Source organism: Streptomyces sp. NPDC052225 (genome assembly GCF_040679615.1).
Classification (GTDB): domain Bacteria; phylum Actinomycetota; class Actinomycetes; order Streptomycetales; family Streptomycetaceae; genus Streptomyces.
Map to the genome: position 1 here is coordinate 219,176 of NZ_JBFAVD010000003.1, position 56,260 is coordinate 275,435.

General features: G+C 72.5%; 52 protein-coding genes (2 of these 52 cut by a window edge). 29 read left to right on the top strand and 23 right to left on the bottom strand.

Annotated elements, in window-relative coordinates; translation table 11 throughout:
• A protein-coding gene (locus AB0L37_RS06645; RefSeq protein WP_365501037.1) for a LysR family transcriptional regulator crosses the window boundary here: on the bottom strand, positions 1-872 show its 5' portion. Its footprint begins 1 nt before the window's first position; 872 of the gene's 873 nt are visible here — the first part of the coding sequence; its start codon is at positions 870-872; the stop codon is cut by the window's left edge — 2 of its three bases fall inside, at positions 1-2.
• Positions 873-1,043: 171 nt separating this feature from the next.
• On the opposite strand from AB0L37_RS06645, the gene AB0L37_RS06650 reads away from it, so the two are divergent.
• Positions 1,044-1,982, top strand: coding sequence for an EamA family transporter (locus AB0L37_RS06650; RefSeq protein ID WP_365501440.1), 939 nt, complete (start codon positions 1,044-1,046; stop codon positions 1,980-1,982).
• A 21-nt stretch (positions 1,983-2,003) separates the two neighbouring features.
• On the opposite strand, the gene AB0L37_RS06655 is transcribed toward AB0L37_RS06650, so the two are convergent.
• Positions 2,004-2,570 carry an SMI1/KNR4 family protein gene (locus tag AB0L37_RS06655; RefSeq protein ID WP_365501039.1) on the bottom strand — a complete coding sequence of 189 codons (567 nt, stop codon included), beginning with the start codon at positions 2,568-2,570 and terminating at the stop codon, positions 2,004-2,006.
• A 16-nt stretch (positions 2,571-2,586) separates the two neighbouring features.
• The gene (locus AB0L37_RS06660) at positions 2,587-2,844 is read right to left on the bottom strand and encodes a DNA-binding protein (protein WP_365501041.1); all 258 of its coding nucleotides are present in this window, start codon (positions 2,842-2,844) and stop codon (positions 2,587-2,589) included.
• 133 nt (positions 2,845-2,977) lie between these two features.
• Between AB0L37_RS06660 and AB0L37_RS06665 the strand changes: the two genes are divergently transcribed.
• Positions 2,978-3,646, top strand: coding sequence for a VOC family protein (locus AB0L37_RS06665; RefSeq protein WP_365501043.1), 669 nt, complete (start codon positions 2,978-2,980; stop codon positions 3,644-3,646).
• Between the two features lie 13 nt (positions 3,647-3,659).
• Here AB0L37_RS06665 and AB0L37_RS06670 read toward each other — a convergent pair whose 3' ends face one another.
• Positions 3,660-4,568, bottom strand: a complete 909-nt coding sequence (locus tag AB0L37_RS06670; protein ID WP_365501045.1) for an SDR family oxidoreductase — start codon at positions 4,566-4,568, stop codon at positions 3,660-3,662.
• Between the two features lie 96 nt (positions 4,569-4,664).
• Here AB0L37_RS06670 and AB0L37_RS06675 point away from each other — a divergent pair, with 96 nt between their 5' ends.
• The 10 genes from AB0L37_RS06675 (at position 4,665) to AB0L37_RS06720 (ending at position 16,089) form a co-directional block, all read left to right on the top strand.
• Entirely contained in the window at positions 4,665-5,225 is a 561-nt protein-coding gene (locus AB0L37_RS06675; protein WP_365501047.1) for a TetR family transcriptional regulator, read from the top strand.
• Positions 5,226-5,359: 134 nt separating this feature from the next.
• Positions 5,360-6,154, top strand: coding sequence for a TIGR03084 family metal-binding protein (locus tag AB0L37_RS06680; protein WP_365501049.1), 795 nt, complete (start codon positions 5,360-5,362; stop codon positions 6,152-6,154).
• Positions 6,151-7,854 carry an acyclic terpene utilization AtuA family protein gene (locus AB0L37_RS06685; RefSeq protein WP_365501051.1) on the top strand — a complete coding sequence of 568 codons (1,704 nt, stop codon included), beginning with the start codon at positions 6,151-6,153 and terminating at the stop codon, positions 7,852-7,854. The genes AB0L37_RS06680 and AB0L37_RS06685 overlap by 4 nt, the downstream gene beginning before the upstream one ends.
• Entirely contained in the window at positions 7,851-9,449 is a 1,599-nt protein-coding gene (locus AB0L37_RS06690) for a carboxyl transferase domain-containing protein (RefSeq protein WP_365501054.1), read from the top strand. The genes AB0L37_RS06685 and AB0L37_RS06690 overlap by 4 nt, the downstream gene beginning before the upstream one ends.
• A 6-nt stretch (positions 9,450-9,455) precedes the next feature.
• Entirely contained in the window at positions 9,456-11,315 is a 1,860-nt protein-coding gene (locus AB0L37_RS06695; protein ID WP_365501056.1) for a biotin carboxylase N-terminal domain-containing protein, read from the top strand.
• Complete coding sequence (locus AB0L37_RS06700; protein WP_365501058.1) at positions 11,312-12,490, top strand: acyl-CoA dehydrogenase family protein; 1,179 nt, start codon at positions 11,312-11,314, stop codon at positions 12,488-12,490. Before AB0L37_RS06695 ends, AB0L37_RS06700 begins: the two co-directional genes overlap by 4 nt.
• A 36-nt stretch (positions 12,491-12,526) precedes the next feature.
• Positions 12,527-14,089 carry a 4-coumarate--CoA ligase family protein gene (locus AB0L37_RS06705; protein ID WP_365501442.1) on the top strand — a complete coding sequence of 521 codons (1,563 nt, stop codon included), beginning with the start codon at positions 12,527-12,529 and terminating at the stop codon, positions 14,087-14,089.
• A 9-nt stretch (positions 14,090-14,098) separates the two neighbouring features.
• Positions 14,099-14,854 carry an enoyl-CoA hydratase family protein gene (locus AB0L37_RS06710; RefSeq protein WP_365501060.1) on the top strand — a complete coding sequence of 252 codons (756 nt, stop codon included), beginning with the start codon at positions 14,099-14,101 and terminating at the stop codon, positions 14,852-14,854.
• Entirely contained in the window at positions 14,842-15,435 is a 594-nt protein-coding gene (locus AB0L37_RS06715; RefSeq protein WP_365501062.1) for a TetR/AcrR family transcriptional regulator, read from the top strand. Before AB0L37_RS06710 ends, AB0L37_RS06715 begins: the two co-directional genes overlap by 13 nt.
• 63 nt (positions 15,436-15,498) lie before the next feature.
• A complete protein-coding gene (locus tag AB0L37_RS06720; RefSeq protein ID WP_365501064.1) occupies positions 15,499-16,089 on the top strand; it encodes a hypothetical protein in 591 nt (196 codons plus the stop codon).
• Between the two features lie 57 nt (positions 16,090-16,146).
• Here AB0L37_RS06720 and AB0L37_RS06725 read toward each other — a convergent pair whose 3' ends face one another.
• The gene (locus tag AB0L37_RS06725; protein WP_365501066.1) at positions 16,147-17,247 is read right to left on the bottom strand and encodes a citrate synthase 2; all 1,101 of its coding nucleotides are present in this window, start codon (positions 17,245-17,247) and stop codon (positions 16,147-16,149) included.
• A gap of 279 nt (positions 17,248-17,526) precedes the next feature.
• On the opposite strand from AB0L37_RS06725, the gene pdxH reads away from it, so the two are divergent.
• Positions 17,527-18,162, top strand: a complete 636-nt coding sequence (gene pdxH, locus AB0L37_RS06730; RefSeq protein ID WP_365501444.1) for a pyridoxamine 5'-phosphate oxidase — start codon at positions 17,527-17,529, stop codon at positions 18,160-18,162.
• A 214-nt stretch (positions 18,163-18,376) separates the two neighbouring features.
• Here pdxH and AB0L37_RS06735 read toward each other — a convergent pair whose 3' ends face one another.
• Positions 18,377-19,240: an alpha/beta hydrolase gene (locus tag AB0L37_RS06735; RefSeq protein WP_365501068.1), complete on the bottom strand. Its 864-nt coding sequence runs from the start codon at positions 19,238-19,240 to the stop codon at positions 18,377-18,379.
• A gap of 514 nt (positions 19,241-19,754) precedes the next feature.
• Positions 19,755-20,447: a metal-dependent transcriptional regulator gene (locus tag AB0L37_RS06740; protein WP_365501070.1), complete on the bottom strand. Its 693-nt coding sequence runs from the start codon at positions 20,445-20,447 to the stop codon at positions 19,755-19,757.
• Between the two features lie 428 nt (positions 20,448-20,875).
• On the opposite strand from AB0L37_RS06740, the gene AB0L37_RS06745 reads away from it, so the two are divergent.
• The gene (locus tag AB0L37_RS06745) at positions 20,876-21,646 is read left to right on the top strand and encodes an SIS domain-containing protein (protein ID WP_365501072.1); all 771 of its coding nucleotides are present in this window, start codon (positions 20,876-20,878) and stop codon (positions 21,644-21,646) included.
• A gap of 42 nt (positions 21,647-21,688) precedes the next feature.
• On the opposite strand, the gene AB0L37_RS06750 is transcribed toward AB0L37_RS06745, so the two are convergent.
• From AB0L37_RS06750 to AB0L37_RS06775, 6 genes are all read right to left on the bottom strand, one after another.
• Entirely contained in the window at positions 21,689-23,053 is a 1,365-nt protein-coding gene (locus tag AB0L37_RS06750; protein ID WP_365501074.1) for a PAS domain-containing protein, read from the bottom strand.
• Positions 23,054-23,591: 538 nt separating this feature from the next.
• Positions 23,592-24,590: an NADPH:quinone oxidoreductase family protein gene (locus AB0L37_RS06755; protein WP_365501076.1), complete on the bottom strand. Its 999-nt coding sequence runs from the start codon at positions 24,588-24,590 to the stop codon at positions 23,592-23,594.
• Between the two features lie 36 nt (positions 24,591-24,626).
• Positions 24,627-24,986, bottom strand: coding sequence for a MerR family transcriptional regulator (locus tag AB0L37_RS06760; RefSeq protein ID WP_365501078.1), 360 nt, complete (start codon positions 24,984-24,986; stop codon positions 24,627-24,629).
• Between the two features lie 43 nt (positions 24,987-25,029).
• A complete protein-coding gene (locus AB0L37_RS06765; protein ID WP_365501080.1) occupies positions 25,030-26,628 on the bottom strand; it encodes a transporter in 1,599 nt (532 codons plus the stop codon).
• Entirely contained in the window at positions 26,625-27,458 is an 834-nt protein-coding gene (locus AB0L37_RS06770) for an ABC transporter ATP-binding protein (protein ID WP_365501082.1), read from the bottom strand. Before AB0L37_RS06770 ends, AB0L37_RS06765 begins: the two co-directional genes overlap by 4 nt.
• Positions 27,459-27,500: 42 nt before the next feature.
• Complete coding sequence (locus tag AB0L37_RS06775; RefSeq protein WP_365501084.1) at positions 27,501-28,187, bottom strand: bifunctional DNA primase/polymerase; 687 nt, start codon at positions 28,185-28,187, stop codon at positions 27,501-27,503.
• A 275-nt stretch (positions 28,188-28,462) separates the two neighbouring features.
• Here AB0L37_RS06775 and AB0L37_RS06780 point away from each other — a divergent pair, with 275 nt between their 5' ends.
• Both AB0L37_RS06780 and AB0L37_RS06785 read left to right on the top strand, forming a co-directional pair.
• Positions 28,463-29,854, top strand: a complete 1,392-nt coding sequence (locus AB0L37_RS06780; RefSeq protein WP_365501086.1) for a transcriptional regulator — start codon at positions 28,463-28,465, stop codon at positions 29,852-29,854.
• A 211-nt stretch (positions 29,855-30,065) separates the two neighbouring features.
• Positions 30,066-31,355 (top strand): hypothetical protein, encoded by a 1,290-nt coding sequence (locus tag AB0L37_RS06785; protein WP_365501446.1) that lies wholly within the window; start codon positions 30,066-30,068, stop codon positions 31,353-31,355.
• Positions 31,356-31,376: 21 nt separating this feature from the next.
• On the opposite strand, the gene AB0L37_RS06790 is transcribed toward AB0L37_RS06785, so the two are convergent.
• Positions 31,377-32,684 (bottom strand): ABC transporter substrate-binding protein, encoded by a 1,308-nt coding sequence (locus tag AB0L37_RS06790; RefSeq protein WP_365501087.1) that lies wholly within the window; start codon positions 32,682-32,684, stop codon positions 31,377-31,379.
• A gap of 117 nt (positions 32,685-32,801) precedes the next feature.
• On the opposite strand from AB0L37_RS06790, the gene AB0L37_RS06795 reads away from it, so the two are divergent.
• Together AB0L37_RS06795 and purU are read left to right on the top strand one after the other, a co-directional pair.
• Positions 32,802-33,302 carry a hypothetical protein gene (locus AB0L37_RS06795; protein WP_365501089.1) on the top strand — a complete coding sequence of 167 codons (501 nt, stop codon included), beginning with the start codon at positions 32,802-32,804 and terminating at the stop codon, positions 33,300-33,302.
• Positions 33,303-33,387: 85 nt separating this feature from the next.
• A complete protein-coding gene (gene purU / locus AB0L37_RS06800; RefSeq protein ID WP_365501091.1) occupies positions 33,388-34,266 on the top strand; it encodes a formyltetrahydrofolate deformylase in 879 nt (292 codons plus the stop codon).
• Between the two features lie 238 nt (positions 34,267-34,504).
• Here purU and AB0L37_RS06805 read toward each other — a convergent pair whose 3' ends face one another.
• The gene (locus AB0L37_RS06805) at positions 34,505-35,794 is read right to left on the bottom strand and encodes a zf-HC2 domain-containing protein (RefSeq protein ID WP_365501093.1); all 1,290 of its coding nucleotides are present in this window, start codon (positions 35,792-35,794) and stop codon (positions 34,505-34,507) included.
• Positions 35,791-36,363 carry a sigma-70 family RNA polymerase sigma factor gene (locus AB0L37_RS06810; RefSeq protein ID WP_365501095.1) on the bottom strand — a complete coding sequence of 191 codons (573 nt, stop codon included), beginning with the start codon at positions 36,361-36,363 and terminating at the stop codon, positions 35,791-35,793. Before AB0L37_RS06810 ends, AB0L37_RS06805 begins: the two co-directional genes overlap by 4 nt.
• A gap of 270 nt (positions 36,364-36,633) precedes the next feature.
• Between AB0L37_RS06810 and AB0L37_RS06815 the strand changes: the two genes are divergently transcribed.
• Together AB0L37_RS06815 and AB0L37_RS06820 are read left to right on the top strand one after the other, a co-directional pair.
• Positions 36,634-37,008, top strand: coding sequence for an STAS domain-containing protein (locus tag AB0L37_RS06815; RefSeq protein WP_365501097.1), 375 nt, complete (start codon positions 36,634-36,636; stop codon positions 37,006-37,008).
• 154 nt (positions 37,009-37,162) lie between these two features.
• Entirely contained in the window at positions 37,163-37,660 is a 498-nt protein-coding gene (locus tag AB0L37_RS06820; RefSeq protein WP_365501099.1) for an EF-hand domain-containing protein, read from the top strand.
• Here AB0L37_RS06820 and AB0L37_RS06825 read toward each other — a convergent pair.
• Positions 37,639-39,195, bottom strand: coding sequence for an AMP-binding protein (locus tag AB0L37_RS06825; protein ID WP_365501101.1), 1,557 nt, complete (start codon positions 39,193-39,195; stop codon positions 37,639-37,641). The two genes, AB0L37_RS06820 and AB0L37_RS06825, sit on opposite strands and share 22 nt — an antisense overlap.
• A 154-nt stretch (positions 39,196-39,349) precedes the next feature.
• On the opposite strand from AB0L37_RS06825, the gene AB0L37_RS06830 reads away from it, so the two are divergent.
• From AB0L37_RS06830 to AB0L37_RS06845, 4 genes are all read left to right on the top strand, one after another.
• On the top strand, positions 39,350-40,543 hold the full coding sequence (locus AB0L37_RS06830; RefSeq protein ID WP_365501102.1) for an amidohydrolase family protein: 1,194 nt from the start codon (positions 39,350-39,352) through the stop codon (positions 40,541-40,543).
• 10 nt (positions 40,544-40,553) lie between these two features.
• Positions 40,554-41,699 (top strand): acyl-CoA dehydrogenase family protein, encoded by a 1,146-nt coding sequence (locus AB0L37_RS06835; RefSeq protein ID WP_365501104.1) that lies wholly within the window; start codon positions 40,554-40,556, stop codon positions 41,697-41,699.
• Between the two features lie 2 nt (positions 41,700-41,701).
• Positions 41,702-42,559, top strand: a complete 858-nt coding sequence (locus AB0L37_RS06840) for an acyl-CoA dehydrogenase family protein (RefSeq protein ID WP_365501106.1) — start codon at positions 41,702-41,704, stop codon at positions 42,557-42,559.
• Between the two features lie 446 nt (positions 42,560-43,005).
• Positions 43,006-43,518, top strand: coding sequence for an ATP-binding protein (locus AB0L37_RS06845; RefSeq protein WP_365501108.1), 513 nt, complete (start codon positions 43,006-43,008; stop codon positions 43,516-43,518).
• A 294-nt stretch (positions 43,519-43,812) separates the two neighbouring features.
• Here the strand turns inward: AB0L37_RS06845 and AB0L37_RS06850 are convergent, their stop codons facing one another.
• On the bottom strand, positions 43,813-44,739 hold the full coding sequence (locus AB0L37_RS06850; RefSeq protein WP_365501110.1) for a cyclase family protein: 927 nt from the start codon (positions 44,737-44,739) through the stop codon (positions 43,813-43,815).
• Between the two features lie 115 nt (positions 44,740-44,854).
• On the opposite strand from AB0L37_RS06850, the gene AB0L37_RS06855 reads away from it, so the two are divergent.
• The 3 genes from AB0L37_RS06855 to AB0L37_RS06865 are packed head-to-tail and all read left to right on the top strand — an operon-like array spanning position 44,855 to position 48,019.
• The gene (locus tag AB0L37_RS06855; RefSeq protein ID WP_365501112.1) at positions 44,855-45,769 is read left to right on the top strand and encodes an SDR family oxidoreductase; all 915 of its coding nucleotides are present in this window, start codon (positions 44,855-44,857) and stop codon (positions 45,767-45,769) included.
• Between the two features lie 13 nt (positions 45,770-45,782).
• Complete coding sequence (locus tag AB0L37_RS06860; RefSeq protein WP_365501114.1) at positions 45,783-46,973, top strand: acyl-CoA dehydrogenase family protein; 1,191 nt, start codon at positions 45,783-45,785, stop codon at positions 46,971-46,973.
• Complete coding sequence (locus AB0L37_RS06865) at positions 46,970-48,019, top strand: alcohol dehydrogenase catalytic domain-containing protein (RefSeq protein WP_365501116.1); 1,050 nt, start codon at positions 46,970-46,972, stop codon at positions 48,017-48,019. Before AB0L37_RS06860 ends, AB0L37_RS06865 begins: the two co-directional genes overlap by 4 nt.
• Positions 48,020-48,076: 57 nt before the next feature.
• Here AB0L37_RS06865 and AB0L37_RS06870 read toward each other — a convergent pair whose 3' ends face one another.
• Positions 48,077-49,066 carry a helix-turn-helix domain-containing protein gene (locus tag AB0L37_RS06870; RefSeq protein WP_365501118.1) on the bottom strand — a complete coding sequence of 330 codons (990 nt, stop codon included), beginning with the start codon at positions 49,064-49,066 and terminating at the stop codon, positions 48,077-48,079.
• Positions 49,067-49,179: 113 nt separating this feature from the next.
• Here AB0L37_RS06870 and AB0L37_RS06875 point away from each other — a divergent pair, with 113 nt between their 5' ends.
• Positions 49,180-50,448, top strand: a complete 1,269-nt coding sequence (locus AB0L37_RS06875) for an MFS transporter (protein ID WP_365501448.1) — start codon at positions 49,180-49,182, stop codon at positions 50,446-50,448.
• Here AB0L37_RS06875 and AB0L37_RS06880 read toward each other — a convergent pair.
• Complete coding sequence (locus AB0L37_RS06880; RefSeq protein ID WP_365501450.1) at positions 50,445-51,062, bottom strand: flavin reductase family protein; 618 nt, start codon at positions 51,060-51,062, stop codon at positions 50,445-50,447. The genes AB0L37_RS06875 and AB0L37_RS06880 overlap by 4 nt on opposite strands.
• A gap of 83 nt (positions 51,063-51,145) precedes the next feature.
• Between AB0L37_RS06880 and AB0L37_RS06885 the strand changes: the two genes are divergently transcribed.
• Entirely contained in the window at positions 51,146-52,081 is a 936-nt protein-coding gene (locus AB0L37_RS06885) for a hypothetical protein (RefSeq protein WP_365501120.1), read from the top strand.
• A gap of 3 nt (positions 52,082-52,084) precedes the next feature.
• Here AB0L37_RS06885 and AB0L37_RS06890 read toward each other — a convergent pair whose 3' ends face one another.
• From AB0L37_RS06890 to AB0L37_RS06900, 3 genes are all read right to left on the bottom strand, one after another.
• On the bottom strand, positions 52,085-52,876 hold the full coding sequence (locus AB0L37_RS06890; RefSeq protein WP_365501122.1) for an enoyl-CoA hydratase-related protein: 792 nt from the start codon (positions 52,874-52,876) through the stop codon (positions 52,085-52,087).
• Positions 52,877-53,124: 248 nt separating this feature from the next.
• A complete protein-coding gene (locus AB0L37_RS06895) occupies positions 53,125-55,347 on the bottom strand; it encodes an acetate--CoA ligase family protein (protein WP_365501124.1) in 2,223 nt (740 codons plus the stop codon).
• Between the two features lie 165 nt (positions 55,348-55,512).
• Positions 55,513-56,260, bottom strand: partial view of an FAD-dependent oxidoreductase gene (locus AB0L37_RS06900; RefSeq protein WP_365501126.1) — the 3' portion only. Its footprint extends 746 nt past the window's final position; the window shows 748 of its 1,494 coding nt (coding positions 747-1,494); its start codon lies beyond the right edge, outside the window — the gene reads right to left on this strand; its stop codon occupies positions 55,513-55,515.

Consider the following 56,260-nt stretch of genomic DNA (forward strand, 5'->3'; position numbering starts at 1 on the left):
CAGCCGAGACCTCCATCAGCCACGTCATGGGCCAAGGCAATCAAATCGGCGGCGGCGGGATGCCCCGGCGCCCCCTGCCGCCGAGCCAGAAGAACCGGCACCGCAGGCGCATCACACAACCCCACGTACACAACCCCCGGATGAGGATGCATCCCCACCGTCGCAGAGGACGTCACCCCCACCCCCTGCCCGGAGGCGATCGCGGCGAGCCAGTCATCCGTGTTGGCCACGGTCAGCGTCGCGGCGGGCCGCACCTCAGCCGGCCACAGATCGAGCGAGGTCGTCCCGGAGACCGTGTTCAGGACCATCACTTCACCGGTGAGATCGGCGAGCCGGACCTGTTCGCGGTGCGCAAGCGCGCTGTCGGCGGGCACCGCGGCGACGCGTTCCTCCTCGTACAGCAGCTCGGTCACCAGGCCGGCCGCGTCGACCCGCCCGCGCAGCAGCGCGACGTCGACGGCGCCGCGCGTGAGCCCGGCCGTACGGTCGTCGATCCGCAGCAGTTCGAGGGGCACGTCCGGGTGGGCGGCCCGCCAGCGCCGCAGCAGCGGGGTCGTGTAGGCGCCCGCCGCCGACCAGGCGTGGCCGAGGCGCAGCGGCCGGTGTGCGGAACGGGCGGCGGCCACCGCGTCCTCGAACGCGGCGACGGCGACACCCGCCTTCTCGCGGAACGCGTGGCCCTCAGGGGTGAGCTCGAGGTGGTGCGTGGAGCGGTCGACGAGCCGTACGCCGAGCGTGTCCTCCAGCGCGGCGAGGGTGCGGGAGACGGCGGGCTGGGTGAGGCGGAGGCGGGCGGCGGCGCGCGTGACGTTGCCCTCGTCGGCGACCGCCAGGAAGCAGCGCAGGTGACGGAGTTCCAGTTCCCTGGTCATGTCTACCGAGCATAAGCGGAGCGCAGAAGGCATTTCACGCGGCGCGGTGCGGGGTCCTAGCGTGGAGGTTCGAGGCGGCACGCCAGTCCACTGGGTTGCCCTGTAAAGTCCATTGCAGTGCACTGCGCTGCGCTGAACCGAACCGAACCGAGGGGTGAACGTGTGAGCGGCATGGAGACCAAGGCGCCCCGGACGCCCCAGGCCCCGGCTGCCGAGGCGACCGGCGGCGCGCCCGTGACCCGCCGCCGCGGCGCACTCGGCCCGGTCGGCCTGGTCCTCACGGGGTGCGTCTCGGTCCAGTTCGGCGGCGCGCTCGCGGTGAGCCTGATGCCGCGCGCGGGGGCGGTCGGCGTGGTGACGCTGCGCCTGGTGGTGGCGGCGCTCGTCCTGCTCGTGGTCTGCCGCCCCCGGCTGCGCGGCCACTCCCGTACGGACTGGGGCACGGTCGTCGCGTTCGGCATCGCCATGGGCGCGATGAACCTGCTCTTCTACCAGGCCGCGGCCCGCATCCCGCTGGGCCTCGCGGTCACCTTCGAGGTCCTCGGCCCGCTGGCGCTCTCCGTGATCGCCTCCCGGCGCGCGATCAACTTCCTCTGGGCCGGCCTCGCCCTGTGCGGCGTCTTCCTGCTCGGCGGAGCGGGCGACGGGCTCGGCGGCCTCGACCTGGTGGGTGTCGCGTTCGCGCTCTCGGCGGGCGGCATGTGGGCCACGTACATCGTCTTCAGCGCCCGCACGGGCCGCCGCTTCCCGCAGGCCGACGGACTCGCCCTCGCGATGGCGGTGGCGGCGGTGCTCTGCCTCCCGCTCGGCGTGACGGCCTCGGGCGGCAAGCTCCTCGACCCGGTCACGATCGGCCTGGGCGCGGGGGTCGCGATCCTCTCCTCGGTCCTCCCGTACACCCTCGAACTCATCGCCCTGCGCCGCCTGCCCGCATCCACGTTCGCCGTCATGATGAGTCTCGAACCGGCCATCGCGGCCTTCGCCGGCTTCCTGGTCCTCAGCCAGGCGCTGACCTGGGTCCAGGCGATGGCGATCGCCCTGGTCATCGCGGCGAGCATGGGCGCGGTACGTACACAGGTGGGCGGCAAGGTACCGCCACCCCTCGACTGACGGGCCGCCCGGGGCCCACCGTCAGCGCGCGGGACACTCCTTCGCGGCCTGCTCGCGGTGCGGGTAGGGGCCGTCCGGTTCGGTGCCGTCCAGCCAGGCGGTGAGCCATTCGGCCAGCGACTGCCCGAGCGGGGCCAGGGCGTGTTCCGTGCAGCACAGGGTGGGGTCCCAGTCCCACATCTGCCCGTCGGCGGTTCTGAAGTCGATCAGTGCCCACATCGCGCAGCCCCGGTCCATGAGCGGAACGAGCCCCGGCGGAAGCGGCTTCTCGGGATCGGCGAAGTCGCCGTACGCCTCCGTGATGTCGGCACAGTCGCTGAACCAGTCACCGGTGTCCGTCAGCGACACCACGTCCCACGAACCGAAGCCCCCGTTGGCCACCTCGCGGTACAGCCTCCGCAGGAGCCGGGGCATCGGGTGCCCCACCATCCGCTCCACCGTCGCCACGTCGTCCGCGGCGACCGGCCCCGGCAGCTCCCGGCCGGCCACCCGCTCCCGCACGGCCAGGACGGGAGCGTCCTCGTCGAGCGGCGTCACAGCAGGTGGTCCGCCGCAGAAGGGGGCTTCCCCGTTGATGTCGGCGTTCACGGTCACTCCGTAACGGTCAGAGGTCGCGGGCGATGGCGCGGATCGGGTCGCCGGACGGCTCGGCGGCCAGGGCTGCCTTGTCCGTCCAGTGCGGGTGAGCACGGTACTTCACCAACTGGGCTCCGGCATGGGTGAATTCGGACCCACGTGCGGTGTCCGGCTGCACGGTGTCGAGTTGCGGGACCTTTCCGTACGCGTACAGCAGGGCGTGCCCGGCGCCGGGGAAGCCGTCCGTGCCGAGTTGCCGCCGAACGACAACGCGGCGCCGCCTCATGGACGCAGGCCGTGCACGGGAACGAACCCGGCCGGACGAAGACCTGTTGCCGCTCCACGCGGTGGCTCACGAAATCCTCCGTCCGCAACAGATACGTGCCTCATCTGCGCCGTCCCTGCGGGAGGATCGCCCCATGACGGGACTCGGGACGACGCAGGTTCTGGCCGCTGTCGCGGAGGGGCTGGGGGACTGGCGGAAGCTGGCTCAGCCGCTTGTCGCGCGGTACCGCGTGGGCGGCTTCGCGGAAGGGGCCGCCTTTGTGGCCGCGATCGCCGACATCGCGCAGGCCGCCGGGCGGGAGCCGGAGGTGCGGGTGGGCGGCCGGTTCGTCGAGGTTTCCCTGTGCACCGTGGACGAGGGCGGTGGGCGGTGGATCACCGAGGGGGATCTTCGGCTCGCCCGGGAGGTGAGTGCGGCGGCCCTGCGGCTCGGCCTTGACGCCGCCCCGCGTGACGTCGCTCAGCTCGAACTCGCCCTGGACTCGGCCGACTTCGAGCGGGCCGGGCCCTTCTGGGCCGCCCTTCTCACCGGCTCCCCGGACCATGTCGTCCACGGTGACGTCATGGATCCCGACAGCCGCGTCCCCAACGTCTGGTTCCAGCGCACCGACGCCCACGCCGTGCCCCGTCAGCGCTGGCACCTCGACCTCTGGCTCGCACCGGAGGAGGCGGCTTCGCGCATCGAGGCCGCGGTCGCCGCCGGGGGCACCGTGGTCGACGCCGAGCACGCGCCCTCGTACACCGTGCTCGCCGACCCGGAGGGCAACCGCGTGTGCGTGTGCACCGCCGAGGGGCGCGAGTGAGCCGGGCCGTTCGTCACGCCGTGAAGTAGTGGCCCTTGTCCATGTCCTCCAGCAGGCCAGGGTGCGTCGGTTCCCAGCCCACGAGGGCGCGGGTCAGCGCGTTCGACGCCGGGCTGTCCAGGCTGAGCAGGGGGCCCAGGAACCCGAAGTGCGCGGCCGCGTCCTCGGGGGCGACGGACCGTACGGGTACATCGAGGTGGCGGCCGATCACCTCGGCCACGTCGCGGATCGCGACCCCCTCGTCCGCCACGGCGTGCAGGACCGAGCCGGCCGGCGCCTTCTCCGCGGCGAGCCGGAACAGCCGCGCCGCGTCCAGGCGGTGCACGGCCGGCCAGCGCTGGGCGCCGTCACCGACGTAGCCGGAGAACCCCTTCGCGCGGGCCACGCCCACCAGCGCCGCCATGAACCCCTGGTCGCCGTCGCCGTGGGCCGTCGGCGAGATCCGTACGACGGACGAGCGCACGCCCCGCGAGGCGAGGCCCAGGACCGCCCCGGCGGTCACCCCGCGCAGTGAGGCCGGCGACCCGTCGTCCCCCGGCATGTCCCGCTCGGTCGCCACGCGACCGGGCGCCATGCCGACCACTCCGGACGCCAGGACGAAGGGACGGTCCGTCCCGGCGAGGGCGTCGGCGAACGCGTCGACCGCCCGCCGGTCCGCCTCCGCGGCGCCCTGGAAGTCGCCGGTGAAGGCGATGTCGTGCTTGAAGGCGAGGTGGATCACCCCGTCCGACGCGGCGGCCGCGTCCCGCAGGACGTCGAGGTCGTCGACGCTGCCGCGGACGACCTCGCCCCCGGCCGCGGCGATCGCGGCGGCGGCCGCCTCGGAGCGGGCCAGGCCGACGACCTGGTGTCCCGCGTCGATGAGCTCGGGCACGGCGGCGGATCCGATCCAGCCGGACGCGCCGGTCACGAAGATGCGCATGAGTGGGCCCCTTTATGGTTGCGGCACCAGTGATGTCAGTGCCTGTCATCGACCGTAACACCGATGTCAGGGACTGTCATCACGTACGATCTCGGCATGGGTCGATGGGAGCCGAACACGCGCGAACGCCTGGCGAAGGCGGCAATGGAGCTCTACGCCGAGCGCGGTTTCGAGCAGACCACCGTCGCCGGGATCGCCCAGCGGGCCGGGCTCACGGAGCGGACCTTCTTCCGGCACTACGCCGACAAGCGCGAGGTGCTGTTCGCCGGATCCGGGGAGCTGGAGGCGTTGTTCGTACGCGCCGTCGCCGAGGCTCCGGGCGGACTCGGCCCCCTCGGTGCGCTGGCCGTCGGGCTCGACGCGGTCGGTGAGGTGTTCACCGGGCGCCGTGAGTTCGCGCGGCAGCGGCAGGCCGTGATCGCGGCCACCGCCGAACTCCAGGAGCGCGAACTGATCAAGCTCGCCTCGATGGCCGCCGCCCTCGCGGGCGCCCTGCGCGAGCGCGGCGTCGAGGCGCCGGACGCGAGCCTCGCCGCCGAGGTCGGCATCGCCGTCTTCAAGGTCGGCTTCGAGCGCTGGGTCGAGGCTGCCGACGAGCGCCCGATGGGTGACGTGATGCGGGAAGCCCTCGACGGCGTCAAGGGGCTCGTCCGATGACCTGCTGACCCTCGGAGCGGGTGGGTGCGTGTCGAGTCGGCGCTCTTTTTCATGCAAGCACGCTTGATTGTTTCTCCCCGCGCTGCCATGCTCCAGGCACGCCGCACACCGCTGTGCCCGAAGGGGAGCGCATCGTGTCCGAACAGCCCTCTGTGTTCGATGACTTGCGGGACGAGAGCGAGGAACTCGATTCCCTGGTGAGGGAGTTGGGGGTCGGCGAGTGGTCGCTCGACACGCCCGCGCCGCGCTGGACCGTCGCTCATCAGATCGCCCATCTCGCCTGGACCGACCGCGCCGCCCTGCTCGCCGTCGAGGACCAGGACGCCTTCGCCGGTGAGGTCGCGAAGGCCGTTGCCGCGCCGGAGTCGTTCGTCGACGACGGGGCCGAGGAAGGGGCCGCGCAGCCGCTGGACGTGCTGCTCGCCGGGTGGCGGGACGGGCGGGAGCGGTTGCAGAAGGCGATGCGCGCCGCCGCCGCGAGCAAGGCCAAGTTCCCCTGGTACGGGCCGCCCATGTCCGCCGCCTCGATGGCCACCGGGCGGCTCATGGAGACCTGGGCGCACGGGCAGGACGTGGCCGACGCGCTCGGTGTCGTCCGCGTCCCCACCGATCGGCTGCGGCACATCGCCCGGATCGGCGTGCGCGCCCGGGACTTCGCCTTCGGGGTGCGGGGCCTCGACGTACCGGGGGAGGAGTTCCGCGTCGAACTGCCGTTGCCCAGTGGTGCGTTGTGGGTTCATGGGCCTGAAGGCGCCGCCCAGCGCGTCACCGGGTCCGCGCTCGACTTCTGCCTGCTCGTCACCCAGCGCGCCCACCGCGACGACCTCGACGTACGCGCCGAAGGCCCCGACGCCGACCGCTGGCTCGACATCGCCCAGGCCTTCGCCGGACCGCCCGGGCCGGGGCGGCCCGCGAAGGGGACGCGATGAGCACCGCACCGCTGCGGATCGGCAACGCCTCCGGCTTCTACGGCGACCGGTTCGACGCCATGAAGGAGATGCTGGACGGCGGCGACCTCGACGTCCTCACCGGTGACTACCTCGCCGAGCTGACCATGCTCATCCTCGGCCGCGACCGCCTCAAGGATCCGGCGCGCGGCTATGCCCGTACCTTCCTGCGGCAGTTGGAGGAGTGCCTCGGGCTCGCCGTCGAGCGCGGCGTGAAGATCGTGGCCAACGCCGGCGGACTCAATCCGAGGGGGCTCGCCTCGGCCATAGGGGAGTTGGGGGAGCGGCTGCGCATACCGGTGCGTGTGGCGCATGTGGAAGGGGACGATCTGCTCGGCACCGGGCGCTTCCCCGGAGCCCTCACCGCCAACGCCTATCTCGGCGGCGCCGGGATCACCGCCTGTCTCGACGCCGGGGCCGACATCGTGGTCACCGGGCGCGTCACCGACGCCGCCCTGGTCAGCGGGCCCGCCGCCTGGCACTTCGGGTGGGGCGCGGGGGAGTACGACAAGCTCGCCGGGGCCGTCGTCGCCGGGCACGTCCTGGAGTGCGGGACCCAGGCCACCGGCGGCAACTACTCCCACTTCGCAGCCCACGCAGAGGCATTGGCGCGTCCGGGCTTCCCCCTCGCCGAGATTCACCCCGACGGGTCCGCCGTCGTCACGAAGCACCCCGGCACCGGCGGACTCGTCGACGTCGGTACCGTCACCGCCCAGCTTCTGTACGAGACCGGGGGCGCCCGGTACGCCGGGCCCGATGTCACCGTCCGGCTCGACACCGTCGCCCTCGCCCAGGACGGGCCCGACCGGGTACGCATCCACGGCGTACGCGGCGAGGCGCCCCCGCCCACGCTCAAGGTCGGCCTCAACCGGCTCGGCGGCTTCCGCAACGAGGTCGTGTTCGTGCTCACCGGACTCGACATCGACGCCAAGGCCGAGCTGGTGCGGCGGCAGATGGAGGACGCCTTCGAGCGGGCCAAGTCGCGCCCGGAGCATGTCCGTTGGGAGCTGGCGCGCACCGATCGGCCCGACGCCGACACCGAGGAAGCCGCCAGCGCCCTGCTGCGTCTCGTCGTACGGGATCAGGAGCAGGACGCCGTCGGGCGGGCGCTGAGCGGTGCCGCCGTGGAGCTCGCCCTCGGGTCCTACCCGGGTTTCCACGTCACCGCCCCGCCCGGCAAGGGCGCCCCCTACGGCGTCTTCGAGGCCGCGTACGTCGACCGGCGCGACGTGCCGCACACCGCCGTGCTGCCCGGTGGTGAGCGCATCGCCCTGAACGCGTACGACGGTCCCACGCTGCCCCTCGAACCCGTCGCGGAACCCGAACTGCCCGCACCCCTGCCGCCCGGCCCCACCCGCCGCGCACCCCTCGGTCTCCTCGCCGGAGCCCGCAGCGGCGACAAGGGCGGCGACGCCAACATCGGTGTGTGGGTCGGGAGCGACGACGCCTGGCGCTGGCTCGTGCACACCCTCACCGTCGACGTCCTCAAGCAACTCCTGCCGGAGACGCGTGCGTTGCGCGTCTCGCGGCATGTCCTGCCCCGTCTTCGCGCCCTGAACTTCACCGTCGAGGGCATCCTCGGCGAGGGCGTCGCCGCGCAGGCCCGCTTCGATCCGCAGGCCAAGGGCCTCGGCGAATGGCTGCGCTCCCGCCACCTCGACCTACCGGAGGCACTCCTGTGACCGTCCTGGCCAGCGCCCTGGACACCCGGTCCGACGAGTACGGCGCCCGCCGCGCCGCCCTGCTCGACAAGCTCACCGCACTCGACGCCGAGCATGCGAAGGCACTCGACGGGGGTGGTGAGAAGTACGTCCAACGGCACCGCAAGCGCGGGAAGCTGCTCGCCCGCGAGCGGATCGAGCTGCTGCTCGATCCCGACACCCCGTTCCTGGAGCTGTCGCCGCTCGCCGCCTGGGGCAGCGACTACACCGTCGGCGCCTCCCTCGTCACCGGTATCGGCGTGATCGAGGGCGTGGAGTGTCTCGTCACCGCCAACGACCCGACCGTGCGCGGCGGCGCCAGCAACCCCTGGTCCCTGAAGAAGGCCCTGCGCGCCAACGAGATCGCGTACGCCAACCGGCTGCCCTGCGTCTCGCTCGTCGAGTCCGGCGGCGCCGATCTCCCCTCCCAGAAGGAGATCTTCATCCCTGGCGGCGGGATCTTCCGCGACATCACCCGGCTCTCGGCCGCCGGGATACCGACCGTCGCCGTCGTCTTCGGCAACTCCACCGCCGGAGGCGCGTACATCCCCGGCATGTCCGACCACGTGATCATGGTGAAGGACCGGGCGAAGGTCTTCCTCGGCGGGCCGCCGCTCGTGAAGATGGCCACCGGCGAGGAGAGCGACGACGAATCGCTCGGTGGCGCCGAGATGCACGCCCGCACCTCCGGGCTCGCCGACTGCTTCGCCCTCGACGAACAGGACGCGATCCGGCAGGCGCGTCGCGTCGTCGCCCGCCTCAACCACCGCAAGGCGTACGCCGATCCGGCCCCGGCGGCGCCCCCCACGTACGACCCCGAAGAGCTGCTCGGGATCGTGCCCGAGGATCTGAAGGTGCCGTTCGACCCGCGCGAGGTCATCGCCCGGATCGTCGACGGATCGGACTTCGACGAGTTCAAGCCGCTGTACGGGGCCTCCCTCGTCACCGGGTGGGCAGCCCTTCACGGCTACCCGATCGGCATCCTCGCCAACGCGCAGGGCGTGCTGTTCAGCGAGGAGTCGCAGAAGGCCGCCCAGTTCATCCAGCTCGCCAACCAGCGCGACATCCCGCTGCTCTTCCTGCACAACACCACCGGCTACATGGTCGGCAAGGAGTACGAGCAGGGCGGCATCATCAAGCACGGGTCGATGATGATCAATGCCGTCTCCAACTCCCGGGTGCCTCATCTGTCCGTGCTCATGGGGGCGTCGTACGGCGCCGGGCACTACGGCATGTGCGGGCGCGCCTACGACCCCCGCTTCCTCTTCGCCTGGCCGAGCGCCAAGTCCGCCGTCATGGGGCCGCAGCAGCTCGCCGGCGTGCTGAGCATCGTGGCCCGGCAGTCCGCCGCCGCCAAGGGGCAGCCGTACGACGATGACGCGGACGCCGCGCTGCGCGCCATGGTCGAGCAGCAGATCGAGGCCGAGTCGCTGCCGATGTTCCTGTCCGGGCGGCTCTACGACGACGGCGTCATCGACCCGCGCGACACCCGCACCGTCCTCGGCATCTGCCTGTCCGCGATCCACACCGCACCGTACGAGGGCGCCCGCGGCGGCTTCGGCGTCTTCAGGATGTGAGCCCCCATGACCCTCCTCTCCCGTGTTCTTGTGGCCAACCGCGGCGAGATCGCCTGCCGCGTCTTCCGCACCTGCCGTGAGCTGGGCATACGGACCGTCGCGGTGCACTCCGACCCGGACGCGGGCGCGCTGCACGTGCGCGAGGCCGACCTCGCCGTACGGCTGCCGGGCGCGACCCCCGCCGAGACGTATCTGCGCGCCGACCTCGTAGTGAAGGCCGCGCTCGACGCGGGCGCCGACGCCGTGCACCCCGGGTACGGGTTCCTGTCCGAGAACGCCGACTTCGCGCGGGCCGTCACCGACGCCGGGCTCGTCTGGATCGGGCCGCCGCCCGAGGCCATCGAGGCGATGGCGTCGAAGACCCGCGCCAAGGAGCTGATGGGCATCACGCCGCTGGGCGAGGTGACCGACGCCGATCTGCCCGTGCTCGTGAAGGCCGCCGCCGGTGGTGGCGGGCGCGGGATGCGGGTCGTGCGGGACCTCGCCGACCTGCCCGGGGAGCTGGAGGTCGCCCGCGCCGAGGCGCTGTCCGCCTTCGGTGACGGTGAGGTGTTCGTCGAGCCGTACGTGGAGGGCGGCCGTCACGTCGAGGTGCAGGTGCTCGCCGACGCGCACGGGACGGTGTGGGTGCTCGGCACGCGGGACTGCTCGTTGCAGCGCCGCCACCAGAAAGTGATCGAGGAGGCGCCCGCACCGGACCTCATCACTGATGTACGCGATGCCATGTACGAGATGGCGGAGCGGGCCGTGCGCGCCACCGGGTACGTCGGCGCCGGCACCGTCGAGTTCCTCGTCGCGGACGGCACCGCCCACTTCCTGGAGATGAACACCCGGCTCCAGGTCGAACACCCCGTCACCGAGGCCGTGTTCGGCCTCGACCTCGTCGCCCTGCAACTGCGCATCGCGGAGGGCGAGCCGCTCGGCCCCGAACCCCCGGCGCCGCACGGGCACGCCGTCGAGGCCCGCCTGTACGCCGAGGACCCCGCCGCAGGCTTCGCCCCGCAGACCGGCACCCTGCACCGGCTGTCCGTCCCTGGCGGCGTCCGGCTCGACACCGGGTACACCGACGGCGACCCGATCGGCGTGCACTACGACGCCATGCTCGCCAAGGTCGTCGCGTACGCGCCCACCCGCGCCGCCGCCGTCCGCGCCCTCGCCGGAGCCCTGGAGCGCGCCGAGGTGCACGGCCCCGTCACCAACCGCGACCTGCTCGTACGGTCCCTGCGCCACCCCGAGTTCACCGGCGCCCGGATGGACACCGGGTTCTACGAACGCCATCTCGGCGAGCTGACGACGGCGCGCGAGGACCCGTACGCGCCGCTCGCCGCAGCCCTCGCCACCGCGGGCGGCCACCGTTTCGGCGGCTTCCGCAACGTGCCGTCGCAGCCGCAGATCCGCCGCTACCGCACCGAACCCGACGGCACCGAGCACGAGGTCCGCTACCGGCACACCCGTGCGGGCCTGGCCGCCGACGGCGTCCGCGTCGTGCACGCCTCGCCCACCCGCGTCGTGCTCGAAGCCGGCGGTGTCCAAAGAAAGTTCACCGTCGCCGCCTACGGCGATGGCCGGGTGTACGTCAACGAGGTCGCCCTCACCGCCCTGCCCCGCTTCACCGACCCGAGCGAGCAGCGCGCCCCCGGCTCCCTGCTCGCCCCCATGCCCGGCACCGTCGTCCGCGTCGCCGAAGGGCTCGCCGAAGGCGCCGCCGTCACCACCGGACAGCCCCTGATCTGGCTGGAGGCCATGAAGATGGAGCACCGCATCTGCGCTCCCGCCTCCGGAACGCTCACCGCTCTGCACGCCGCCGTCGGCCGTCAGGTCGAGGTCGGCGCGCTGCTCGCCGTCGTACAGGAGGAACAGAAGTGACCGCTCCGACCGTCCACAACGTCCTCGAAACCGAAGAGCACCAGGCGCTGCGCGCCGCCGTCGCCGCGCTCGGCAAGCGGTACGGCCGCGACTACCTCGCCCGCGTCGCCGACGCGGGAGAGCACCCCGAGGAGCTGTGGGCGGAGGCCGCGGGGCTCGGCTACCTCGGCGTGAACCTGCCCGAGGAGTACGGGGGCGGCGGCAGCGGCATATCCGAACTCTCCATCGTCCTGGAGGAGTTGGGGGCCGCCGGGTCGCCGCTGCTGATGATGGTCGTCTCGCCCGCGATCTGCGGCACCGTGATCTCCCGCTTCGGCACCGAGGCGCAGAAGCGGGCCTGGCTGCCGGGGCTCGCCGACGGCAGCCGCACCATGGCGTTCGGCATCACCGAGCCCGACGCCGGCTCCAACTCGCACCGGATCACCACCACGGCCCGCCGCGACGACGACGGCACCTGGGTGTTGAACGGCCGCAAGGTGTTCATCTCCGGCGTCGACATCGCCGACGCCACCCTCATCGTGGGCCGCACGTCCGATGCCCGCACCGGCAACCTCAAGCCGTGCCTGTTCATCGTCCCGCGCGACGCGCCGGGCTTCGAGCGCCGTCAGATCGACATGGAACTCCAGGCCGCGGAGAAGCAGTTCGAGCTGACCCTTGACGACGTGCGGCTTCCGGCCGACGCTCTGGTGGGTGACGAGGACGCCGGACTGCTCCAGCTCTTCGCCGGGCTCAACCCGGAGCGCATCATGACCGCCGCCTTCGCCATCGGCATGGGCCGGTACGCGCTGGCCAAGGCCGTCTCGTACGCCCGTGAGCGCACCGTGTGGAAGACCCCCATCGGTGCCCACCAGGCCATCGCCCACCCCCTCGCCCAGGTCCACATCGAACTGGAACTGGCCCGCCTGATGATGCAGAAGGCGGCCCGGCTCTACGACGCGGGCGACGACATCGGCGCCGGAGAGGCCGCCAACATGGCCAAGTACGCGGCCGCCGAGGCCTGCGTGCGCGCCGTCGACCAGGCCGTCCACACCCTCGGCGGCAACGGCCTCACCAAGGAGTTCGGCCTCGCGGGCCTCATCACCGGCTCACGCGTGGCCCGTATCGCCCCGGTCAGCCGGGAGATGATCCTCAACTACGTGTCCCACCAGACGCTGGGACTGCCCAAGTCGTACTGATCCCCAACCGCCCCAGTCGGACGAGGAGTTGGCATGGTGTACCGGAGTGAGTACGAGGACGTGGCCGTCGTCGACGAGCCCATTCACGACGCCGTGCTCGGGGGAGCCGCCGCCCGCGGCGACGCCCCCGCCCTCGTCGACGGGGTGAGCGGCGCGAGCCTCACCTACGCCCAGGTCGACCAGTACCACCGCAGGATCGCGGCGGCCCTCGCCGACGCGGGCGTCCGCAAGGGCGACGTCGTGGCCCTGCACAGCCCGAACACCATCGCCTACCCGATCGCCTTCTACGCCGCCACACGCGCCGGAGCCTCGGTCACCACCGTCCACCCGCTGGCCACGCCCGAGGAGTTCGCGCGACAACTGCGCGACGCCGCCGCGAGCTGGATCGTCACCCTGACCCCGTTCGTGGAAGTGGCCCGCACCGCGGCCGAACTCGCGGGCGGCGTACGGGAGATATTCGTCTGCGACCCGGCCGGCGGCTCGGGGCACCGCTCGCTCATGGAGATGCTCGGCACGGACGCGCCCGAGCCGGACATCGCCATCGACCCCGCCGAGGACGTCGCCGCGCTGCCGTACTCGTCGGGCACCACCGGCGTCCCAAAGGGCGTCATGCTCACCCACCGCAACATCGCCACCAACCTCGCCCAGCTCGAACCCCTCATGCCGATGGGCCCCGACGACCGCATCCTCGCGGTCCTGCCCTTCTTCCACATCTACGGCCTGACCGCCCTGATGAACGCCCCGCTGCGGCAGGGCGCGACCGTCGTCGTCCTGCCCCGCTTCGACCTCGACCAGTTCCTCGCGGCGATCGAGAAGCACCGCATCACCGGCCTGTACGTGGCCCCGCCGATCGTCCTCGCCCTCGCCAAGCACCCCGCGGTCGAGGGCTACGACCTCTCCTCGCTCCGCTACATCATCAGCGCCGCCGCCCCGCTGGACGCCGAGCTCGCGCAGGCCTGCTCGCACCGGCTCGGCCTGCCGCCCGTCGGGCAGGCGTACGGCATGACGGAACTCTCGCCCGGCACCCACGTCGTCCCGCTCGCGGCGAAGAACCCGCCGCCCGGCGCCGTCGGCAAGCTCATCGCGTCGACCGAGATGCGGATCCTCTCCCTCGACGACCCCGGCGAGGACGCGGCCCCCGGCGAGCCCGGCGAGGTGCTCGTCCGCGGCCCGCAGGTCATGAAGGGCTACCTCGGCCGCCCCCAGGCCACCGCCGACATGATCGACCGCGACGGCTGGGTGCACACCGGCGACGTCGGCCGGGTCGACGACGAGGGCTGGCTGTTCGTCGTCGACCGGGTCAAGGAACTCATCAAGTACAAGGGCTTCCAGGTCGCCCCCGCCGAGCTGGAGGCTCTTCTGCTCACCCACGACGGCATCGCCGACGCGGCCGTCATCGGCGTCACCGACGACGACGGCAACGAGATCCCGAAGGCCTTCGTCGTCCGCTCCGACCCCTCGCTCGGCGAGGACGAGGTGAGGGCGTACGTCGCCGAACGCGTCGCCCCGTACAAGAAGGTCCGCCGCGTCACCTTCATCGACGGGGTGCCGCGCGCCGCGTCCGGGAAGATCCTGCGGCGTCAACTCAGGGAAGGCTGACGGTAGTTCATGGCAACGGAAAGACTGGCCGAGAACCTCGTGCACTACGGGCACGCCCGCGGCGTCACCACCCTCACGCTCGACTCGCCCGCCAACCGCAACGCCCTGTCGTCGGCGCTCGTCGGCGAACTCGCCGCGCGGCTCGGGCGGGCCGAGAAGGACGGTGACGTGCGGGCCGTGGTCGTCACGCACAGCGGCACCACGTTCTGCGCGGGCGCCGACCTGCGCGACCCGCCCGACCCGGACGCGCTCGTCGGCCTGCTGCGGCAGATCGTCGCCCTGCGCAAACCGGTCGTCGCGCGGGTCGACGGGCATGTGCGGGCCGGCGGGCTCGGGCTGCTCGGGGCGTGCGACATCGCGGTGGCCTCGGCCGGATCGTCGTTCGCGTTCACGGAGGTGCGGATCGGGGTGGCGCCCGCGGTGATCTCCCTGCCGCTGCTGCCCCGCCTCGACCCGCGCGCCGTGGCCCGCTACTACCTCACCGGGGAGCGGTTCGACGCGGCGGAGGCGGCGCGGATCGGGCTCGTGACGGCGGCGGCCGACGAGGTGGACGTCGCCCTGGAACCCGTGCTCGACGGGCTTCGGCGGGCGTCCCCGCAGGCCCTGGAGGAGACGAAACAACTGCTCACGGTTAAGGTCCTGGAAGCCTTCGACCGGGACGCGGAGCCGCTGACAGCGCTGTCGGCACGGCTGTTCGCCACCGACGCGGCCCGCGAAGGGATGACGGCCTTCCTCGAACGACGGGACCCCGCATGGGTGTTGTGACCCCGCGCACCGCGACGCCACCGAAGCAGGACCGCTCGCGCGCCACCCGGCAAAGACTCCTGGAGTCCGCCGTCGCGTGCCTCGCCGCACGCGGCTGGTCAGGATCCACGGTCTCCGTCGTCGCCGAGCACGCCGGTGTCTCGCGCGGCGCGGCCCAGCACCACTTCCCGACCCGCGAGGACCTGTTCACCGCGGCCGTCGAGTACGTCGCCGAACAGCGCTCGGTGGCGCTGCGCGGGCTGCGGCCGCAGGGCAGGGCCGAGGCGGTCGCGGCGCTCGTCGACCTCTATACGGGACCCCTGTTCCGGGCGGCGCTCCACCTGTGGGTGGCCGCCTCGAACGAACCGCAGCTGGGCGGCCGCGTCGCCGAGTTGGAGGCGCGGGTCGGCCGGGAGACGCACCGGATGGCGGTGGAGCTGCTCGGCGCGGACGAGACGCGGCCCGGGGTGCGGGAGACGGTGCAGGGCTTCCTCGACATGGCGCGCGGCCTGGGCCTCGCCAATCTGCTCACCGACGACCAGGGCCGCCGCGAGCGGGTCGTCGCCGAGTGGGCGGGGATCGTGGACCGGGCCCTTGGCTGAGCCCGTTGTCGGTGGCTGCCCCTATGGTGCTGAGGCAAGGGGCATCGTGGGGGAGGGGCGGGCATGGGTGACTGGTTCCAGCGGATCGTGGACCTGGACGCGACGGAGGAGGACGCCGAGCGGCTCGGCGCCGAGATCAAGCGGTGGCTGATCGAGCGGGGCGTCGTCGTCGCCGAGGAGGACGACTGCGTCCTGGGCGCGGAGACCGGCAACCGCCCGGGACCGCACGCCGACGAGGTCATCGAGCCCGCCCCGATGAAGGACTGGACGCGGCTGTGGACCTGCGGCCTCGACGTGGAGACGGGCCGCACGGTCTTCGACGGCGGCCAGGGCGAGCCCCAGGCGGCCATCTGCCCCCGCTGCACCAGCCGCATACGCCTCGTCACCGACTCCTGGGAGCCGATCGACGAGGCCTGGGAGCCCTTCGCCACGGCCATCGGGACCTGGCACGACACGGGCGCGGCGGACATCACCTGCCCTACCTGCGCCGTCCCCGTCCCGCTGCGCGAATGGCAGTGGGCCGACGACTACTTCGCGTTCGGCTGCCTGGGCTTCGAGTTCTGGAACTGGCCGCGGCTCACGGACGCGTTCGTGCGCGAGGTCGCCGAGCGGCTCGGGGGTCATCGGGTGGTGCACATAGAGGGCAAGCTGTAGCCGGGCGGGCCTGGTGGTGCTGATGGTGCCGGTGTGGGGCGCCCGCCCGGCCGGCTGCTAGTGGGAGATGTCCGCGTACCCCTCGATCTCCTGCGGCGGACGCGTCGCGGGGCCCACGTACCGGGCCGAGGGGCGTACGAGGCGGCCCGTGCGCTTCTGCTCCAGGATGTGCGCCGACCAGCCCGCCGTACGGGCACACGTGAACATCGACGTGAACATGTGCGCCGGCACCTCGGCGAAGTCGAGCACGATCGCCGCCCAGAACTCCACGTTCGTGGCGAGGACGCGGTCGGGACGGCGCGCGTGCAGCTCGGCGAGCGCGGCCTTCTCCAGCGCCTCGGCCACCTCGAAGCGCGGGGCACCCAACTCCCGCGCCGTACGGCGCAGGACGCGCGCCCGCGGGTCCTCGGCCCGGTAGACCCGGTGCCCGAAGCCCATGAGCCGCTCGCCCTTGTCGAGCGCCTTGCGGACGTACGCCTCCGCGTCGCCGGTCCGCTCGATCTCCTCGATCATGCCGAGGACGCGGGACGGGGCGCCGCCGTGCAGCGGCCCGGACATGGCGCCCACGGCCCCCGACAGGGCGGCGGCGACGTCCGCGCCGGTCGAGGCGATGACGCGGGCGGTGAAGGTGGAGGCGTTCATGCCGTGCTCGGCGGCCGAGGTCCAGTACGCGTCGACGGCCGCGACGTGCTTGGGGTCCGGCTCGCCGCGCCAGCGCTTCATGAACCGCTCGACGACGGTCTCCGCCTTGTCGATCTCGCTCTGCGGCACCATCGGCAGGCCCTGCCCGCGGGCCGACTGGGCCACGTACGACAGGGCCATGACGGCGGCCCGGGCCAGGTCGTCGCGGGCCTGCTTCTCGTCGATGTCGAGCAGCGGTTTCAGACCCCACACGGGGGCCAGCATGGCCAGCGCGGACTGCACGTCGACGCGGATGTCGCCGGAGTGGACGGGGATCGGGAACGGCTCGGCCGGCGGCAGGCCGGGGTTGAAGGCGCCGTCGACCAGCAGCCCCCACACGTTCCCGAACGACACATGGCCGACCAGATCCTCGATGTCGACGCCCCGGTACCGCAGGGCGCCGCCCTCCTTGTCCGGTTCGGCGATCTCCGTCTCGAACGCGACGACTCCTTCGAGACCAGGTACGAAGTCGGACATCAGGCGGCTCCTCTTGATGCGTGGACTGCGGTTCACGTTGATGCGGGCGGGGCGTGGATGCGCGGTCACTCACGGCTCGCGCTCCCGGGGCGGTCACACCCCTGATGCCCCGAACGGGATGGGGCTCAACCGTTCCGGCCCTTGGAAGATAGCCCTCGGTGCCACAGTTGGCGAGAGATGGCGGCACTCAGTGCCATGTGTCACTCCGTTCGCGGGCTGCGACCGTGACCGCCCGTCCGGCAGGATGACGGCGTGACCGACACACCCGACCCCGCCGCCATGCGGGAGCAGTACCGCCCGCACGACGGCGGCCTGCTCGAGTCCGACCTCGCCGCGCACCCGATGGAGCAGTTCACCCGCTGGTTCAAGCAGGCGGCGGCACCCGGCTCCCCGCTGCCCGAGCCGAACGCCATGGTCGTCTCCACGGCCGACGCCGAGGGCCGGCCCAGCTCCCGCACGGTGCTGCTCAAGTCGTACGACGACGAGGGCTTCGTCTTCTACACCAACTACGGCTCCCGCAAGGCCCGCGACCTGGCCGTGAACCCCCACGTCGCGCTGCTGTTCCCCTGGCACCCGGCGGGCCGGCAGGTCCTCGTGGCGGGCACGGCGGCGCGTACGTCACGGGAGGAGACCGAGGCGTACTTCCACTCGCGGCCGCACGGGTCGCAGCTCGGGGCGTGGGCCAGTGCGCAGTCCTCCGTCCTCGACGGGCGGGGTGAACTGGACGCCGCGTACGAGGAGTTGGCGCGGCGCCATCCGCCCGGGTCTGCGGTTCCGGTGCCGCCGCACTGGGGCGGCTTCCGGGTGGTGCCCCGCACGGTGGAGTTCTGGCAGGGCCGCGAGAACCGGCTGCACGACCGGTTGCGGTACGTGGCGGCGGGGCCGGGGTGGCGGGTCGAGCGCCTCAGTCCGTGAGGCCGGCGGCGCGTTGGCGGGTGCGGCTCCCGTCGTGGCCGGTCGCGCAGCTCCCCGCGCCCCTGAAGGCATGCGCTGCGCGCAGCCTTCCCCGATGAGATGCGGCCCGAAGGGTCTGCATCTCAGGGGCGCGGGGAACTGCGCGACCAGCCCCCACGCACCCGCAGCCGCGAACCCACCAAGCGCCCCGAGTCAAAAGGCGCCCCCGGCCCGGCTACAGCCCCGCCAGCACCCCGTCGAGGAACGGCTCGACAGCCACCCGCCAGGCCGCCGGCTGGTCATAGTGCACGAGGTGACCCGCGTCAGCGACCTCCGCATACTCCCCGCGCGGCAGCACCCGCACCATCTCCTGCGCCTCCGCCCGCCCCAACTCCCCGTCGAGCCCCCGCACCACGAGCGTCGGACACTGCACGGCCGACAGCTCCTCCCAGTGCGCGTCGTAGACCCACGTGGACCGCGCAGCCAGCATCTGGCGCCGCGAGAAGACCGGCCGCCACCCGTCCGCGGACTCGGTCATGACCTCCGCGTAGAACTCACCCCGCGCCGGATTGGGCCGCTCCACCCACGGGTCGTCCTCCCCGAACCACTTCCTGACGTCGGCCAGCGTCGCGAACGGCAGCGGCCACGCCTTGAACCAGTCCTCCCACTCCCGCTGGGACGCGGCACCGAGCGCCGAGGCCCGCATGTCGCAGATCACCAGGCCGCGGACGAGATCGGGGCGCCGCGCGGCCAGCTGCCAGGCGGTCAGCGCGCCCATCGAGTGCCCGATGAGGACGGCCGGCTCAAGCCCCAGCTGCACGAGCGCCGCCTCCGCGTCGAGCACGTACGCCTCGCGGTCGAAGGGGCCCTGCGGCGGCTTGTCGCTCTGGCCGTGCCCGCGCTGGTCGAGGGCGACCGCGCGGTGCCGCTCGGCGAGCCAGCGCGCCGTGCCGGCCCAATGGGACGCCCGGCCCATCAGGCCGTGCAGTAACAGGACCCCGGGAGAGCGGCCGGCCTCGCCCGTCTTGGGCGGGTCGGCGAACTCCCAGGCCGCCAGGCGGACCCCGCCCGCTCCGGTCACGTCGATGCGCCGCGCCATAGGCCCTGGCACCCCCTCGTGGTCGCGCCTGCAGTCGCGTACCCGTGCACGCTATCGAACCTGTTTTCGAAAACGTGGTGCTCTCCGCCAACACCCCTCGTACGAGTGACAACGCTCAAGGAATGACCGGCGCCGCCGAGGGGATCTCTTCAGCGGGAGGCGGACCGCTCGGGGAAAACGGTCCGAGGGGACCGACCCTGGGAGCTCGGGGCTCCGGGTCGGAACAGGGGAGGACAGGCCCCGGCGCCGCAAGGCGCCGGGGCCCTCTGCTGTCTGCGGCCCCCGCCTGCATCGCACCCCGAACGGCCGGTCCATCGCTGGCCCCCTCCGGTCATATGCCTCACGCGACAGCCTGGCACGCAAAGCGCTCGACCGCTGCGATTCCGCACAGTGAATCTTGCTTTCTGTGCGAACGTGCCGGATGCGCCGGGACAGTTCAACTTCCCCGCACATCACGGCAGTTGACGCCCGCCCGGAAACGGCGGACGTCAGAGGGGTGCGACCGCCCCGCGGCTCAGCGCTTCGCCACGAACACGTGCGAGGCGACGTCCGCCTCCAGCTCCGCCGCCTCACCGCTGCTGCCCACCAGGACCCCGCCCGGCGACTGCGTCACGCTGACCACCGAACCGGGCTGCACACCCGCCCGGCGCAGCGTGTACATCAACTGCGCGTCCGTCTGGATCGGCTCACCGATACGCCTGACGACGACGGTCTTGCCGTCCGTGCCCGGGTCCAGCTCGGAGAGCGAGACCATGCCCTCGTCCAGGAACGGGTCCGCCCCGTCCTTCTCGCCCAGCTCCTCCAGGCCCGGGATCGGGTTCCCGTACGGCGACTCCGTCGGGTGGCGCAGCAGCTCGAGAACGCGCCGCTCCACGGCCTCGCTCATCACGTGCTCCCAGCGGCAGGCCTCCGCGTGCACCTGCTCCCACTCCAGGCCGATCACGTCCACGAGCAGGCACTCGGCGAGCCGGTGCTTGCGCATCACGCGGGTGGCGAGGCGGCGCCCCTCGTCCGTCAGCTCCAGGTGCCGGTCGGCGGCCACGGCCACCAGACCGTCCCGCTCCATACGGGCCACGGTCTGCGAGACCGTCGGACCGCTCTGGTCGAGCCGCTCGGCGATCCGGGCGCGCATGGGGACCACACCTTCCTCCTCCAGCTCGAGGATGGTGCGGAGGTACATCTCCGTGGTGTCGATCAATCCGGACATACGTGCCCCTCGTGTAGCTCTCTGGCTCCGCAGCAGCTTCTACCAGCTCACCGCATCGCTCGTGCGCCAGGTCCTGTCGTCAAACTCCCGCCCGGCCTGCGACGCCTGGCACGCACACTCGCCGCGCCGGATGCAAGGCCGGGTACGTCCAGTACGAGGCCTTGCACCCGGCACGCCGAGAGCACGCACCAGACGCCGCAGGCCCCGCCCTCCGGGCGGACGGCGGGAGTTTGACGACAGGACCTGCCCTGCCTCAATTCTGACGCATACCGCTGACAACCGTGCCGCGCCAGGGAAACCCCGCCCCCGCAGCCCCCTCGGCGAGGCCCGGGATCGTATTGACACAGCCCTGGTCCAGACCGCACCGTGATCCGCGACACCTGAGACCGCTCAGCGCCACGACCCACAGGATCCGAGGGGCTACGCCGATGAGTGACCGCACCAGCAAGCCCGCCGCGCAGTACCTCGACGCCGCGATCGGCCTGCTCCAGCGGATCCGCGACGAGGAGCTCGACGCCGTCGCCGCCGCGGGCACCCTGCTGGCCGACACCGTCGCCGCCGGCGGACGCCTCTTCGCCTTCGGCGCCGGCCACTCCTCGCTCGCCGCGCAGGACGTCGTCTACCGCGCCGGCAGCCTCGCCCTGATGAACCTGCTCGCCGTGCCCGGCGCCGTCGGCGTCGACGTCATGCCCGCCACCCTCGGCTCGGCCCTGGAGCGGGTCGACGGGCTCGCCGCGGCGGTCCTCGACGCCAGCCCCGCCCGGGCCGGCGACGCGCTGGTGATCATCTCCCTGTCCGGCCGCAACGCACTGCCCGTCGAGATGGCCATGCACGCCCGCGCGCTCGGCATGAAGGTCATCGGCGTGACCTCCCTCGCCTACGCCACCGGGCCCGACGCGCCGAAGCCCCGGCACAGCTCGGGCACGTACCTGCGCGACCACTGCGACATCGTCCTGGACTCGAAGATCGACATCGGCGACGCGGAGCTGTCCTACGAAGGCGTCGACGCGCCCTTCGCCTCGGCCTCCACCGTCACCACGAGCGCCCTGATGCAGTCCACGCTTGCCACCTGCGCCACCGTCCTCGCCGACCGCGGCATCCAGCCCCCGCTGCTGCGCTCAGGGAACGTGGACGGCGGCCTCGACTGGAACGACCGGGTCTTCGCCGAGTACGCCGACCGCATCTTCTACCACCGCTGAGACCGCTCACCACCGCTGAGACCGCTCACCCCCGCGGCGACGTCACCCGCGCGGCGACGTCACCCGCGCCAGATCCACCGCCGCCGCGATCCGCACCGCGACACTCTCCGCGTACGTCGCGTCCCCGCGCTCGAACGCCGCCCGGCTCGACCCCCGCAGGAACGTCACCACCCCCAGCGTCCGCCCCCGGCTGCGCAGCACCGCGCACAGCCCGAACACCGACCCCTCAGGCCACTGCCGGTCCGCCGCCCACGCCTCGGCCGCCCGCACATCCGCGGCAGCGGCCCGTACGGAACCCGCCCGCGCCACGCACTGCAACGCCGGATGCCCCTCCGCGTACCGCACCGGCAGCGCGCCCCGCATCGTCAGCAGACTGCCGCCGGGCGCTCCCGACGGCGTCGCGGCGGCCCGCACCAGCCGCAACGGCTCCTCGTCCACCACCAGGTCGATCAGCGCGTGGTCGGCGAACCCGGCCAGCGCGAAATCCAGATGGACGGTCGCCGCCTCGGCCGGATCCTCGCACTCGGCGGCGGCCCGCGCGGCCCGGTGCAACTGGAGCCCCCGGAAGCGGAGTTGAGCCGCCTCCTGCTCCGTCTGCTTCGACTCGGTCACGTCCTGGAACAGCCACCCCACGCCCAACGGCACCGGCTCCTCCGTCAACGGCGACGCCAGCCGCACGAACCCGCTGCGCCAGCACCGCCGCGCACCCTCGTCACCGGCCGAGCGCAGCGTCACCCACACCTCCGTCGGCGACGGCGGCGGCCCCTCCGCGAGCACGTGCGCCAGCGCGCTCTCCAGCTCCTCGACCCCGTGCGAGATCAGATCACCCAACGGTCGTCCCAGTACGGCGGTGCGCCCCGACCCGAGCGCCCGCGCCGCATGCGCGTTCACCACCGCGGGCCGCAGATCGGCGTCGACGAGCACGACCCCCCAGGCCGCGTCCTCGAACAGCGCCTCGCTCAACGCGATCGACCGCTCCAGATCGATCTGCGTGTGCACCTCGCTGAAGGCGCAGTACACCCCCGCGGGCTTCCCGTCCGGCCCGAGCACGGCGGCGGACTGCGTCCTCACCAGCACCCGGCCCCCGTCCTTGGTGACGAGCGCGAACTCATTCACCTGGCGCCCCGGCGCGTGCATCGCGGCGAGCAGCCGCCCCTGCACCTCGTCCGCGTCGGCGGACCGCACGGCCCACCCCGCGAACCCGGTCCGCCCCACGGCCTCCGCCGCCGACCAGCCCAGAATCCGCTCGGCCTCCCGATTCCAATGGGTCACGACCCCATCGGCATCGAAGGCGCACAACGCGGCATCCATCCCGTCCAGCAACGCGGCCAACAGATCGGCCCCGTCCCGCTCGGGCTCATCCGGCCCGAGCGCGTCCGCGGTCCCACTACGCCGGGAAGCACTCACCTGGAACCCCCTGCAGGCTGTGTCGGCGCGACGATGTCCTCCAGATCATTCAACTCGAACGTGACGCATCCCACACGGACTTCAGTCAACTTCGACCAAACCGATAACTCCACACCACCAGCATGCGCCCACGCCCACCACACCGGCCGGCCGCCCTGTCCCGAGGCCCTCGCCCGGCGGCGCGCCCGATCCGCCCACTCCCGCGGCCTCATCGCCTCCGCGGCCTTGGACGGCACGGGCGCCCTCGAAAGCGGGGCGTGAAAAACCGGTTGAGTCCCGGAGCGCCGCTTCCTAGGCTGTGCCCCACAGCGAGAGGAGGTGGTTCGGAGAATGTATGCACACCGGACGTCTGAGGTGACTGCGGGCTAGCGGCCCGACGTCGCATCTCGAATTCGGCGCCGGACCAGTACGCGATCGAAGCGTGCGGCCGGCCCAATCCCAAGCAGTCACCCGACCCGCGAGCCGCCGGTACGTCCGGCCGGCTTCCGACCGTCTCGTACGGGAGGAACCATGGCTCGCGGGTCGTCTGCGTTCTCCCCTACCGCCAGGGATCGAGGGCGTGTTTGCCCCGGGTCGTGCCGCCTTCCAGTTCCCGGAGGACGGTCTGTCCTGCGGAGAGGGGATGTATCTGTGCGTCGCCGGGCGGGTAGACGCCGGCGGCGATCAGCGTGTCGAGCTCGGTGAGCAGCGACCGGAAGATGCCGGGGGCCTTCTCCGCGAGTGCGCCGACGTGCAGGCCCTTGATCTGGACCTGGTGGGTGAACACGAGGTCGTGCGTGGAGAGTTCGGCGTCGCCGGACGCGGCGCCGAACACGATGACGCGGCCGGTGACGGGCCTGGTGGCCGCGAGGCTGGTGCGGAAGGTGGCCCGGCCCACGGATTCGAGGACCACGTCGACGCCGCCGGTCAGGCGCAGGATCTCCGCGGCCAGATCGGGGCGCCTGCTGTCCAGGACGTGGTCGGCGCCGAGGGCCTTCACGGTGTCGTGCTTGTCCGGTGACGCTGTCGCGACGACCCGCGCGCCGTAGTGCAGGGCGAGACGGACGGCCGCCTGTCCCACACCGCCCGCGGCCGCGTGGACAAGGACCGTCTCTCCGGACCTGATCTCTCCCAGCGGTCTCAGCGCGGCCAGTGCGGTGGCCCAGTTCAGGACCAGGCCGAGGGCTTGTGCGTCGCTCCAGCCGTCCGGCACGGGCAGGACCCCGGCGGCGGGCATCGTCATGTACTGGGCGAAGGCGCCCGGCCCCGTGCCGACGACGTGGGTGCCGAGCGGAAGGGGGTCCGCCGTTCCCGGGCCGACAGCCGTGATCGTGCCCGCGGCTTCGAAGCCCGCCGTGTACGGAGCCTGCGGCCCGTCCGCGTAGGTTCCCCGGCTCCGCATGACGTCCGCGAAGTTGACCCCGGCGGCGCCCACACGGATCAGGTACTCGCCGGGTCCGGGGACGGGCCGGGGCACGGCGTCCCGCAGGTGAAGGTCCTGCGGTCCGCGGTGCGAGTGCTGGACCAGGGCGCGCATCGGGTGTTCGTTGCTCTCCATGCCCGGGACCGTAGAAGGTTCACGCGGGTGTGAAGGTCAAGCGTCCCGGCCGGGGTGTGCCCCGGTGAGGAAGTCGTCGAGGGCTTCCTGCTGGGCGCTGAGGTCGGCGATGCGGGCGGCGAGCCGGTCGCGGTAGTCGCGTACCTCGTGGACGAACCGGGTGCACAGGTCGCCGGTCCCGTTGCTCGCGAAGTGGGGCAGCAGCTCCTTGATCAACCGCACCGGGAGCCCGGACTCCAGCAGGGAGCGGATGGTGGCGACCCGGTCGATGGTGCCCTGGCAGTAGTCGCGGTAGCCGTTGGCGCACCGGCCGGGAACGATCAGGCCCTCCTCCTCGTAGTGCCTGAGCGACCTCGTACTGACGCCGGTGATCCTGGACGCTTCGCCGATCTGCATGCGGGTGAGAACACCTGCGGGTCCGCCGGAACATCCCCTTCCGTCAGCCCTTGCTCACCGCCGCCAGGATCTCCGGGAGCCGCGCCGCCGTGCGCGGTGCCGCCATGCGGAGGCCGAGCAGGGTCACCGCCGCGCCGTACGCCGAGCCGACCGGCAGCAGCAGCCAGGTCCAGGCGTCCGCGCCCGTCGCGTGCAGGGTGATCGTGAGCGCGAGGACGGGGGCGCAGAGCAGCGCCGCCGCGACCATCCCGCCGAAGATCGAGATCCAGGCGAGTCCCGCCTGGCCCGGGGCGACGTTCTTGTAGCCCTCCTGCGGGATCGAGTACGGGAAGCGGGCCGACGACCAGGCGCCGGTCGCGAGCATCGCCCCGAGCAGCGCGAAGGAGATCCCGAGGACCTCCGGCAGGTCGGCCCAGGCGCCGAGCATCGCCGTCGTGACGAGCGTGACCAGCGCCGCGTACGGGAGCGTAATCACCAGCAACGCGAGGGCGCGGGCGCGCAGTTCGACGTACGCGTCCCTCGGCGACGCGATCGTCATCGCCACCATCCAGAACGCGGACGTGTCCTGCCCGAACTGGTTGTACATCTGGATGCCGAGCATGCCGGCGGCGAAGCACGCGAAGTAGACGGAGCCGGTGCCCTGGAGGGCGTTGAAGACGGGGACGATCAGGCCGATGGCCAGGGACGTCACCCAGGCGGCCTTGGTCTTCGGGTCGCGCCATACGTAGCGCAGGCTGCGCTCCATGACGGTCCCGGTGCGGCCGGACGGCAGCAGCCGGCGGCCGGAAGGGTCGCGGCGCCTGCGGCGGGCCGGCTCGGCGGCCTGGAGCGTGGAGCCGTCCGGGGACGTCATGAGTTTCGTCAGCGCCCGTCGCCAGGTGATGAGGAGAGCCAGCAAACCGCCTGCGCACAGCGCCAGTTGGGCTGTCGCCATCGCGTACGACTGCTCGCTCGTCGCCGCCACCGACGCGATCGCCGAAGCGGGCGGCACCCAGCGCAGCACGTCCGCGACCGGGTCGAGCGCCTCCACGCCGCCGGCCGAACCGAGGCGCTGCGCACCGAAGTTGACGAGCTGCGCGCCGATCGCGATGACGAGGCCGCTGAGGACGGCGAGGTCGCGGCCCTTGCGGCTGGTGAGCAGCCGGGTGTTGGCGGCGGCCACGGTGCGGGCCAGCGCGACGCAGGTCAGCACGGTGAGCGGGACCGCGAGTACGGCCACGGCCGTAGCTGCGGCGCCGCTCGCTACCGCGTACGCCGCACCCACCGCGAGGCAGAGCGTGAACAGCGGGCCGATCCCGACGAGCGACGACACGAGCAGGCCCCGTACGAGCGGGTCGGGGCGGAGCGGGAGCATCACGAGACGGGTCGGGTCGAGGGTCTCGTCGCCGCTCGGGAAGAAGAGGGGGAGCACGGTCCAGCCGAGGGCGAGGACGGTGGTGAGGGCGACGGTGACGGTGGGGGCGTGGGGGTTGCCGTGGAGGAGGACGAGGCCGAGGAGCTGGAGGGCGGCGACGAGGAGGGCGGCGGTGGCCGAGGCGATGTACGCGGCGCGTCTGCCGGTGGATTGGTGGAGGCCGTTGCGCAGGAGCGCGAGTTTGAGCCGGACCAAGGTACGGGTCAGGCTTTCGGTGCGGGCCGTCATGCTGAAGCCCCGGGGCTCCGCCCCGGACCCCGCTCCTCGATCGCCGGAGGGGCTTGATTGTTCCCCAGCCAGTCCAGAGAGCCCTCGTCCGTACGACCGCTCGCGCCCACCAGCTCCAAGAACGCCTCCTGCAACGACGCCGCCTCGCCCCGTACGTCCGCCAGCGGCCCCTGCGCCCGGATGCGGCCCGCCGCCATCACCGCGACCCAGTCGCACAGTGACTCGACGAGTTCCATGACGTGGGAGGAGAAGACGACCGTGGCGCCGGAGCGGGTGTAGCGCTCCAGGACGCCGCGGATCGTCTGGGCCGAGACCGGGTCGACGCCTTCGAACGGCTCGTCGAGGAAGAGGACTTCGGGGTTGTGGAGGAGTGCCGCGGCGAGGCCGATCTTCTTGCGCATGCCGGTCGAGTAGTCGACGACGAGTTTGTGCTGGGCGGAGGAGAGGTCGAGTACGTCGAGGAGCTGGCCCGCGCGTTTGTCGACCTCCTCGCCGGGCAGGCCGCGCAACCTCCCTGTGTACGCGAGGAGTTCACGCCCTGAGAGGCGTTCGAAGAGGCGCAGGCCCTCCGGTAGGACGCCGATGCGGGCCTTGACGGCGGCCGGGTCGGCCCAGACGTCGTGGCCCGCGACGTGCACGGTGCCGCGGTCGGGCCGGAGCAGCCCGGTGATCATGGAGAGGGTGGTCGTCTTGCCCGCCCCGTTCGGGCCGACCAGGCCGATGAACCGGCCCGCGGGCAGGGTGAGTTCGATGCCGGCCACGGCGGTCTGCTGGCCGAAGGACTTCCAGAGGTCGTGGACGCGTACGGCTGCTGCGGGTTCCCCGGTCATCCGGGCACGATACGTCGGGCGGTCGCGGAGTGCCGTGAGGCGCTACGGGCGGCGGCCCTCGCGCCCGCAGGCGTACGCGAGCGGGGAGATCAGTTCCTCGGCGTCGGGCAGCCAGCGGTTCGCCGCGGTGGGGCGGCAGGCCCACTGGACGGCGCCCTGGCTGCCGAAGCGGGTCGGGGGCGCGGCGACGAAGCCGCCCTCGCCGAGCGCGACCAGGTCGAGGGAGGCGGGCGGCCAGCCCAACTTCCGGACGAGGTCAGGGACTTTGAGGGTCGCGCCGGGGAGCACGAAGAACTGCATGCGCCGGTCGGGCGTGCAGGTGACCGGGCCGAGGGTGAGCTCCATGCGCTCCATGCGGGCCAGGGCGAGGAACCCGGCGGTCTCGGGCACGTCGATCGCGTCGAACGTACGGCCCGTGGGCAGCAGGATCGACGCCTTGGGCTGCTTCGACCAGAGGCGGCGGGCGACGGTGGCGCTGCCGGTCGCCTGGGTCGCCCAGTCGGGGCGCGCGGGGTGGGCGCCCGGCGACGCGCACTGGACGTCGCCGCACGAGCAGCGCTGGACGCCCTCGTCGAACTCCAGCCAGGTGCCGGGGAACACGTCCCAGTGCCGCTCTTCCGCGTAGCGCACCGCCGTGTCGAGGAGGGATTCGCCACGCTGCTGCGGGATCTGTCCGGCGGCGGTGACGGGTGAGGTGACGTCCGAGGTGCCTGCGATGGTCTCTTCCACGGAGTTCTCAACTCCCGCCGCCATCAGGGGTTACGGGCGCACGCGCGGGCGGCACGGGAGCATCGTTCCCGCATGTGGGGCGCATGGGTGCATGGGCGGGGGCGCGCGGGCGAATCGGCAGCGGGGTGTGGGTAGCCACCTCTGTGGACGAGGGGGAGGTCTCCGTACGGGTTGTGCAGGTTATGCATTTCATACCCGTTCGTGTGGCATCTTCCGTTTTTCCGTAGGGCATTGATCCATCGATCACCGTCGACGGGCACAGCAGGGGGTACGCCATGGCCGCACGGCCACTCGTCGCGCGACAGCCCAACGAACGGCTGCAAGCGCTCATCCAGGAAGCGGGCTGCTCGAACGCGGGCCTGGCCCGCCGGGTCAACATGTGCGGCGCGGAACACGGCCTCGATCTCCGGTACGACAAGACGTCCGTGGCCCGCTGGCTGCGCGGGCAGCAGCCGCGCGGGCGGGCGCCCGGCATCATCGCGGAGGCACTCGGCCGCAAGCTCGGCCGGACCGTGACCATCGACGAGATCGGGATGGCCAACGGCAAGAACCTCGCCTCCGGGGTGGGGCTTCAGTTCTCGCCGACCGTGCTCGGCGCCATCGAGCAGGTGTGCGAGCTGTGGCGCAGTGACGTAGGAAGGCGGGATTTCCTCACCGGTTCCTCCGTCGCGTCGTCCGCGCTCGTCGAGCCGAGCCGCGACTGGCTGATCTCCGTGCCGGACTCGCAGGTGGCGCGGACCGCGGGGCCGCGGGTCGGGCCCTCGGACGTGGCGGCGGTGCGCGCGATGACGCAGGCGCTGACCGACCTCGACCACCAGTACGGCAGCGGGCATGTGCGCCCGGTCGTCGTGCACTACCTGAACAGTGTGGTCAGCGGGCTGCTCGCGGGCTCCTACCGGGAGGCCGTGGGGCGTGAACTGTTCGCCGCCGTCGCGCGGTTGACGGAACTCGCCGGGTACATGGCGGTCGACACCGGGCAGCCGGGCCTCGCGCAGCGCTACTACATCCAGGCACTCCGGCTGGCCCAGGCGGCGGGAGACCGCGGTTACGGCGGGTACGTCCTGGCCGCTTCCATGAGTCATCTGGCGGCGGAGCTCGGCAACCCGCGCGAGATCGCCCAGCTCGCCCGCGCGGCTCAGGAGGGGGCGCGCGGACGCGTGACGCCGCGCGCGGAGGCGATGTTCTACGCCGCCGAAGCGCGCGGCCACGCGCTCCTGGGGGACGCGCGGTCCGCACAGGCCGTCAGCAGCAAGGCCGTTGCCGCGATGGAGCGGGCCGAGGGCGGGTCCGGGTCCGGGGACGACCCGGTCTGGATCGCGCACTTCGACCACGCCTACCTGGCCGACGAACTGGCGCACTGCCACCGGGACTTGGGGCAGGCGCGGGACGCGGCGCGGTGCGCTCAGGAGTCGTTGGACGGTCACCCGGAGTCACGGGCGCGCCGCCGCGCCATCGGTCTCGTGCTGCTCGCCACCGCTCAGGTGCAGCAGCGCGAGGTGGAACAGGCCTGCCACACGGGACTTCGGGCCGTGGAGCTGCTCGGCACCGTGCGCTCCAACCGCGGCGTCGAGTACCTGGAGGACTTCAAGGAGCGCCTCGACCCGTTCCGGGAGGAGCCGGTGGTAAGGGAGTTCGGGGCGCGCGTGGAGTTGCAGGCGGCGGCCTAGGGGCCAACAGTGCTGGTCAGGCCCCGGCGAGGGCTGAGTCACCAGGAGGTGCGTAGCACAGGCGTGTGGGGACCCGGTAGCGTGAGCCGACGATTCCGATGGTCCCCCCTACGTAGGAGTCCCGGTGACGCAGCAGAGCGGACAAGGCGGCCACAACGGCCACAGTGACGGTCCGCACCTTCCGCAGGCTCGGCAGGCGCACGAGGGTGTCGTGCTGCCCGCCGACGGCTCGGAGCCCCTGTTGCCGGGCACGTTCGGCGACCAGGCCGGTCCCGCGCCCGCCGCCCCCTGGGGCCAGCCGTGGGGACCGGATTCGCAGCAGGCGCAGGCCGCCGGGCCGATGCCCACGTACGAGTGGGGCCGGCCCGCCGCCCAGCAGCAGCCGCAGGCCCAGGCGCTCCCGCCGGAGCAGGCGCGGTCCGCGCCGCTGCCGCCCGCCTACGAAGGCCCGTACGGCGGCGGCTACGACGGGGACGCCACCCAGTACATAGCCCCGGTACCGCAGCAGGCCGCGGCGCCGCTGCCGCCGGAGGCGCCCGCCGCCGACGCCACGCAGTTCCTCGGGCGCGCGCTGCCCGACGCGGTGCCCGGGGGCGCCGGGGTCTCGGACAGCGACGCCACCCAGTACATCCCGCCGGTGCCCGCGCAGCCGCAGGCCGGCGCCCCGTACGGGGTGCGCCCCGGCGGGCCCGAGGACCGGCAGCCGCCGGCCGAGTTCGACGCCCTGTTCCGCACGGAGCCGGAGGGCGGGGCCGCGGCCACGCAGCAGATGCCGCGCTTCGATCCCCGCAACCAAGGACCGCAGGGCCCGATGGTGCCGCCCGTGCAGGAGCACGCGTACGAGCCGGAGCCGCCGGCCCGCGGCAAGGCCCGCACCGGTTCGAAGCTGCCGCTGATCGCCGCGATCGGCGTCGGCCTCCTCATCGTCGGGATCGGCGCGGGCGCCCTGCTCGGCGGCGGCGGTGACGACGACAAGAAGACGGACGCGTCGAAGAACGTCTCGGCGACCGCGCCCGCCTCCGAGCAGGCCTCGCCGTCGGCCGACCCGGTCAAGGCGCAGGCCGTCGAGCTGGACAAGCTGCTCGCCGACTCCAACAACAGCCGCGACGCCGTCGTGCGGGCCGTCGCCAGCATCGGCGCCTGCAAGGACCTGCCGGCGTCCTCGACGAACCTGCGGAACGCCGCGAAGCAGCGCACGGAACTCGTGACCCGGCTGAACGGCCTGGCCGTGGACAAGCTCCCCGACCACGCCGCGCTGACCGACGCGCTCACCAAGGCGTGGCAGGCGTCGGCGTCGGCCGACACCCACTACGCCGCGTGGGGCGACCAGGCCGCGGGCAAGAAGGGCTGCAAGCACGGGCACGCCCGCCCCACGCCGCAGCGCAGGGCGGGCGACGCGGCGAGCACCACCGCCTCCAAGGAGAAGAACCGCGCCGCGACCCTGTGGAACCGGATCGCCACGACGTACGGCCTGACCCAGCGCACCGCCATCCAGCTCTGATCGGGGCTCACGGGGCCTCGTCTACGGGGCCTTCGCCAGGGTGTCCGTCACGTCGACCATCCGCTTGCGGGTGGCGACGAGGCGGCCCTGCTCCACTTTCTGGAACGTGACCCGCGCGTTGACCAGGCGCGGGAACTCGCCGGCCGCCGACATGTGGTCGTAGCCCCAGCGGAGCGACGGCGTGAGACCGCCCGTGGTCACCCGCAGGCCCTTGTCGAGGGCGATGCGCACGGAGCGCGCGCTCACCTCGCTCCCGCCGAGCGACTCGACGACCTGCTTCAGGACGGTGTACGCGATCCAGGTCGTCTGCACGCCCGTGTCCGTCGGGTCGATCCGGTTGTCCCCGAAGGCCTGCTCCTTGATCACCTTGCGCATCGGCTCCCAGCGCGCGTCGTCCGCCGCCGGGTACCAGCCGGTCACGTACGCGCCTTCGTACGGGCTCTTCGCGCCGCCGGTGCGGTTGATCTCGGACTGGTCGACGCTGCCGAGGACGGTCGCCGTGCGCACGGCCGGGTAGTCGGTGCGCATCCGCCGGAACGAGTCGAAGAACGTGTCCGTACGGTCGCCGAGCACGGCCACGACGCAGCCGTCGCCGGCGGGGTCGGCGCTCGCCGTGGTGAGCGCCCGGCGGGCCTGGCCCGAGTAGTCGGTGGAGTCCTCGGCGACGCGCAGGTCGGTCGCGGCGGGGCGCCGGTTCCGGGCGAGGCCGGTGTTGAGCAGCGGGGAGAGTTCGTCGCCGGCGATGGTGTCGGGGCGGACCAGGACGGTGCGCGCGCAGGGCTTCGCGAGCTGTTCGCCGTTGCCGGCGAGCAGGGCGGCCTGGCCGCCGTTGACCGGGTAGGAGAGCGGGCTGGTGAACTCCGAGTCGCTCGCTCCGTAGCCGCCTATGTAGGGGATGCCCGCGGCTCCCAGGGTGGAGAGGAAGGCACGGCCGTGCTGGCTGTACGAGCCGACGACGGCGACGGCGTGCTGCTCGACGGCGGAGCGGGCGCACCGGGCGGCGGTCACGCTGTCGTTGCGGTCGTTGCAGGTCAGGACGCGCAGGGTGCGGCCCCCGATGCCGCCGTGGGCGTTGACCCAGCGGGCGTACGCCTGTGCCATGGCGGGCATGCCCGCCATGTTCGTCGCCTCGGTGTCCTCCGGGGCCCAGGTCATCACGGTGATCTGCTGGTCGCCGGAGCCTGCCGTGGTGCCGGGGATGACTCCGCAGCCCGTGAGCAGGGCCGCGCCCGCGGCCAGGGCGGCCACGGTGCGTACGGTGCGTTTGAGGGTGGGGGTGAGCGTGGGAGTGGGGGCGTGCTCGATCGTGGTGGGGCGCCGGCCGGTCATGGACCCGCACGATTCCGCCGCATCCCGAACCCGCGCGTTACCCGTGGTCAACGCGTGGTGACGCGGAGGTGAATTACGGGGGTCGGTGGGGGTGTCGCCGCGCGGCACGTACGATCGATGACCGTGCAAAGCTCGGAGAAGTCTTCCCGCCGCGGCCGTCGCTCCACGAGGATGGGCGGCATGCCACTCAACGACATGCCGTGGTGGCGCTGGCGCAGCAATGTGCGCTCCGCGCTGCACATGCTCTCCGACCCGTCCTTCCAGCGGGGCGTATGGCTCGCGGGTGTGGACGGGTACGGGGACGTGACCGACGCCGTGTACCGACTCGTCGAGGACACCTGGCTGGACAACTGGTCCGCCGAGAAGTACGTCGGGACGATCTTCCGGGACTCGCAGGAGGCCGCGCTCGTCGACACCGCCGTGCTGCGGGTGCTGCGGATCATGCACCAGGTCGGCCCGGACGCGCCCGTCTCCGCGTATCTGGACGACCCGGCGTGGGACGAGGCGGTGCGGGCGGCGCGCGACGCGCATGTGAGGCTCGCCACCAGCGACGGCGACGACCCGGACGCGGCTCCGCAGACCCTGGAAGTCCTGCGGATCGTGACGCGGGCGGCCTGACGGCTCGCCGGGCGGGCCCGCTCCCGGCGGTCCGGTCCTCGGGACGGCGGATCGCCGGGGTCCGTTGTATGCGAACCTTTTCTGCATGAATCCGCAGTCCGCCGCCGCTTCCGGTCCCGAGCAGTACGTCCTCACCCTCTCCTGCCCCGACAAGCAGGGCATCGTGCACGCCGTGTCGAGCTATCTCTTCATGACCGGCTGCAACATCGAGGACAGTCAGCAGTTCGGTGACCACGACACGGGACTGTTCTTCATGCGCGTCCACTTCAGCGCGGACGCCCCCGTCACCGTGGAGAAGCTGCGGGCCAGCTTCGCCGCCATCGGGGACTCCTTCCAGATGGACTGGCAGATCCACCGGGCCTCCGACCGCATGAAGGTCGTGCTCATGGTCAGCAAGTTCGGGCACTGCCTGAACGACCTGCTCTTCCGCGCGCGGATCGGAGCGCTGCCCGTCGACATCGCCGCCGTCGTCTCCAACCACACGGACTTCGCCGAGCTCGTCGCCTCGTACGACATTCCCTTCCGCCACATCCCGGTGACGAAGGAGACGAAGGCCGACGCCGAGGCGCAGCTTCTTGAGCTGGTCCGCGCCGAAGGTGTCGAGCTGGTCGTCCTCGCCCGGTACATGCAGGTGCTCTCGGACGACCTGTGCAAGCAGCTCAGCGGGCGGATCATCAACATCCACCACTCGTTCCTGCCGAGCTTCAAGGGCGCGAAGCCGTACCACCAGGCGCATGCGCGGGGTGTGAAGCTGATCGGGGCGACGGCGCACTATGTGACGGCGGATCTCGACGAGGGGCCGATCATCGAGCAGGAGGTCGAGCGGGTCGGGCATGACGTCACGCCGGATCAGCTGGTGGCGATCGGGCGCGACGTGGAGTGCCAGGCGCTGGCGCGGGCCGTCAAGTGGCATGCGGAGCGGCGTATTTTGCTGAACGGGCGGCGGACGGTCGTCTTCGCGTAGGCGCCGTAGCTTCGGGCGGTGCCGTAGGCGTCTGCGGGCGCGTCGTGGCTGGTCGCGCAGTTCCCCGCGCCCCTGAGATGCGCACCTTCGGTGCGGCATCTCATGGGGCGCGTTCGCGTCGGGGAAATGCGACGCGAAGCGTCTGCAGTTCAGGGGCGCGGGGCTGTGTCATGAGCGGCTCCGCCGCCGGGCGCGACCAGCCCCCACCGGCCCGCAGCCGACGATGGCTGAACGCGGGCTACATCCGACTCAGCGCCGCCGTCGCAGACAGCACGTCACGGATCGCCTCACGGTCACCGACCTGCCCGGCGGCCGCCTCGTCCGGTGACACATGGCCCGCCGCCAGCTGGCAGAACTCCACGCCGTCCAGGGCGACATGAGCCACCTCCCGCTCGGCGGAGCCCACCGCCGCGGGGGAGTCGAGGGAGATCAGCCATTCGCCGCCGCCCGCGCCCTCGACCTCCAGGCGCAGGCTGCGACCGGGCGCGCCGGCCGTGACCAGTTCGCGGGCCGGGGCCGCGAGGCCCGAGCGGCGGCGTACCGCGAGGGAGTCGGGGAGCATCCGGGCGGCGAGGTCGATCATCCGGTTCAGGTGGCGCGGGGACGGCGCCTCGTACGGGTAGTCCACCGCGTCCGCGATGTCCCCGGCGTGCACCCAGCACTCGAAGGCCCTGTCGACCATCGCGTCGCGCAGAGGAAGCTCGAACTCCCCGTACGAGACCGGGAGTTGGCCCGAGCCTTCGGTGTCGGCCGGGTCGGAACCCGCGAAGGAGGCGGTGCGGACCAGCGCGTGTGCCTGGTCGCGCCAGGGCACGCGGACCGCGCGGGTCGGCGGGTAGTAGGACGCCTTCCAGTACGTCTCCGTGCGCGCGTCCGGGCCGAGCAGCTCGGAGGCCTGTGCCGCGAGGGGGTCGTCGAGGCCGAGGGCGCGGGCGACCATGCCGTCGACGCTCGTGAGGTGGGCGATCACCCCGGCGACGGTGGTCTTGCGGCTGACCTGTTCCTGGCCCGCGTACCAGCGAAGCCGCACCGGCGCGTGCCACTCCCCGTCCCCTATGTCCTTGAGCAGCGCGTCGAGGCGGGCGGTCTCCGCGTCGTACGGGAGGGCCCAGGCGGGGACCGGGACGCGGGCGGGGCGCCGGGCCAGGCAGCCCTCCAGGACCCGGGAGCGCAGCATCGGGTCGAGGTCGAGGGACTCCTCGGGGTGGAGCAGCAGGACGGCGTCGCGCAGCCGCAGCGCCTCCTCCGCGCAGGGGCCGCAGTGGCCCAGGTGGTCCTCGACGGCGGCGGTCTCCTCGGGCGAGCAGGCCGCGAGGGCCCACGCGCCGAGCAGCGACTTGAGGACCCGGTGCTCCAGAACGAGCGGCCGCTCGGGCTCGGGGAATTCGGGCAGCGGACGGACACCTTCCTCGACGGAGGACCGGGGCAGCGGTATGCGGGGCGCGCCCGCCGGGCCGCCGCTGTCCCGTGGGCCCTCGGGGCCGTCGCCGTACGGGCCGAAGCGGTCCTGGCCGCCCGTGCCGCTCACGCCGGCCTCCCGTAGCCCGCGGGCGGTGAGCCGCTGTCGTGGGCCGTGGAGAGCAGTTGCAGGCCGAGCCGTAGGCGGCGGCGCGCCTCGTCCTCGGTGACGCCGAGATCGGCGGCGGTCTGGCGGTAGTCGCGGCGCTGGAAGTAGGCCAGCTCCAGGGCGGCGCGCAGCGGGGCGGGCATCGACGTCACGATGTAGTCGGCGCGGGCGGCGGCGGAGGCACGCCGCACCTTGCGCTCCAGGTCCTCGGTGGTGCCGAGGCCGGTGCGCACGAGGGCGGCGGACTCGGTCTGGCGCAGCCGCTGGACGGCCTGGCGGTGGGCGAGCGTGGCGATGAAGGAGCGCAGGGGGCCCTGCTTGGGGTCGTACGCCTCGGGGTTCTCCCAGACCTGGGTGAAGACCTCGCGGGTGATGTGGTCCGCGGCGTCCTCGTCGTCCAGGACGCGGTGGGCCAGGCCGTGCACCAAGGACGCGAAGCGGTCGTAGAGCTCGCCGAGCGCGGCGGCCTCGCCGTGCGCAAGGCGCTGCTGCATCCTCCGGTCCCAGCGGGACGGAGTGTCCTTGGGCATGAGGCCCCCTCACCCACCGACTGCCCGAACTACTTGCCGTGTACTCGAATGTAGTCGGCGCCACCGACAACGCACGACCCTTTCCCGTACAGAGCGACGCTGTTTTCGCTTTGTTTCGAATGTGACCGGCTCGGTCTTATTCGGGCCATATGTGATAGGTGTGCCGGGTGGCAACGGCGTTTCATCGGACTGCGGCAGGGCAGCCGCGCACAGAGGAAACGTAGGAGAAGGTTCCGGATAAGCGAGAACGTAGAGCGAGAGGCGTGGCGCGTGGCGCTCAAGGTGACCGGAGGCGTGCGGGGCGACTGGGCCGTCGTACAGGTGTCGGGCGAGATGGACCTCGTCACGTCACCCGCGCTGCGCCAGGAGGTGCACGACGCGGTCGCCGACGGCCGCCGCAGCCTGGTCCTCGACCTCTCCGACGTCCTGTTCTGCGATTCCAGCGGCGTCGGCGTGCTGATCGCCGCCCGCCGCCTGATCCGCTCCTGCCAGGGCCGGCTGCGCCTGATCCTGCCCGCGCAGGGCGCGGTCGACGGCTCCCACGTGAACCGCGTCCTCGGCGCGCTCGGCGTACGGCGGCTCTTCGACGTGTACCCGGACGTCGCGGCGGCCGTGGACGACGGGGCGGCGCCGATGTCGGCGTGACCGGCACGGCGCCCCGGCACGGCGCGTCGGCACGACGTTGTCCCGGAATTCTCCTGGTCTTGCCACAACCGGCTCACATCCCGTTCCGCGCGCCCCTGTTCGACGTACGCTCCCAGGCGGAGCACCCCACCGATGCGAGAGGCGGCCCATGAGCATGGACGAGCGGAGGATCGCGAGCCGGTTCGCCGGCTTCGACCAGGACGGGAACGGATACATCGACCGCGAGGACTTCTACGTCGCGGCCAAGGCGCTGCTCGCCGAGTTCGGTGTCCCGGCCCGCTCCGAGCAGGGCCAGGCGCTGTACGCGGGGGCCGAGGCGTTCTGGCAGGGGATGGCCGGGATCGCGGACGTGGACGGGGACCAGCGGGTGACCCGCGAGGAGTTCGTGACCGGTGCCGTGAAGCGGCTGCGGGACAGCCCGGAGCGGTTCGCGGAGATCGCGCGGCCGTTCCTGCGCGGCGCCATCGCGGTGTCGGGGGCCGAGGGGCCCGGCGTCGGTACGGACGCGGCGCTGCGGGTGCTGCGCGTGCTCGGGGTCCCGCCGGAGGCCGCCGAGGCGGCCGTCGCGGCCCTGGACGCGGACGGCGACGGCCGGATCTCGGAGGACGAGGCGGTACGGGGCTTCGCCCTCTACTTCACGGTGCCCGAATAGCGGTCCCTGAGCTGGTACTTGAGGACCTTGCGGAGCGTCTCGTTGCGGGGCAGCGCGTCGAGGATCTCCAGTTGTTCCGGGAGTTTGAAGGTCGACAGGCCCTGGTCGCGCAGGTAGGCGGTGACCGTGGGCAGCGTCAACTCCCCGGCGCCCGAGCGGAGTTCGAGCACCGCGCACACCCGCTCCCCGCGCTCCGCGTCCGGCAGTCCGATGACCGCCGCGTCCTGGATCGCGGGGTGGGCGTGGAGGAGGTCCTCGATCTCCTTCGCGGAGATGTTCTCGCCCTTGCGGATGATGATGTCCTTGGCCCGGCCGGTCAGGACCAGATGGCCCGAGGGCAGGACGTGGCCGAGGTCGCCGGTGATCAGGAAGCCGTCCGCGTCGAAGGCCTCCGCCGTCTGCTGCGGGTCCAGATAGCCCTGGCAGACGGCCTCGCCGCGGAGCCGGACCTCGCCGTCGACGCCTGCCGGGACCTGGTTGCCGTCCGCGTCGACGACGCGGATCTCCATGCCCTCCGGCGGGCGGCCCTCCGTCGTCGCCAGCATCTCCGCCGTGTCGTCGGGGGCGCCCATCGTGATCATCGGGACCTCGGACATGCCGTAGCCGTGGGTGAGTTGGACGCCCTCCATCTCGCGGACCACGGCGTGGTAGATCTCCGGGGGCTTGGGTGCGCCGCCGCCCGCCAGGAGGCGGAGGGTCGGGATGATCTTCCGGTCCGGGTTCTTGCGCTGTTCCGTCAGGAACATCGAGTAGAAGGCCGTCGAGCCGCCCGCGACCGTCACGCCGTGCCGCCGGTACTCCTCCAGCGCGTCCGGCATGGCGAAGTGCTCGAACATCACCGCCGGGAAGCCGTACAGGAGCAGCATCACCGTGTAGTCGGGTCCCGCGATGTGCGCGTACGGGAACGCCATCGAGCCCACGTCGGAGGGGGTCAGGCGGAGGGCGTGGGCCAGGCAGGAGCCGCCCGCTATGAGGGAACGGTCCGTGTGGAGGACGCCCTTGGGGTCGGACGTCGTGCCGGACGTCCAGTAGATCCAGCGGACCTCCGTGCCCGAGGAGGGCGGGTCGGGGAGGAGCGACGGGTCGGCCTCCGGCAGGTTCTCGTACGCCTCGAAGACGCCCTTGGCGCCCAGGCGGTGTGCCATCTCCGTGTGGTCGAAGCCGCGCCAGACGCCCGGCGTCGCGAAGAACTCCGCCTTCGACTCCCGTAGCGCGAAGCCGACTTCGCGGTCGCGGTAGAAGGGGATGACCGGCGTCTGCGTCGCGCCGATGCGGGCCAGTGCGAAGGTGAGCAGTGCCGTCTCGATGCGGGTGGGCAGCTGCCAGGCCACGACCGTTCCCGGGCGGACCCCGCGTTCGTACAGGGCCGCCGCCACCCGTTCCGCGCGGTCGCGCAACGCGCCGAAGGTCAGGGACCGTTCGCCCTGGAGGAGGACCGGGGCATCGGGGGTCAGGGCGGCGCGGCGGTCGACCAGTTCCCAGAGTGTGCGGGACGCGCCGAGGTGGTGGGCCGTGTCGGTGGCTGCGGTGCTCATTTCCGTACCCCCGCATCAAAGCTGACGGACAGTCAGATGTGGCTCAGAGCGTAAGCCCGCGCTTCTTGTCGGTCCAGAGGTGCGCGGCTAGCCTGGAATCTGACGGGTCATCAGATCCCAGTCGTCCGGATCTCAGTTGTTCTGAGGGGTGTTCATGACGGAACTGCCGCGCATCGTCAGCGTCGACGACCATGTGATCGAACCGGCCCATCTCTTCGAGACCTGGCTGCCCGCGAAGTACCGCGAGCGCGGCCCGCAGCCGCTCACCGCCGGGATCGGCGAACTCGCCTATGTGGCGGGGAAATACCAGATCACGATGGATCCGGACGGGCCGCCGACGGACTGGTGGATCTACGAGGACCTGAAGTTCCCCTACAAACGGAACATCGCCGCCGTCGGCTTCGACCGGGACGACATGACCCTGGAGGGGATCACCCGCGCCGAGATGCGGCGCGGCTGCTGGGACCCCAAGGCGCGCCTCGCGGACATGGACCTCAACCATGTGGAGGCGTCGCTCTGCTTTCCGACCTTCCCCCGCTTCTGCGGGCAGACCTTCGCCGAGGCGCACGACAAGGAAGTGGCCCTGGCCTGCGTGCGCGCGTACAACGACTGGATGGTCGACGAGTGGTGCGGGGACAGCGGAGGCCGGCTCATCCCGCTCTGCATCATCCCGCTGTGGGACATCGACCTGGCCGTCGCCGAGATCCGCAGGAACGCGGCCCGGGGCGTGAAGGCCGTGACGTTCTCCGAGATCCCGACGCACCTCGGACTGCCGTCGATCCACTCCGGCTACTGGGACCCGTTCTTCGCCGTGTGCGAGGAGACCGGCACCGTCGTCAACATGCACATCGGCAGCAGCTCCCAGATGCCCGCCGCCTCGCCCGACGCCCCGCCCGCCGTCCAGGCCTCGCTCAGTTTCAACAACGCCATGGCCTCGATGATGGACTTTCTGTTCAGCGGGGTGCTCGTCAAGTTCCCGGCTCTCAAACTCGCTTACAGCGAAGGGCAGATGGGGTGGATCCCGTACGCCCTTGAACGCGCCGACGACGTGTGGGAGGAGCACCGGGCGTGGGGCGGGGTCAGGGACCTCATCCCCGAGCCGCCGTCCACGTACTACTACCGGCAGATCTTCTGCTGCTTCTTCCGCGACAAGCACGGGGTCGCCTCGCTCGACGTCGTCGGGCGGGACAACGCCACCTTCGAGACGGACTATCCGCACGTCGACTCGACCTTCCCGAACACCAAGGAGGTCGCCCTCGACCATGTGAAGGGCCTCGACGACGAGACCGTCCACAAGCTGATGCGCGGCAACGCCATCCGCATGCTCGACCTGGACCTGGACAAGTAGGCCGCTCTCCATGGACCTCACGTACACGGACGAGGAAGAGGAGTTCCGCGCGCGGCTGCGGGAGTGGCTGGCCGACGTGCTGCCGACGCTGCCGCCCAAGCCCTCGCCCGGCGACTGGCCGGGGCGGCGCGCCTACGACACCGGATGGCAGCGCAGGCTGTACGACGCCGGGTACGGGGACGTGCACTGGGGCGCCTCGCCGACCACCCGGCTGATCTTCCTGGAGGAGACCGAGCGCGCCGGAGCCCCGTACGTGGGGGCCAATTTCGTGGGGCTGCTGCACGCCGGGCCGACCATCGCCGCCGAGGGGAGCCCCGCGCAGCGGGAGCGCTGGCTCGCGCCCGTGCTGCGCGGCGACGAGGTGTGGTGCCAGGGGTTCAGCGAGCCGGACGCCGGATCGGACCTGGCCTCCCTGCGGACGCGGGCCGTGCGCGACGGGGACCACTATGTCGTCAGCGGGTCGAAGATCTGGACCTCGCACGCGGAGGTCGCCGACTGGTGCGAGCTGCTTGTACGGACCGACCCGGAGGCCGCCAAGCACCGCGGGATCACCTGGCTCGCGATGCCCATGGACGCGCCGGGCATCACCGTACGGCCGCTGCGCACCCTCGCCGGGTCGACCGAGTTCGCGGAGATGTTCCTCGACGACGTACGGATACCGGCCGCCAACCGGGTCGGCGCCGAGAACGACGGCTGGCGCGTGACGATGGTGACCCTGTCGTTCGAACGCGGCACCGCCTTCGTCGGCGAGGTCGTCGCCTGCCGGCGGGTGCTCGGCGAACTGGCCGCCCACGCGAGGAAGAGCGGGCGCTGGGACGACGCCGTACTGCGCCGTGAACTCGGCCTGCTGGCCGCCGAGTTCGGTGCCTTGTGGCGGCTCACGCAGTGGAACGTGAGCGAGGCGCAGGCCTCCGCGAGCGGCGTGCCGGGCGTCGGCGGGTCCGTCTTCAAGCTGCGGTACTCGCACGCACGGCAGCGGCTCTACGACGTCTCGGCCCGGGTGCTGGGCGGTGCGGGCACCCTCGACGCCGAGCAGGAGTGGACCCTCGACCGGCTGTCGTCGCTGTCGTACACGATCGCCGCGGGGACCTCGCAGATTCAGCGCAACATCGTCGCCGAGCGGATCCTCGGGCTGCCCAAAGGGGGAGGACGGTAGACGTGGATTTTCAACTGAGTGTCGAGCAGCGGGCGTTGAAGGCCGGGATACGGGAGCTGCTCGCCCGGAGGTTCGGGCGGGACGCGCTGCGCGCCGCCGTGGACCGTCCCGGCGTGGACCGGGAGCTGTGGCGCGAGCTCGGCGCCGCCGGGCTGTTCGCGCTGTGCCTGCCGGAGGCGGACGGCGGGGTCGGGCTCGGGCTCGCGGAGGCCGTCGTCGTCTTCGAGGAGTGCGGGCGGGCGCTGGTGCCCGGGCCGCTGGTGGCCACGTTCCTCGCGGCGGGCGAGGTGCCGGGCGCCGCCTCCGGGGAGACGCTGGTGACGTCCCCGTACGGCGGGCTCGTGCCGTGGCTCGACGCGGCGGACGTGGTGCGCGGGGACGTGGCCGGCGCCGAGGCGCTCTCCTCCGTCGACCCGCTCACCCCGCTGCACAAGCTGCCCGCGGCCGCGCCCGTCCCGCCGGCGGCGGCCCTGCTCCACGCGGCCGAACAGCTCGGCTCGGCGGGGCGCACCCTCGACATGGCGGTCCAACACGCCCGGGAGCGCGAGCAGTTCGGGCAGCCGATCGGAGCCTTCCAGGCCGTCAAACACCTCTGCGCCGACATGCTCGCCCGGGTCGAGGTGGCCCGCGCCGCCGTGTACGCGGCCGCCGTCACGCGCGACCCCGTGGAGGCCGCGGCGGCCAGGATCCTCGCCGACGAGGCCGCCGTCCAGGGCGCCCGCGACTGCCTCCAGGTGCACGGCGGTATGGGCTTCACCTGGGACGGCGACGTCCATCTGCATCTGAAGCGGGCGTGGGTGCGGGCCGAGTTGAGCGGATCCGCGCGGGACGCGGAGGAGCTGCTCGCCGCCGCGCTGTGACGGCCGCGCCGCGCCGCCCGGGCGGCGGCTCTGAGGAAGGGTGCACGGACAGTCACTGTGCGTCGATATCGGGTTGTGTCCTTCACGGGGCCCGTCACGGCGCGGAGTCGGCCTCCGGCTCCGCTACCTTGTGGCAGATGCGAGTGGTGCTGAACCCGAGCAAGGGAACCGGAGCGGCCTCCGAGGCGGCTCCGGGGCAGGAGATGCGCGCCGGTCGCAGCGCACGGCGGGGCGGCACGCCCGCCTGTTCGACCCCCCTGAAGACGCGTCGCACAGTATGGCGCACGCGTACTCCTTCGCGCTGGAATATGCCCGAAGCGCTTGTTGGGGTGACTGTACGTCAACCATGCTGTGCAGCAGGGGGATCACGGTCGGTGATCTCCCGCAGTAGCCAGAGTGGTCAGTGGCGCGAGGCGATGTGTCCGCCGGTTCGGATGGTGTGAGCGGTGCAGGTGCTTCAGGTTCAACTGGAGGTCGGGGCCGACCCCGCGGAGGTGGGGCGAGCCCGTAGGTGGGCGCGCTCGCGGCTCGCCGGGTCGGGGATAGAGGCCGACGAACCGTTGGCCGAGGCGCTGATCCTGCTCGTCTCCGAGCTGGTGACCAACGCGGTGGTGCACACCGGGCGCCCCGCGGTCCTGCGGATGGCGCTGCCGGCCGACGCAGGTGTCCACGATCGCTGTCCGGGCACCGTGCGGGTGGAGGTGGCCGACGCGAGCGCCCGCCCGCCGACGCCGCGGCACGCGCACGGCGACGAGACCAACGGGCGCGGCCTGGAGCTCGTCGACGGGCTCGCCGACCGCTGGGGCTGGCAGGCGGAGGGCTCGGGCAAGACGATCTGGTGCGAGATCGACCGGTGCGCGGCCGCCACGGGCTCCGGGTCCGGGTACGCGGACAAGGCGCGGGAGGGTGCCGCGTACAAGAGCATCACGTACGAGGGTGTCGCCTTCGAGGCGGTGTAGGCCCTGCGCAACCCGGAGCACTCCGCTGCGCCCCGGCGTGAATGCGCCGCGTTCACCCCTGCCCAATGCTTCAGTGCGCGCCGGAACAAAGAACGCATTAACGGCAAATACCCGGACGGGTGTTGACGCCGAGTGTCCGTTTGATCACGCTTGTGGTCAGCGATTCGCTGCGAGGGGACGTCGAGGGCCCTTGTGACGGGGGCCCTCGGCGAGTGTGGGTCGTCCTATGGTGCGGCTCCGCGCTCCCGGGGGTCGGGTAACGGGGCCTCGCCGTAGGCATGTTGGCGAACCGGGCTACAGGATCGCGACCGGGGCGACCGGGGTGCCCGTCGCGCCCCGGAAGGGCTCGGGCATCGCAGAGAGCAGGAACGCGTAGCGCGATTCTTCTCCACAGGCTGTGGACAGAGATTCGAGATTCCAGTTCTGGCCCTGGAGCATGCCCATCTCGACCAGGTCGAGCGCGTGCACCGGCAGCCACAGGTCCTCGATCTCCGGCGGGAAGATCTCGAAGGTCAGGGTGTCGTTGGCGACGGCCGCCACGTCGTGGGCGTGGAACCACTCCGGCGTACGGACCGAGAGCCCCGGCGACGGATAGCCGTAGGCGTGCTTGTCCCCGGCCAGGTAGACCTGCACCTGCCCGGTGCGCACCAGGACGATGTCGCCCGCGCGCACTTCCACCCGCCCGAACTCCGCTGCCTCGTCCAGGTCTTCGGGTGTGACGGCGTGGTCCCCGGGGAGCCGGTCGAGGCCCTTCGCCGCCGCCACGTCGAGCAGGACGCCGCGCGAGACGATGTACGGGGCCTTGTCGATGCCGCTGAACTCGGCGCCGCCGTGCGCCGTGATGGTGGACGCCGGGCGGCCGTTGTAGAGGCGGCCCGAGTGCGAGACGTGGGTGAGCGCGTCCCAGTGGGTGGCCGCCTGGAGGCCCATCGTCACGGCGTCGTCGCTGCACGCCACCGTCCCGGGGCCGAAGATCTCCTGGTTGATCTGGACCATGGTGTGCAGCGGATTGACCCGGCCGGGGATCATCCCGGACTGCACGCCGTCCTCCTTGAGGGGCAGCGCGAGCGGGACGCGGCGGCCCGTGCGGACCTCGCCGGCGGCCGCCCGTACGACGGCGTCCGTGACGAGGTTCAGGGTGCCGATCTCGTCGGCCTCCCCCCAACGCCCCCAGTTGTTCACGCGCTTGGCGATGTCGTGGAACTCGGCGGGCAGGGGCATCGGGTCCTCCCGGATGTTGTGTTCCAGGTCTTGTGGTCCGGTATCTGACGGGTCGTAGAATCCGCAGCAGAGTGAAATCTAACGGGTCGTCAGAAACCGCGGGAAGGGGCCGGGCGTGGGGAACTTCTTGGCAGGCAAGGTCGTCGCCGTGACGGGGGCGGGGCGCGGCATAGGCCGCGCGGTGGCGCTCGCGTGCGCCGCCGAGGGCGCGAAGGTCGTCGTCAACGACCACGGAGTCTCCATCGAGGGCGGCGAGCCCACCTCCGACGTGGCGCTCGGCGTCGTCAAGGAGATCGAGGCGGCGGGCGGCAGCGCGGTCGCCGTCGCCGACGACGTGTCGACCATGGCCGGCGGACAGCGCATCGTCGACACCGCCCTCAGCGAGTTCGGGCGGATCGACGGGGTGGTGTGCGTCGCCGGGATCCTGCGCGAGCGGATGCTGTTCAACATGTCCGAGGACGAGTGGGACCCGGTCGTCGCCACGCATCTGAAGGGCACGTTCACCGTGTTCCGGGCCGCGTCGGCCGTCATGCGCAAGCAGGGGACGGGCACCCTGATCGGGTTCACCAGCGGCAACCACCAGGGGTCGGTCGCGCAGGCCAACTACAGCGCGGCCAAGGGCGGCATCATCTCGCTCGTGCGCAGCGCCGCGCTCGGGCTCCACAAGTACGGGGTGACGGCGAACGCCGTGGCGCCCGTGGCCCGTACGCGGATGTCGGCCAACGTGCCGATGGAGCTGAAGGAGATCGGCGAGCCGGAGGACGTCGCCGCGCTCGTCGTCTACCTGCTCAGCGAGCGGGCCCGCGACGAGAAGATCACCGGGCAGGTCTACACGGTGGCCGGGCCGAAGATCGCCGTGTGGGCGCAGCCGCGCGAACTGCGCGCCGGGTACGCGGACGGCGGGGGGTGGACGCCCGAGAAGATCGCGGACTTCCTGCCCAGGACCGTCGGCACCGACCCCATGCCGATGCTGGCGAAGCTGGAAGAGATGGCGCGGGCGGCGGCGGCCAAGGAACGGCCCAACGGCTGACAGGGGGCGCGGCGTGGAGTTCGGATTCGGGGAGGACGACGAAGCCTTCCGGTGCGAGGCGCGCGAGTGGCTGGAGAAACATCTCGTCGGCCGGTTCGCGGGCGCCGTGGGGCGCGGCGGCCCCGGCAGCGAGCACGAGGGCGCGGCCGAACGGCGCGCCTGGGAAAGGGAGTTGGGCAAGGGCGGCTGGATCGGGCTCGGCTGGGGGCAGGGCGGCTACGGCAACCGGGTCGCCACCCTCACCCAGCAGGTCGTCTGGGCCGAGGAGTACGCCCGGGTCCGGGCGCCGGGCCGCTACGGCCACATCGGCGAGAACCTCCTGGCCCCGACCCTGCTCGCGTACGGCACCGAGGAGCAGCGCGGCCGCTTCCTGCCGCCGATCGCGCGCGGCGAGGAGCTGTGGTGCCAGGGGTACAGCGAACCCGGCGCCGGATCCGACCTCGCCTCGCTGCGCACGGCCGCCGGGCGGGACGGCGACGGGAACTGGCGGGTCACGGGTCAGAAGGTGTGGACGTCGCTCGCGCACGAGGCCGACTGGTGCTTCGTGCTCGCCCGCACCGAGCCGGGGTCGCGGCGCCACCACGGCCTGTCGTTCCTGCTGGTGCCCATGGACCAGCCCGAGCACATCGACGTACGGCCGATCCGGCAGCTCACCGGGACCAGCGAGTTCAACGAGGTCTTCTTCGACGGGGCCCGGGCGGCGGAGATCGTCGGCGGGGAGGGGGGCGGGTGGCGGGTCGCCATGGGGTTGCTCGCGTTCGAGCGCGGCGTGTCGACGCTCGCCCAGCAGATCGGGTTCGAGGAGGAGTTGAGGGCGGTCGTGCGCGCCGCCGTCACGTCCGGGGCCGCGGCCGACCCGGTGACGGCGGACCGGATCGTACGGCTCTGGGCCGAGCTGCGGACCATGCGGTGGAACGCGCTGCGCACCCTCGGCGGAGCGCCCGACGCCGGGGCGCCGAGCGTCGCCAAGCTGCTGTGGGGCGGCTGGCACCAGCGGCTCGGGGAACTGGCGCTGCGCGTGCGCGGGCCGGCCGCGGCCGTCGGTCCTGGCGACTGGGCGCCCGAGCGTCCGTACGAACTCGACGAGCAGCAGCGGCTGTTCCTGTTCAGCCGGGCCGACACCGTCTACGGCGGCTCGGACGAGATCCAGCGCACCATCATCGCCGAGCGCGTGCTCGGCCTGCCCAGGGAGGGTCAGTCGTGAGGGGTGTCCTGTTCGACGGTCGACAGGCCGTGGTCGTCGATGACTTGGAGATACGGGAGCCGGGCCCGGGGGAGGTGCTCGTCTCCGTCGCGGCGGCCGGGCTGTGCCACAGCGACCTGTCCGTGATCGACGGGACGATCCCGTTCCCGCGCCCCGTCGTGCTCGGGCACGAGGGCGCCGGCGTCGTGGAGGCGATCGGCGCCGGCGTGAGCCATGTCGTGCCCGGCGACCACGTCTCGCTGTCCACGCTCGCCAACTGCGGGGCCTGCGCCGAGTGCGACCGAGGGCGGCCGACGATGTGCCGCAAGGCGATCGGGATGCCGGGGCAGCCGTTCTCGCGCGGGGGCGACCCCGTCTACCAGTTCGCGTCGAACTCGGCGTTCGCCGAGCGCACCGTCGTCAAGGCCGTCCAGGCGGTGAAGATCCCGAAGGAGATCCCGCTGACGTCGGCCGCGCTCATCGGGTGCGGGGTCCTGACGGGCGTCGGGGCCGTCCTGAACCGGGCCCGCGTCGACCGCGGCGACTCGGTCGTCGTCATCGGCACGGGCGGCGTCGGCTTGAACGTCCTCCAAGGGGCCCGTATCGCGGGGGCGTTGAGGATCGTCGCCGTCGACTCCAACCCGGCGAAGGAGGACGTGGCCCGGCAGTTCGGGGCGACCGCGTTCCTCACCGACGTCGCCGGGGTGCGCGGCGTCCTGCCCGACGGCGCCGACCACGTCTTCGAGTGCGTGGGCCGCGTCGAACTCGTACGGGCCGCGATCGACCTGCTCGACCGGCACGGGCAGGCGGTGCTGCTCGGGATGCCGGCGGCCGACGCGGAGGCCTCGTTCGTGCCCGCGCAGCTCTTCCTGGACAAGTCGGTGCTCGGCTGCCGCTACGGGTCGTCGCGGCCGCAGCGCGACATCAAGCTGTATGCCGACCTGTACGCGGAGGGCCGGCTGCTCCTGGACGAGCTGGTGACGCGGACGTACCCGGTGGAGGAGTTCGGCAAGGCGGTCGAGGACGCGGAGGCGGGGCGGGTGGCGCGGGGCGTGCTCACCTTCTGAGCCTCCCGAGACGCTGGATCCGCTTGCCGGGCCCTGCTGAGCGGTTCCGCAGGCGGGTCAGCGGAAGGTCGCCCGGTAGGCGCGCGGTGTCACGCCCAGCGCCGCCTGGAGGTGCTGGCGCATCGACTGGGCGGTGCCGAAGCCGGCGTCGCGGGCCACCTGGTCGATGGAGAGCGCCGACGACTCCAGCAGATGGCGGGCGCGCTCGACGCGCTGACGGGTGAGCCACTGCCCGGGGCTCACGCCCACCTCCTCGCGGAAGCGGCGCGTGAAGGTGCGGACCGACATGGACTCCTGCTCGGCCATGTCGCGCAGCTGGATCGGCTCGTGGAGGTGGGCGAGGGCCCAGGCGCGCGCGTTCATCGTGCTCGCCAACTGCGTTTCGGGGACCGGGCGTTGGATGTACTGGGCCTGGCCGCCGTCGCGGTGCGGCGGCACCACCGTACGGCGGGCGACGTCGTTGGCGACGCCCGCGCCGTGGTCGCGGCGCACCAGGTGCAGACACAGGTCGATGCCGGCGGCGACGCCCGCGGAGGTGAGCACGTCGCCGTCGTCGACGAACAGGACGTCGGCGTCGACCCGCACGGAGGGGAACATCCGCTGGAAGGCCTCGGCGTCCGCCCAGTGCGTGGTGGCGGGCCGGCCGTCCAGATAGCCCGCGGCGGCCAGGACCCAGCTGCCGGTGCAGATCGAGACCATGCGGGTGCCGGGCCGTACGTGGGCGAGGGCGGCGGCCAGGTCGGGGGTGAGCCGGCCCTCCTCGTAGAGGGTCCCGAGTTCGTAGGACGCCGGGACGATCACGGTGTCCGCGGTGGCGAGGACCTCCGGACCGTGCCGGGTGACGATCGAGAAGTCGGCCTCGGCCTCGACGGGGTCGGCCGCGTCCCGGACCGCGCAGGTGATCACCTCGTACAGCGGCTCGCGGGTGCGCGGGTGCCAGGCGCGGCCGAAGATCCGGTGCGGGATGCCGAGCTCGAACGGGATGACGCCGTCCAGGGCGAGCACGACGACGCGGTGGCGCTGCACGGATTCCTCGGACTGTTGCATGGCCCGATCCTAGCGAATACTGTCATTCGGGCCACTCGTCCGGCGGGCCCCGGTGCCGGAAGCTCATCGGTGTGACGACGACGCAGAGTTCCGCACCCAGCAGCACGAGCCCCGTGTCCGCGGGCGGCGGCAGGCGCCCGCACCGGGCGTGGGCCGTGGCCGCGGTCACCTTCGTGACGATCATCGGCGCCGCCGCCTTCGCGTCGCTGCCCGGCCTGCTCATCGAGCCGCTGCACGACCCCGACACCGGTTTCGGCTGGTCGCGCGGCACCATCGGCTTCGCCGTCTCCGTCAACCTCGCGCTGTACGGGCTCACGGCGCCGTTCGCCGCCGCGCTCATGGACCGCTTCGGCATCCGCAGGGTCGTGGCCGTCGCCCTCACCGTCATCGCGGCGGGCTCGCTGCTCACCGTCTGGATGACGGCCGCCTGGCAACTCGTCCTCTACTGGGGGGTGCTGGTCGGCCTCGGCAGCGGCTCGATGGCCCTCGCCTTCGCCGCGACGGTGACCAACCGCTGGTTCGTCGCCCGGCGGGGCCTGGTCACCGGCATCCTCACCGCGGCCGGCGCCTCCGGTCAGCTGATCTTCCTGCCGCTGCTCGCGTGGATCGTGGACCAGCACAGCTGGCGTCCCGCCGCCGTCACGGTCTCCCTGTCGGCGCTCGCCGTCGTCCCGTTCGTCTGGCTGCTGCTGCGCGACCACCCCGCGGATGTGGGCGTAAAGCCGTACGGGGCGACGGTGTTCGTGGAGAAGCCCGCGCCGCTGCCGGGCGCGGGGCGGCGCGCGGTGACGGTGCTGTTCAAGGCGGCCCGCACCGGCCCGTTCTGGCTGCTCGCCGGTACGTTCGCGATCTGCGGCGCCTCCACGAACGGCCTGGTCAAGACGCACTTCGTGCCCGCCGCGCACGATCACGGGATGCCGGTGCCCGCGGCGGCGTCGCTGCTCGCCGTGATCGGCGTCTTCGACGTGGTCGGGACGATCGCGTCGGGCTGGTTCACCGACCGCTTCGAGCCGCGCCGCCTGCTCGTCGTCTACTACGCGCTGCGCGGCGTCTCGCTGCTCTTCCTGCCGATGCTGCTCGCGCCGACCGTCCACCCGCCGATGCTCTTCTTCATCGTCTTCTACGGCCTCGACTGGGTCGCCACGGTGCCGCCGACCATCGCCCTGTGCCGCGAGTACTACGGGGAGGACAGCGCGATCGTCTTCGGCTGGGTCCTGGCCTCGCACCAGGTGGGAGCGGCTGTCGTCGCCTTCCTCGGTGGCGTGGCGCGGGACGTCTTCGGCTCGTACGACGTGGTCTGGTACGCGTCCGGGGCGCTCTGCGCGATGGCGGCGCTGATGTCGCTGGTGATCCGGCGCCGTCAGGTGGCCCTGGCGGTCTAGTCGCCGAGGCGGCCGAAGCGGCCCCGGTGGAAGAGGAGCGGGGCCGTGTCGGTGGGGGCGGTGCCGAGGGCCGTGACCCGGCCGACCACGATCAGGTGGTCGCCGCCGGTGTGCACGGCGTGGACGGCGCAGTCGACCCAGGCGGCGGCGCCGTCGAGCCGGGGCGAGCCCGACACGGGGGCCCGGTCGTAGGGGACGCCCGCGAACTTGTCGGCGCCGCTGACGGCGAACGCGCGGCACAACTCGCCCTGGTCCGCGCCCAGGACGTTCACGCAGAAGACGCCCGCGCGCGCGATCCGCGGCCACGTCGTCGACGTACGCGCGACCATGAACGCCACCAGCGGCGGGTCGAGGGAGAGCGACGCGAAGGACTGGCAGGCGAAGCCGGCCGGCGGGTCGTCCGCCTCGGGGCCCGGGGCGGTGATCACCGTGACGCCGGTCGCGAAGCTGCCCAGGACGCGACGGAACTCGGCCGCCTCGACCGGCGCCCGCTCGTCGTCGCGGACCGCGCGCAGATCGGGGCGGGGCAGCGCGTCCACGGGCCCCGCCGTGGTGGGGGAGCCGACCGACCTGAGGTACCGGACGACGGTGGCCGCCATCCCTGCGTGTCCCATCATGTCCCCAGTGAAGCTGACGGAGTGTCAGATTGGAAGGGGTGCGAGGAGGGCTCGTGCCGGGCGCGCGTATCTTCCCGGCCATGGGGATCACGGGGTGGGACACGCGCGTCCGCGCAGTTGAGAAGGGCCCGAGACGGGTGACCGAGGTCGAGGTGGCGGCCGCCGTGTGCGTCGCCCAGTGGCCGGTCATCGGCCTGGCCGCCTTGATCTGGTGGGCGGACGCGACCAATGACTACGGACAGGGGTACGGCGGCGCTCTCGGTGTCATCGGGTTCGCCTGCATGCTGCTGTTCGTGCCGCCGCTGTGCGGACTGTTCGGGTGGGCACAGGCGGCCGTCCAGGTATGGCCCGCGCTGCGCCTAGGCGACCTGGCGGCGCGGCGGGCGCCCGGGCCGGGGTGGGCGGGGCGGACGGCGTGCGCACTGGCCTGCGCGCTGGTCTGGGCCGTGCCGTTCGCGCTGCTCGGCGTGTGCTCGTACGGGACGGGTGCGGTGCTGTGCGCGGCCGTGGAGGTACTCCCCCTCCTCGCGGTCCTGCGCGCGCGGCGGCGGCCGATCGCGGCGCCGCGGCTGTGGCTGACGTCCGTGCTCGGCGGGTTCGCGGCGGTGATCCTCACGCTGGTGTGCGGGATCGCCGTGTCGGTGGCGGGACTCACGCCGCGCTACGAGCCGCCGCACCTCACCACCGCCGAGCTCGCGGGGGTCTGGCGGGGCGAGGACGGCGCCGAGCTGCGCCTCACGTCCGGCGGGCGGGCGCGGGCCGTGCGGCTGCCCTACGACTACGAGTGGGACGCCGACTCGGCGAGCGGGGAGTCGTCCCTCAAGCGGTGCGAGGGCGGCGGTACGTGGCGCTGGACCGACAGTGACGACTTCGTGGCCGGCGACCCGGGGATCGACCTCGACGCCTGCGACACCACGCTGACCTGGACCATCGGCGGCACCGCCGAGCGGCCCGAGCTGTACTACCTGTTCGGTGACCCGGACTCCGGCGAGCTGCGGATCCTGCGGCGGGTCTGACGGTCAGCGGCCCTTGAACTCCGGGTGCCTGCGCTCCACGAACGAAGCGACCCCCTCGTTCGCGTCGTGCGTCGCCATGTTGAGCTCCTGGGCCGTGGCCTCCGCCGCGAACGCCGACGCGCGGTCGGCGTCCAGGGAGGCGTTGACGAGGTGCTTGGTGAGGGCCAGTGCCCGGGTCGGTCCGGCCGCGAGACGCTCCGCCCAGTCGTTCGCCGTCTTCGCCAACTCGGCGTCCGGGACGACCCTGTTGACGAGCCCGAGGCTCCGCGCGTCGGAGGCGGAGAGCGCGTCGCCGAAGAACATCAGCTCCTTCGCGCGCTGCGGGCCGATCAGCCGCGTCAGGAGATAGGCGCCGCCGCCGTCCGGGACGAGGCCGCGGCGCACGAACACCTCGATGAAGCGGGCCGACTCCGCGGCGAGCACCAGGTCGCAGGCGAGGGCCAGATGCGCGCCGATGCCCGCGGCCGTGCCGTTCACCGCCGCGATCACCGGTTTCTCGCAGTCCAGGACAGCGGCGATCAGGCGCTGGGCGCCGCGCCGGATCGTGCGGGCGATGTCGCCGGGTACGGGTTGCCCGGCGGGCGGGGCCCCTCGAAGGTCAGCGCCCGCGCAGAAGGCCCTGCCGGTGGCAGTGACGATGACTGCGCGGATGTCCGGGTCGGCGGAGGCGTCTTCGAGGAGGGTGATGAGGTGGTCGCGCTGGGGTGGGGTGAGGGCGTTCATCGTGGTGGGGCGGTTGAGGGTGATGCGGGAGATGGCGTTCTCGGTGGTGTGGAGGATCTCGGGGTCGGTCATGTAGGGCGCTCCGGGGGTGGGTTCGGGTACTCGCCGTAGGGGTGAGGCTTGTGGGTGGGTGCGGCGCCGTCGTGGCTGGTCGCGCAGTTCCCCGCGCCCCTGAGATGCGCACCTTCGGTGCGGCATCTCATCGGGCGCGTCTGATGAAGCCGCGCTTCATCGGGGAAAGGCGCGCGAAGCGCAGGCATTTCAGGGGCGCGGGGAACTGCGCGCCCAGCCCCCACGCACCCGCAGCCGCGATGAATCAGTCAGCGGCACACCGCAAGCGCGTCCAACGCCACCGCCCCCTGCCCCCGAGGCAGCACCATCAGCGGATTGATGTCCAACTCGGCGAGCTCGGACCCCAGTTCAAGAGCCATCCGCTGGACCCGGAGCACGACCTCGACCAGGGCCTCGATGTCCGCCGGGGGCGCGCCCCTGACCCCGTCCAGCAATGCCCGGCCCCGCAGTTCGTCGAGCATCGCCCGCGCCTGGTCCTCCCCGAACGGCGGCACCCGTACAGCCGTGTCCCGCAGGACCTCGACCAGGACCCCGCCGAGGCCCACCGTCACCGTCGGTCCGAACAGGTCGTCGTGCGTGACCCCGACGACCATCTCGACCCCCCGCTCCACCATCTGGCAGACGAGCACCCCGTCCAGGCCGATCCCCTCGTACCGCGCGATGTCCGTGAGCTCGCGGTACGCGTCCCGCACCTGGCTCGCGGACGTCAACCCGACCTTCACCAGGCCGAGTTCGGACTTGTGGGCCAGCTGCGGCGCGGACGCCTTCATGACGACGGGGTAGCCGACGAGGGACGCGGCGCGCACGGCCGCCGCCGCGCTCGTGACGAGCTGCTCGCGCGGGACGCGGATCCCGTACGCCCGCAGAAGCTGCTTCGCGGCGTGCTCGCTCAGCTGGTGGCCGGGGCGCATCAGGGCCTGCGCCTTGCGGAAGGAGGGGGAGGGCGTACGCGGGGCCTCCTCGAAGGGGGAGCGGTAGGCGGCCGTGAAGCGGTGGTGGCCGAGGTAGGCGCGGACGGCGCCGATGCAGTTCGCGAAGGTGCGGAACGTGGCGACCCGGGACGAGCCGAGCAGCGTGGTGCGATACGCGTCCTCCGTGCCGACCGGCGACCCCCACACCACGCACACCAGCTTGTCGCTCTGCTCGGCCGCGTCCACGAGGTCCTGCGCCAGCTTGTCGCTCATGGGAGGGAAGGGGCCGGTGATCGGGCAGATCAGGACGCCGACGGACGGGTCGGCGAGGATCGCGTCGATGATCTTCCGGCCGCGGTGGTCGCCGACCGGGTGCCCGCCGTTGTCGACGGGGTTGGCGACGTTCAGGTACTCCGGTATCCACTGGTGGAGTTCGGCCTGCTTGGCCTCGGGGAGCACCGGCAGGTGGAGGCCCGCCGCCGTCGCCAGGTCGGAGAAGTGCGCGCCGGTGCCGCCGGAGATGGAGTAGACGACGACGCCGTCCGCCCGCGGCGGCCTGGCGCGGGCCAACAGGGCCGCCGTGTCCTGGAGTTCGTCGAGCCCGTCGACCCGGATGACGCCGAACTGCCGCATCGCCGCGTCGACGACCGTGTCCGCGCCGGTCAGCTTCCCGGTGTGCGAGGCGGCGGTGCGCGCGCCCGTCTCGGTGCGGCCCACCTTCACGGCGACGACGGGGACCCCGGCCTGCGCGGCCCGGTCGGCGGCCAGCAGGAACGACCGGCCGTCCTTGAGCCCTTCCACGTAGCAGGCGATGGCCCCGACCTCGGGCTGCTGGGAGAAGTACGAGATGAAGTCGGAGGTCTCCAGATCGGCCTCGTTGCCGGTCGGCGCCCAGTGCGAGAGCCGGATGCCGAGTTCCTGGAGGGCGAAGACGGGCCTGCCCTGGTGTCCTGACTGGGTGATGAGCGCGATGGCGGGGCCGTCGAGGTCGTCGCGGAACCGCTCGAAGGCGTTGAGGTTCGTGTTGGGTCCGAGCAGGCGCAGGCCCGAGCGCTCGACGGCCGCCGCGAGACGCTGCTGCGCGGCGGCGCCCGCGTCTCCGGTCTCGGCGAACCCGGAGGCGAAGGCGACCGCGAACTTCACCTTCGTGTCGGCGAGTTGCTCGATGACGGGCAGCGGATCGGCGACGAGGAGTACCGCCAGATCGACCTGCTCGGGCAGATCGGCGACGGACGGCACGCAGTCGAGTCCGAAGACGCTCGCGCGCGTCGGGTGCACCGGATACAGGCGGGCGCCGACCCGCTCCGCCCAGGCCAGCAGCTGGCGCGTGATGCCCGTGTTGGGCCGGCCCTCGGCGTCCGACGCCCCGACGACCGCGACGGACTCGGGCCGGAAGAACCGGTCCAGGTCCGGCACGTCGGCCTGGAGCGGACGGCCGCTGACGTCGCGTTCGCCGGCGCCGGTCCTGCCGTGCACCGCGGGCCCGGGCTGCTCGCCGCAGGCGATCACGCGGGCCCGGCGGGAGTCGGTGGTCAGGGTGCCGTAAGTCGATCCAAGCATCGGTCCGCCCGCTCCTGTGTGACAGTGAGAACTGGTCCTGAAGCTCCTCGAGCCCATGAAAACGCAACTGACGCACTGTCAGATTACTGAACTGACGCTCCGTCAGGAACAGGGCTGCACACAAAGGATGGGGCGGAACCGGCCGATCGCTGCCGAAGGCGGGCTCTACAGTGCCGCGAGCACCTCCCGCGCGGCGCGCTCGCCGGAGCGCACTGCGCCGTCCATGTACCCGTTCCAGTACGACGACGTCTCCGTGCCCGCCCAGTGGATGCCGCCCACCGGCTTGCGCAGCGCGGCGCCGTACCGGGACAGCACGCCGGGCGGCGCGTAGGCGACCGGGCCGCCGCGCGAGAAGCCCTCGTTGTCCCAGCGCTGGAGCACGAAACCGGTGGGCGAGGCGGCCTTCGTGCCGAAGTACGTGACGTAGTCCTTCAGCACCGCCGCCTTCACCTCGGCCTCGGACGCACCGTCGTACGCGCGCATCTCGTCCGCCTCGATGAAGCCCATCAGCGCGCCGTAGGAGCCGTCGGGCGGCGAGTTGTCGAAGGTGGAGCGGACGACGCCGGCATCGCTGACGACCTGCCCGTTGAGCCCGTCCGCCCGCCAGAACGGCGTCGCGTACACCGCGACCGCCTTGCCGATCGCGCCCATCGGAAGGCGCTGCGAGAGCTGGTCGCGCGCGGCCGGGAGCAGCGGGTCGAAGTCGATACGGGCCGCCAGCGGGGGCGGTACGGCGACGACGACGCGGGCCGCGGCGACGGTGATGCCGTCGGCCGTGACCGTGTACCGGCCGTCGCCGCCGCGGGCGATCTTCCGTACGGGGGAGGAGAGCCGCACGCGTTCGGTGCCGAGCCGCGCCGCCAGTTTCAGCGGGACCTGCTGCGAACCGCCCACGAAACGCGTGGCCTGCGCG

What these genes read in the sequence shown, in the direction of transcription:
- AB0L37_RS06880 (WP_365501450.1), bottom strand. Translation starts at nt 51,062, where the DNA reads ATGGGACACGCAGGGATGGCGGCCACCGTCGTCCGGTACCTCAGGTCG.
- AB0L37_RS06685 (WP_365501051.1), top strand. Translation starts at nt 6,151, where the DNA reads ATGAGCACCGCACCGCTGCGGATCGGCAACGCCTCCGGCTTCTACGGC.
- AB0L37_RS06780 (WP_365501086.1), top strand. Translation starts at nt 28,463, where the DNA reads ATGGCCGCACGGCCACTCGTCGCGCGACAGCCCAACGAACGGCTGCAA.
- AB0L37_RS06835 (WP_365501104.1), top strand. Translation starts at nt 40,554, where the DNA reads ATGGACCTCACGTACACGGACGAGGAAGAGGAGTTCCGCGCGCGGCTG.
- purU (WP_365501091.1), top strand. Translation starts at nt 33,388, where the DNA reads ATGAATCCGCAGTCCGCCGCCGCTTCCGGTCCCGAGCAGTACGTCCTC.
- AB0L37_RS06885 (WP_365501120.1), top strand. Translation starts at nt 51,146, where the DNA reads ATGGGGATCACGGGGTGGGACACGCGCGTCCGCGCAGTTGAGAAGGGC.
- AB0L37_RS06675 (WP_365501047.1), top strand. Translation starts at nt 4,665, where the DNA reads ATGGGTCGATGGGAGCCGAACACGCGCGAACGCCTGGCGAAGGCGGCA.
- AB0L37_RS06715 (WP_365501062.1), top strand. Translation starts at nt 14,842, where the DNA reads ATGGGTGTTGTGACCCCGCGCACCGCGACGCCACCGAAGCAGGACCGC.
- AB0L37_RS06695 (WP_365501056.1), top strand. Translation starts at nt 9,456, where the DNA reads ATGACCCTCCTCTCCCGTGTTCTTGTGGCCAACCGCGGCGAGATCGCC.
- AB0L37_RS06760 (WP_365501078.1), bottom strand. Translation starts at nt 24,986, where the DNA reads ATGCAGATCGGCGAAGCGTCCAGGATCACCGGCGTCAGTACGAGGTCG.
- AB0L37_RS06665 (WP_365501043.1), top strand. Translation starts at nt 2,978, where the DNA reads ATGACGGGACTCGGGACGACGCAGGTTCTGGCCGCTGTCGCGGAGGGG.
- AB0L37_RS06795 (WP_365501089.1), top strand. Translation starts at nt 32,802, where the DNA reads ATGACCGTGCAAAGCTCGGAGAAGTCTTCCCGCCGCGGCCGTCGCTCC.
- AB0L37_RS06745 (WP_365501072.1), top strand. Translation starts at nt 20,876, where the DNA reads ATGAGTGACCGCACCAGCAAGCCCGCCGCGCAGTACCTCGACGCCGCG.
- AB0L37_RS06825 (WP_365501101.1), bottom strand. Translation starts at nt 39,195, where the DNA reads ATGAGCACCGCAGCCACCGACACGGCCCACCACCTCGGCGCGTCCCGC.
- AB0L37_RS06870 (WP_365501118.1), bottom strand. Translation starts at nt 49,066, where the DNA reads ATGCAACAGTCCGAGGAATCCGTGCAGCGCCACCGCGTCGTCGTGCTC.
- AB0L37_RS06720 (WP_365501064.1), top strand. Translation starts at nt 15,499, where the DNA reads ATGGGTGACTGGTTCCAGCGGATCGTGGACCTGGACGCGACGGAGGAG.
- AB0L37_RS06820 (WP_365501099.1), top strand. Translation starts at nt 37,163, where the DNA reads ATGGACGAGCGGAGGATCGCGAGCCGGTTCGCCGGCTTCGACCAGGAC.
- AB0L37_RS06810 (WP_365501095.1), bottom strand. Translation starts at nt 36,363, where the DNA reads ATGCCCAAGGACACTCCGTCCCGCTGGGACCGGAGGATGCAGCAGCGC.
- AB0L37_RS06890 (WP_365501122.1), bottom strand. Translation starts at nt 52,876, where the DNA reads ATGACCGACCCCGAGATCCTCCACACCACCGAGAACGCCATCTCCCGC.
- AB0L37_RS06670 (WP_365501045.1), bottom strand. Translation starts at nt 4,568, where the DNA reads ATGCGCATCTTCGTGACCGGCGCGTCCGGCTGGATCGGATCCGCCGCC.
- pdxH (WP_365501444.1), top strand. Translation starts at nt 17,527, where the DNA reads ATGCGGGAGCAGTACCGCCCGCACGACGGCGGCCTGCTCGAGTCCGAC.
- AB0L37_RS06710 (WP_365501060.1), top strand. Translation starts at nt 14,099, where the DNA reads ATGGCAACGGAAAGACTGGCCGAGAACCTCGTGCACTACGGGCACGCC.
- AB0L37_RS06755 (WP_365501076.1), bottom strand. Translation starts at nt 24,590, where the DNA reads ATGGAGAGCAACGAACACCCGATGCGCGCCCTGGTCCAGCACTCGCAC.
- AB0L37_RS06895 (WP_365501124.1), bottom strand. Translation starts at nt 55,347, where the DNA reads ATGCTTGGATCGACTTACGGCACCCTGACCACCGACTCCCGCCGGGCC.
- AB0L37_RS06850 (WP_365501110.1), bottom strand. Translation starts at nt 44,739, where the DNA reads ATGCCCCTGCCCGCCGAGTTCCACGACATCGCCAAGCGCGTGAACAAC.
- AB0L37_RS06725 (WP_365501066.1), bottom strand. Translation starts at nt 17,247, where the DNA reads ATGTCCGACTTCGTACCTGGTCTCGAAGGAGTCGTCGCGTTCGAGACG.
- AB0L37_RS06790 (WP_365501087.1), bottom strand. Translation starts at nt 32,684, where the DNA reads ATGACCGGCCGGCGCCCCACCACGATCGAGCACGCCCCCACTCCCACG.
- AB0L37_RS06740 (WP_365501070.1), bottom strand. Translation starts at nt 20,447, where the DNA reads ATGTCCGGATTGATCGACACCACGGAGATGTACCTCCGCACCATCCTC.
- AB0L37_RS06765 (WP_365501080.1), bottom strand. Translation starts at nt 26,628, where the DNA reads ATGACGGCCCGCACCGAAAGCCTGACCCGTACCTTGGTCCGGCTCAAA.
- AB0L37_RS06830 (WP_365501102.1), top strand. Translation starts at nt 39,350, where the DNA reads ATGACGGAACTGCCGCGCATCGTCAGCGTCGACGACCATGTGATCGAA.
- AB0L37_RS06660 (WP_365501041.1), bottom strand. Translation starts at nt 2,844, where the DNA reads ATGAGGCGGCGCCGCGTTGTCGTTCGGCGGCAACTCGGCACGGACGGC.
- AB0L37_RS06770 (WP_365501082.1), bottom strand. Translation starts at nt 27,458, where the DNA reads ATGACCGGGGAACCCGCAGCAGCCGTACGCGTCCACGACCTCTGGAAG.
- AB0L37_RS06735 (WP_365501068.1), bottom strand. Translation starts at nt 19,240, where the DNA reads ATGGCGCGGCGCATCGACGTGACCGGAGCGGGCGGGGTCCGCCTGGCG.
- AB0L37_RS06650 (WP_365501440.1), top strand. Translation starts at nt 1,044, where the DNA reads ATGGAGACCAAGGCGCCCCGGACGCCCCAGGCCCCGGCTGCCGAGGCG.